Source organism: Shewanella sp. KCT, assembly GCF_007636505.1.
Taxonomy (GTDB): Bacteria; Pseudomonadota; Gammaproteobacteria; order Enterobacterales; family Shewanellaceae; genus Shewanella; species Shewanella halotolerans.
In genome coordinates, this window is sequence record NZ_LVDJ01000001.1 from 580,453 (window position 1) to 638,123 (window position 57,671).

The 57,671-nt window shown below is 46.9% G+C and carries 47 protein-coding genes and 3 tRNA genes (2 of these 50 only partly in view); 29 read left to right on the plus strand and 21 right to left on the minus strand.

All coding sequences use genetic code 11. The annotated features are described in order from the left end of the window. Positions 1–408, minus strand: partial view of a D-alanyl-D-alanine carboxypeptidase/D-alanyl-D-alanine-endopeptidase gene (gene dacB, locus AYI87_RS02555; RefSeq protein ID WP_260865053.1) — the 5' portion only. It extends 1,143 nt beyond the left edge of the window; the window shows 408 of its 1,551 coding nt (coding positions 1–408); it begins with the start codon at positions 406–408; its stop codon lies beyond the left edge, outside the window. Between the two features lie 127 nt (positions 409–535). Further along, positions 536–712 carry a hypothetical protein gene (locus tag AYI87_RS02560; RefSeq protein ID WP_144199292.1) on the minus strand — a complete coding sequence of 59 codons (177 nt, stop codon included), beginning with the start codon at positions 710–712 and terminating at the stop codon, positions 536–538. 230 nt (positions 713–942) lie between these two features. Here AYI87_RS02560 and AYI87_RS02565 point away from each other — a divergent pair, with 230 nt between their 5' ends. The 3 genes from AYI87_RS02565 (at position 943) to AYI87_RS02575 (ending at position 3,520) form a co-directional block, all read left to right on the plus strand. Beyond that, on the plus strand, positions 943–1,275 hold the full coding sequence (locus AYI87_RS02565; protein ID WP_144199294.1) for a DUF1904 domain-containing protein: 333 nt from the start codon (positions 943–945) through the stop codon (positions 1,273–1,275). Positions 1,276–1,286: 11 nt separating this feature from the next. After that, positions 1,287–2,600 (plus strand): CDP-diacylglycerol--serine O-phosphatidyltransferase, encoded by a 1,314-nt coding sequence (gene pssA, locus AYI87_RS02570; protein WP_144199296.1) that lies wholly within the window; start codon positions 1,287–1,289, stop codon positions 2,598–2,600. 170 nt (positions 2,601–2,770) lie between these two features. Next, positions 2,771–3,520 (plus strand): tRNA-uridine aminocarboxypropyltransferase, encoded by a 750-nt coding sequence (locus tag AYI87_RS02575; RefSeq protein ID WP_144199298.1) that lies wholly within the window; start codon positions 2,771–2,773, stop codon positions 3,518–3,520. 655 nt (positions 3,521–4,175) lie between these two features. Here the strand turns inward: AYI87_RS02575 and AYI87_RS02580 are convergent. Together AYI87_RS02580 and AYI87_RS02585 are read right to left on the minus strand one after the other, a co-directional pair. Then, a complete protein-coding gene (locus tag AYI87_RS02580; RefSeq protein WP_260865054.1) occupies positions 4,176–5,564 on the minus strand; it encodes a metal-dependent hydrolase family protein in 1,389 nt (462 codons plus the stop codon). Positions 5,565–5,663: 99 nt separating this feature from the next. Continuing rightward, on the minus strand, positions 5,664–6,806 hold the full coding sequence (locus AYI87_RS02585; RefSeq protein WP_144199300.1) for a serine hydrolase domain-containing protein: 1,143 nt from the start codon (positions 6,804–6,806) through the stop codon (positions 5,664–5,666). Positions 6,807–7,180: 374 nt separating this feature from the next. Between AYI87_RS02585 and AYI87_RS02590 the strand changes: the two genes are divergently transcribed. Beyond that, the gene (locus tag AYI87_RS02590) at positions 7,181–7,747 is read left to right on the plus strand and encodes a GNAT family N-acetyltransferase (protein WP_144199302.1); all 567 of its coding nucleotides are present in this window, start codon (positions 7,181–7,183) and stop codon (positions 7,745–7,747) included. A gap of 235 nt (positions 7,748–7,982) precedes the next feature. Continuing rightward, positions 7,983–8,903: a manganese-dependent inorganic pyrophosphatase gene (locus AYI87_RS02595; RefSeq protein ID WP_144199304.1), complete on the plus strand. Its 921-nt coding sequence runs from the start codon at positions 7,983–7,985 to the stop codon at positions 8,901–8,903. Positions 8,904–9,426: 523 nt separating this feature from the next. On the opposite strand, the gene AYI87_RS02600 is transcribed toward AYI87_RS02595, so the two are convergent. Further along, positions 9,427–11,829 (minus strand): Lon protease family protein, encoded by a 2,403-nt coding sequence (locus tag AYI87_RS02600; protein WP_144199306.1) that lies wholly within the window; start codon positions 11,827–11,829, stop codon positions 9,427–9,429. A 312-nt stretch (positions 11,830–12,141) separates the two neighbouring features. Between AYI87_RS02600 and AYI87_RS02605 the strand changes: the two genes are divergently transcribed. Next, positions 12,142–13,077 carry a GGDEF domain-containing protein gene (locus AYI87_RS02605; RefSeq protein WP_144199307.1) on the plus strand — a complete coding sequence of 312 codons (936 nt, stop codon included), beginning with the start codon at positions 12,142–12,144 and terminating at the stop codon, positions 13,075–13,077. A gap of 1,383 nt (positions 13,078–14,460) precedes the next feature. Here the strand turns inward: AYI87_RS02605 and AYI87_RS02610 are convergent. After that, on the minus strand, positions 14,461–15,732 hold the full coding sequence (locus tag AYI87_RS02610) for a tyrosine-type recombinase/integrase (RefSeq protein ID WP_144199309.1): 1,272 nt from the start codon (positions 15,730–15,732) through the stop codon (positions 14,461–14,463). 320 nt (positions 15,733–16,052) lie between these two features. Between AYI87_RS02610 and AYI87_RS02615 the strand changes: the two genes are divergently transcribed. Then, positions 16,053–17,624, plus strand: coding sequence for a DUF3369 domain-containing protein (locus AYI87_RS02615; RefSeq protein ID WP_144199311.1), 1,572 nt, complete (start codon positions 16,053–16,055; stop codon positions 17,622–17,624). A 172-nt stretch (positions 17,625–17,796) separates the two neighbouring features. On the opposite strand, the gene AYI87_RS02620 is transcribed toward AYI87_RS02615, so the two are convergent. Beyond that, positions 17,797–18,294, minus strand: a complete 498-nt coding sequence (locus AYI87_RS02620; RefSeq protein ID WP_186300538.1) for a hypothetical protein — start codon at positions 18,292–18,294, stop codon at positions 17,797–17,799. Positions 18,295–18,558: 264 nt separating this feature from the next. Here AYI87_RS02620 and ccoN point away from each other — a divergent pair, with 264 nt between their 5' ends. From ccoN to ttcA, 11 genes are all read left to right on the plus strand, one after another. After that, the gene (gene ccoN, locus AYI87_RS02625) at positions 18,559–19,986 is read left to right on the plus strand and encodes a cytochrome-c oxidase, cbb3-type subunit I (protein WP_144199313.1); all 1,428 of its coding nucleotides are present in this window, start codon (positions 18,559–18,561) and stop codon (positions 19,984–19,986) included. A gap of 12 nt (positions 19,987–19,998) precedes the next feature. Further along, complete coding sequence (gene ccoO, locus AYI87_RS02630) at positions 19,999–20,604, plus strand: cytochrome-c oxidase, cbb3-type subunit II (protein WP_144199315.1); 606 nt, start codon at positions 19,999–20,001, stop codon at positions 20,602–20,604. A gap of 15 nt (positions 20,605–20,619) precedes the next feature. Continuing rightward, positions 20,620–20,787 (plus strand): CcoQ/FixQ family Cbb3-type cytochrome c oxidase assembly chaperone, encoded by a 168-nt coding sequence (locus tag AYI87_RS02635; RefSeq protein ID WP_011865785.1) that lies wholly within the window; start codon positions 20,620–20,622, stop codon positions 20,785–20,787. A 2-nt stretch (positions 20,788–20,789) separates the two neighbouring features. Beyond that, positions 20,790–21,758 (plus strand): cytochrome-c oxidase, cbb3-type subunit III, encoded by a 969-nt coding sequence (gene ccoP / locus AYI87_RS02640; protein WP_144199421.1) that lies wholly within the window; start codon positions 20,790–20,792, stop codon positions 21,756–21,758. A gap of 110 nt (positions 21,759–21,868) precedes the next feature. After that, positions 21,869–22,348, plus strand: a complete 480-nt coding sequence (locus AYI87_RS02645; RefSeq protein ID WP_144199317.1) for a FixH family protein — start codon at positions 21,869–21,871, stop codon at positions 22,346–22,348. A 6-nt stretch (positions 22,349–22,354) separates the two neighbouring features. Beyond that, a complete protein-coding gene (locus AYI87_RS02650; RefSeq protein ID WP_144199319.1) occupies positions 22,355–24,778 on the plus strand; it encodes a heavy metal translocating P-type ATPase in 2,424 nt (807 codons plus the stop codon). Continuing rightward, positions 24,775–24,960, plus strand: coding sequence for a cbb3-type cytochrome oxidase assembly protein CcoS (gene ccoS / locus AYI87_RS02655; protein ID WP_144199321.1), 186 nt, complete (start codon positions 24,775–24,777; stop codon positions 24,958–24,960). The genes AYI87_RS02650 and ccoS overlap by 4 nt, the downstream gene beginning before the upstream one ends. After that, entirely contained in the window at positions 24,957–25,649 is a 693-nt protein-coding gene (locus AYI87_RS02660; protein ID WP_144199323.1) for a sulfite exporter TauE/SafE family protein, read from the plus strand. The genes ccoS and AYI87_RS02660 overlap by 4 nt, the downstream gene beginning before the upstream one ends. Positions 25,650–25,704: 55 nt before the next feature. Next, complete coding sequence (etrA, locus tag AYI87_RS02665) at positions 25,705–26,454, plus strand: electron transport transcriptional regulator EtrA (protein WP_011865791.1); 750 nt, start codon at positions 25,705–25,707, stop codon at positions 26,452–26,454. Between the two features lie 94 nt (positions 26,455–26,548). Beyond that, positions 26,549–27,481 carry a universal stress protein UspE gene (uspE, locus tag AYI87_RS02670; protein ID WP_144199325.1) on the plus strand — a complete coding sequence of 311 codons (933 nt, stop codon included), beginning with the start codon at positions 26,549–26,551 and terminating at the stop codon, positions 27,479–27,481. A gap of 84 nt (positions 27,482–27,565) precedes the next feature. After that, positions 27,566–28,519 (plus strand): tRNA 2-thiocytidine(32) synthetase TtcA, encoded by a 954-nt coding sequence (gene ttcA, locus AYI87_RS02675; RefSeq protein ID WP_144199327.1) that lies wholly within the window; start codon positions 27,566–27,568, stop codon positions 28,517–28,519. A gap of 80 nt (positions 28,520–28,599) precedes the next feature. Here the strand turns inward: ttcA and AYI87_RS02680 are convergent, their stop codons facing one another. After that, positions 28,600–29,223 carry a DUF2987 domain-containing protein gene (locus AYI87_RS02680; protein ID WP_144199329.1) on the minus strand — a complete coding sequence of 208 codons (624 nt, stop codon included), beginning with the start codon at positions 29,221–29,223 and terminating at the stop codon, positions 28,600–28,602. Then, positions 29,201–30,028, minus strand: a complete 828-nt coding sequence (locus tag AYI87_RS02685; RefSeq protein ID WP_186300539.1) for a glucosaminidase domain-containing protein — start codon at positions 30,026–30,028, stop codon at positions 29,201–29,203. The genes AYI87_RS02680 and AYI87_RS02685 overlap by 23 nt, the downstream gene beginning before the upstream one ends. 135 nt (positions 30,029–30,163) lie before the next feature. On the opposite strand from AYI87_RS02685, the gene yvcK reads away from it, so the two are divergent. Beyond that, positions 30,164–31,075, plus strand: a complete 912-nt coding sequence (gene yvcK, locus AYI87_RS02690; RefSeq protein ID WP_144199333.1) for a uridine diphosphate-N-acetylglucosamine-binding protein YvcK — start codon at positions 30,164–30,166, stop codon at positions 31,073–31,075. Positions 31,076–31,136: 61 nt separating this feature from the next. On the opposite strand, the gene AYI87_RS02695 is transcribed toward yvcK, so the two are convergent. The 3 genes from AYI87_RS02695 to AYI87_RS02705 all read right to left on the minus strand — a co-directional run bounded on the left by AYI87_RS02695 (position 31,137) and on the right by AYI87_RS02705 (position 36,317). Beyond that, positions 31,137–32,330, minus strand: coding sequence for an amino acid aminotransferase (locus tag AYI87_RS02695; protein WP_144199335.1), 1,194 nt, complete (start codon positions 32,328–32,330; stop codon positions 31,137–31,139). Between the two features lie 553 nt (positions 32,331–32,883). Continuing rightward, entirely contained in the window at positions 32,884–35,709 is a 2,826-nt protein-coding gene (locus AYI87_RS02700; RefSeq protein WP_144199337.1) for a serine/threonine protein kinase, read from the minus strand. A gap of 17 nt (positions 35,710–35,726) precedes the next feature. After that, a complete protein-coding gene (locus tag AYI87_RS02705; protein ID WP_144199339.1) occupies positions 35,727–36,317 on the minus strand; it encodes an ECF-type sigma factor in 591 nt (196 codons plus the stop codon). Positions 36,318–36,967: 650 nt separating this feature from the next. Here AYI87_RS02705 and AYI87_RS02710 point away from each other — a divergent pair. From AYI87_RS02710 to AYI87_RS02730, 5 genes are all read left to right on the plus strand, one after another. Next, the gene (locus AYI87_RS02710; RefSeq protein WP_144199341.1) at positions 36,968–39,214 is read left to right on the plus strand and encodes a PKD domain-containing protein; all 2,247 of its coding nucleotides are present in this window, start codon (positions 36,968–36,970) and stop codon (positions 39,212–39,214) included. Between the two features lie 553 nt (positions 39,215–39,767). Next, the gene (locus AYI87_RS02715; RefSeq protein WP_144199343.1) at positions 39,768–42,014 is read left to right on the plus strand and encodes a PKD domain-containing protein; all 2,247 of its coding nucleotides are present in this window, start codon (positions 39,768–39,770) and stop codon (positions 42,012–42,014) included. Between the two features lie 385 nt (positions 42,015–42,399). Beyond that, entirely contained in the window at positions 42,400–43,236 is an 837-nt protein-coding gene (locus tag AYI87_RS02720) for a hypothetical protein (protein ID WP_144199345.1), read from the plus strand. 496 nt (positions 43,237–43,732) lie between these two features. After that, positions 43,733–44,011 (plus strand): hypothetical protein, encoded by a 279-nt coding sequence (locus tag AYI87_RS02725; protein ID WP_144199347.1) that lies wholly within the window; start codon positions 43,733–43,735, stop codon positions 44,009–44,011. Positions 44,012–44,273: 262 nt separating this feature from the next. Then, entirely contained in the window at positions 44,274–44,879 is a 606-nt protein-coding gene (locus tag AYI87_RS02730; RefSeq protein ID WP_144199349.1) for a hypothetical protein, read from the plus strand. Between the two features lie 755 nt (positions 44,880–45,634). Here AYI87_RS02730 and AYI87_RS02735 read toward each other — a convergent pair. The 4 genes from AYI87_RS02735 to AYI87_RS02750 form a co-directional block, all read right to left on the minus strand. Continuing rightward, positions 45,635–45,721 (minus strand) — tRNA-Leu (locus AYI87_RS02735). A 38-nt stretch (positions 45,722–45,759) separates the two neighbouring features. Beyond that, positions 45,760–45,833 (minus strand) — tRNA-Cys (locus AYI87_RS02740). 35 nt (positions 45,834–45,868) lie between these two features. Next, positions 45,869–45,944, minus strand: a tRNA-Gly gene (locus tag AYI87_RS02745). A gap of 233 nt (positions 45,945–46,177) precedes the next feature. Continuing rightward, the gene (locus tag AYI87_RS02750; RefSeq protein WP_011865798.1) at positions 46,178–47,614 is read right to left on the minus strand and encodes a glyceraldehyde-3-phosphate dehydrogenase; all 1,437 of its coding nucleotides are present in this window, start codon (positions 47,612–47,614) and stop codon (positions 46,178–46,180) included. Between the two features lie 236 nt (positions 47,615–47,850). On the opposite strand from AYI87_RS02750, the gene AYI87_RS02755 reads away from it, so the two are divergent. Both AYI87_RS02755 and gap read left to right on the plus strand, forming a co-directional pair. Further along, positions 47,851–48,657, plus strand: a complete 807-nt coding sequence (locus tag AYI87_RS02755; RefSeq protein ID WP_144199351.1) for a DUF2989 domain-containing protein — start codon at positions 47,851–47,853, stop codon at positions 48,655–48,657. A gap of 211 nt (positions 48,658–48,868) precedes the next feature. Next, positions 48,869–49,879, plus strand: coding sequence for a type I glyceraldehyde-3-phosphate dehydrogenase (gene gap, locus AYI87_RS02760; protein WP_144199353.1), 1,011 nt, complete (start codon positions 48,869–48,871; stop codon positions 49,877–49,879). A 117-nt stretch (positions 49,880–49,996) separates the two neighbouring features. On the opposite strand, the gene AYI87_RS02765 is transcribed toward gap, so the two are convergent. The 4 genes from AYI87_RS02765 to AYI87_RS02780 all read right to left on the minus strand — a co-directional run bounded on the left by AYI87_RS02765 (position 49,997) and on the right by AYI87_RS02780 (position 52,868). After that, positions 49,997–50,329, minus strand: coding sequence for a hypothetical protein (locus tag AYI87_RS02765; protein ID WP_144199355.1), 333 nt, complete (start codon positions 50,327–50,329; stop codon positions 49,997–49,999). A gap of 191 nt (positions 50,330–50,520) precedes the next feature. Beyond that, positions 50,521–50,796 carry a hypothetical protein gene (locus AYI87_RS02770; protein ID WP_011865802.1) on the minus strand — a complete coding sequence of 92 codons (276 nt, stop codon included), beginning with the start codon at positions 50,794–50,796 and terminating at the stop codon, positions 50,521–50,523. A 113-nt stretch (positions 50,797–50,909) separates the two neighbouring features. Beyond that, complete coding sequence (locus AYI87_RS02775; RefSeq protein WP_144199357.1) at positions 50,910–52,241, minus strand: NAD(P)/FAD-dependent oxidoreductase; 1,332 nt, start codon at positions 52,239–52,241, stop codon at positions 50,910–50,912. 60 nt (positions 52,242–52,301) lie between these two features. Beyond that, positions 52,302–52,868, minus strand: coding sequence for a GNAT family N-acetyltransferase (locus tag AYI87_RS02780; protein WP_144199359.1), 567 nt, complete (start codon positions 52,866–52,868; stop codon positions 52,302–52,304). Positions 52,869–52,989: 121 nt separating this feature from the next. Here AYI87_RS02780 and AYI87_RS02785 point away from each other — a divergent pair, with 121 nt between their 5' ends. Then, positions 52,990–54,069 carry a hypothetical protein gene (locus AYI87_RS02785; protein WP_144199361.1) on the plus strand — a complete coding sequence of 360 codons (1,080 nt, stop codon included), beginning with the start codon at positions 52,990–52,992 and terminating at the stop codon, positions 54,067–54,069. Between the two features lie 60 nt (positions 54,070–54,129). On the opposite strand, the gene AYI87_RS02790 is transcribed toward AYI87_RS02785, so the two are convergent. After that, the gene (locus tag AYI87_RS02790; protein WP_144199363.1) at positions 54,130–54,825 is read right to left on the minus strand and encodes an SDR family oxidoreductase; all 696 of its coding nucleotides are present in this window, start codon (positions 54,823–54,825) and stop codon (positions 54,130–54,132) included. A gap of 237 nt (positions 54,826–55,062) precedes the next feature. Here AYI87_RS02790 and AYI87_RS02795 point away from each other — a divergent pair, with 237 nt between their 5' ends. Then, the gene (locus AYI87_RS02795) at positions 55,063–56,184 is read left to right on the plus strand and encodes an ecdysteroid 22-kinase family protein (protein ID WP_260865055.1); all 1,122 of its coding nucleotides are present in this window, start codon (positions 55,063–55,065) and stop codon (positions 56,182–56,184) included. Between the two features lie 646 nt (positions 56,185–56,830). Further along, positions 56,831–57,671 carry the 5' portion of an efflux RND transporter periplasmic adaptor subunit gene (locus tag AYI87_RS02800; protein WP_144199365.1) on the plus strand. It continues 347 nt past the right edge of the window, so only the first 841 of its 1,188 coding nucleotides appear in the window; the start codon lies at positions 56,831–56,833; the stop codon falls past the right edge of the window.

Below are 57,671 nucleotides of genomic sequence, written 5' to 3' on the forward strand. Positions count from 1 at the left end.
GGTGGGGTCGCCACTAAAGGAGAGATAAAGATCGCCCGTTAACACACCGTGAGACAAGCGCCCCTTAGTTGAAAATTGGGTCGCAAAGCTGAACTCTTCACCCAATACCCGCATCGCGGCTACGGCCGTGAGTAATTTTTGCGTACTGGCAGGCAGCAACAGGGTATCGGCGTTGTGCTGATACAGTATCTCATTATTGGTGAGATCCTGGGCAAAAATAGACAGTTGCGAGTGAGGCGGCGCGATCACCGACAAGAGGTTGTCATAATAGCTTTGATCATCATAACCCTTGCTATCAAGCTGCTTGGTATTGGTATTGGTATTGGTATTGGTATTGGTATTGGTGTTAACGTCGGCACCGGCATTGCTGGCTGCAGGTATAAAGGCAGCCGCAATAGCTAGAGACAAGGCGAATGGTTTTACAGCCGGAATCGCCTTAGTCAGCAAGCATGGGAAATTACGGGGAAGGGCGCTCAGCCCTCTAGTCAATCTTGTAAACATAAGCGTCGAAACAGGTCCTTGTTTTCGGTTTGGGCTAATCGTCCGTTGAAGGCTCATCTTTTTCCATCAACCGGTATAAACGCAAGGTGACAAATAGCACTAATACAATAAAAAGCGGCAGCACCAGAAAGCCGAGCTGCGACTTAAAATGAAAGATGCCCCACGCGGCTAACAGGGTTAATGCCAAGGTAAGGAGAATAGTTTTATTCATGCTGGAACCTAAACGAAGATGGATAAGCCTATTGTAAGGTGTTTTACGCCCGATGTCGGAGCGTTAAACGAGAATTAAGACTAAGGATGCAAAACTTAGCACTTTAGCCGCTGATTCTGCTTAATTTTAACCCGGTTTGTCTCAAGTGCGACTGACAACAACAGAAAACCCTTGCCCCAAACCCGGTAAATGGGTAATTTCTACCCCTTAAGATTTGGGATGGAACCAGTATGCCACACATTCGTATGCGCGGTTTACCGCAAGAGGCGGTATGTCGAATCAGTGAGACCTTACTCGATGAGCTTGCAAACCTTTGTCAAATCAAGGCTGAAAGCTTCACCTTAGACTGGGAGCCAAGCGTCAGCTATCGCGCCGGCAAGGTCGATACGACATTCGTGCAAGTCGAGGTGCTCTGGTTTCCTAAAGATCCCGAAATTCGTCACGCAGTAGAGCAGATCATTCGTCAGGCCGTATTAGCGGACTATTCGCCTGCAAAACATATCTCAATCATGTTTATGGCGCTCACGCCACAATGCTACTACCGTGATGGGCAGCATTTTTAAAGGAGGATACCTTGCTGGATAAGCTAGGTGGAATTGCGTTACCCGCCGACGCCATACGTTGGTTGCTAACGCCTGCGGCGCTTAAAGCCGAACTACTCAAACAGATCGCGAACGCTAAACGAGCTATCACTCTTGCCGCACTCTATCTTGAAGACGATGAGGCGGGTAGGGAAGTGTTGGCTGCCTTGATGGCGGCCAAGGCGGCCAGACCAGAATTGGATGTTACCGTTCTGGTGGATTTTCATCGCGCCAGACGTGGGCTTATCGGCCATAAGGGTGACAGCGGCAACTACCTCATGTATCAAGAGGTGGTTAACAATGCCGAGCATCCGATCAATATTCTCGGTGTTCCGGTAAAATCCCGCGAATTTATGGGCGTACTCCACCTTAAAGGTTTCATCATAGATGACACCGTCATCTACAGCGGTGCCAGCCTGAATAACATCTATCTGCATCAGGGCGAGAAGTACCGTTTCGACCGTTACCATGTGATCGAATCTAAGCCATTGGCAGAATCCATGCGTAACATGGTGATGAAATACATCGCCAGCGATAGAGCCGTGACCTCGCTCACCCAAGATAGAGAGACCGAAAAGCTGCCAGAAAAAAATGATGTTCGCAGCCTGAAACAGCGTCTGGCTAAGGCCAAATATCGTTTTGCGAGCACCAAGACGGGCAATCGCATCACTCCTGTGGTTGGTTTAGGGCGCAAGAAGAATAAGCTTAACAAGCTAGTGATCGATCTGGTATCCCAGTCTCAGCGCTCACTGTTTATCTGCACGCCCTATTTTAATCCGCCTTATATTCTCTCCCGAGCGCTTGCTAAGCATCTGCGAAAGGGCAAACGTATCGACATAGTAGTTGGCGATAAGACGGCTAATGACTTTTATATTCCGCCGGAAGAGAAGTTTTCGACTATCGGTGCCTTGCCCTACATGTATGAGCAATCGCTGCGTAAATTTGCCAAGCGTCAGCAATGGGCCATAGACGCCGGCTTACTCAATATTCACCTGTGGAAGCATGATCGCAACAGCTATCACCTTAAAGGGATTAGCGCCGATGATCGCCTGCATCTGATCACTGGCTCTAACCTTAATCCAAGGGCCTGGGCGCTGGATTTAGAAAACGGTTTATTGCTGCAAGATGAAACCCAAGCCTGGACCGAAGAGTTTAAACAGGAGCAGGCGCATATCCTCGAGCATACCGAGCGCCTGTATCATTACAGTCAGATAGATACCTTAAATAACTATCCTAAGCCGGTACGCAAGATCATGAATCGTATCAGACGTCTGCGCGCCGATTTCCTGCTACGCCGCATCTTGTAAAGCGTGAAGGTGAATATGAATCATCGCGCATAGATAATGAGTTAGCATAAAAACAGGCGAACATCATGGTTCGCCTTTTTTTATGAATGATATTTAAATGGCGTTGCCCGCGTTATACTTAACCAGGCAAGCCATGACGAGTAAGTCCCAAGTTTTTAATAGGTTACCCAATGACACTTCCTCCCCATGCGGTGCATCAACGCTACCAATATCGAAAGGCGATCTCTACCCGGCCCTATAATGCCCGGGGGAAAAACCTTGAGCGCTGTGAGGCCTGCCTGCTGGCTCAGCGCTACTGCACCTGCGATACCCGCGCGCTGTTGCAATCCGAGGTTAGTTTTTTGCTGGTGATGTATGACGATGAGGTGTTAAAACCCAGTAATTCCGGGCGCTTAATTGCCGATTTGATCCCCGATACCCATGCCTATATCTGGGATCGCACCCGGACTAATCGCAAGCTCCTGGCGTTACTCGACTCGAGCGAATATCAACCTTATCTGGTTTTCCCCAGCGAATATGCCATGCCATCTCAGGCCGTAGTGCCCGATGTAACGCTTAAAACGCGCTTAGCCTCGGAAACCAAACGCCCGCTGTTTGTTCTGCTCGATGGCAGCTGGCGTGAGGCGATCAAGATGTTTAACAAGAGTGAATATCTGCACCATCTGCCCATGCTGTCTTTTGCACCGGATGCCGCAGCGCGATATGGCCTGCGGAAGGGGAGCCGTGAATTTCAGCTCGGTACCGCCGAGGTAGCGAGTCTGGTGCTTAGCGCAGCCGCAGAGCCTGAGAATGCAGCCAGTTTATCGGCCTGGTTCTCGCTGTTTATCGAATCATCCCTCTATAGCCGCAGCCGTAAGAGCCCTAAAGATCTGGCGCCACTCGACAGTTTGAAAGCTGCTTTCCTAAAGACTTTAAAGTAAACGTTAAAGTAGAGCCTTAAAGTCACAAGCTTGCCTGGTTTTTGCGCTGAGGGGAATATAGTCATATAGTGAAATAAGGGGCTATATCCGAGCTTGGGTGTTTTTGAATCGGGGTTATTCGATATAGGCTTGCTCAAAAGGGTGTAGGCATCAAACAAAATAAGGAGTAGCTATGTTAAATATACCTCTACATAGAAACTTGCGCATAAGTGGGCATAGTTTCTCTTCGGGCGGCTACTCACTCTTGTTCGGAATCTTTCTCTTAATGGGCTGTGGTACGCCAAGTCAAATTGATTACAGTTCAAATCAGGCTATTACTCTCGATACCGTGAGCTACAACAGGTATCAAGCCATCTATTTTTGCAAACAAAATCGCTGGGCGTTTTGCCAAAGTTGGGGCGAGCTAAGTGCTACACGGCTCGCCTAAGGTTTGAGTCCTGAAATTTAGTTAGCGCAGCTCAGCGGTTCAAGATAGGTGTTTTGCATCTCAGAATAACTATCTCAATTGTGCTTACTGACACGCTTACTGTATCTGCGGGCTGAGCCAGAGAAGCAACTAGATGCGAGGGGGCATTTGCCTATTTAACTTGTTAACTTGCCGACTTATTCGCTATTGAGACAACTCGCTAGCCAACTGACAAATGCCCCCTACGGACTAATCTTTGTAGATCACACCATCCTTCATAACGAAACTCACCCGTTCCATCAAAGAGATATCCGCTAAAGGATCGCCATCCACGGCAATGATGTCGGCATAGAAGCCTGGCTTGAGCTGACCGAGTTTGTCTTCTTGCTGGATCAACGCCGCACTGTTGACCGTCGCGGCCTGCAGCGCCTGGGCTGGCGTCATCCCAAAGGTAACCATACGCGAAAATTGTTTGCCATTGTCACCATGGGGATAGATTGCCGCATCCGAGCCAAACACCATCTTGGCCCCGGCTAAGGTGGCACGCCTGAAACTATCACGCTGGGCCTTAGAGACCTGTTTCTCTTTCTCTATGTTGGCCTGAGGAACACCATTGGCTTCGCCAAAGGCCAGGGTATATTCGGTATTGTAGATATCGCAGGACAGGTAGGTTCCGGCTTTAACCGCCATCTTAATCGCTTCCTCATCCATAAAGCTGCAGTGTTCAATGCTATCTATGCCGGCGCGAATAGCGGCCTTGATGCCACTGGTGCCGTGGGCATGGGCGGCAATAACTAAACCGCGGCGATGGGCCTCGTCGGCCACCGCGGCCAGTTCTTGCTCGCTATATTGCTGCACGCCAACCTTGGTCCCCTTTGAGAAAACGCCGCCGGTAGCGCAGATCTTAATGGCATTGGCGCCATATTTGATATTTTCGCGCACCTTCTGTCTGACAGCCCAGGGGCCATCGGCGACACCTGCTGCGACGCTATGCGCCTCTGGCGCGGCAAAGTTATCGTCACAATGGCCTCCAGTGATACTGAGCGCATGGCCAACGGCCCAGATCCTGGGCCCGGGGATCTCACCAGCGTCTATGGCATCGCGCGTAGCGATAACTGAGTAGCCAGAGGCGCCTAAGTCCCGCACAGTGGTAAAACCTGCCATCAGGGTATTACGGGCATTCTTAACTGCCTTCACCGTCTGTCTCGGAATGGAGTAATTCATCGATTCGAGAAAGTTATCCTCGGCATCGCTGGAGAGATGCACATGCATATCCATTACCCCAGGTAGCAGATACTTATCCTTAAGGTCGACCACCCGATAATCGCCTTGTTTAGCCACACGGCCTTGATGGCCGACCGAGACTATCTGATTGCCGCGCACCACTATGGCTACATCTTCGATAGTCTTACCCTTAGCGACGTCCACATAGCCTTTAGCAAGTAGCAAGATGTCTTGCTCTTGTGATTGAGTTTGGGTCTCTGCCTGGGTCTCTGCTTGGATTTCGGCTTGGGCTTGAGCATAGCTCGGCAGTACTACCGCCAAGGCCAGTGCAAGTGTGCTCAAAGGTTTGGTTAGGGCTAGCAGGGACAAAGATGCTCTTTGCTGAGAATCATCATAGGGGCGTTGCGACATCATAGGTTTTCCTTATTGTTATTAATGGGTAACGCAAGAACCATCTTAAGTCATAATAAAGCGAATAAACGAGTAAGTTTTAACGTCAGTGCACTTTAGCCGTTAACTTTGCTTAGAGGCGAACACCTGCAGCCAAAACTCGGCGCCTAAGGAGCTAATAACCCGTGACTCGCCGTTAAGTAAGATGGCGATCCCAAGATCCAGCTCAGGTGAGTAGGCCACCTCGGTCACATAACCTGCGACCCAACCAGCGTGGTAGATCAGCCGATGGCCGTTAAACTGGTAGATGCGCCAGCCCTTGCCATAGTGAGCATCGTCGAGATAGGGTTTCCAATCACGGCGACGCAGCTCCTTAGTGGTCCGAACCCCTGGGGTAGTGATATCTTCGAGCACCTGAGGTGAGAGCACCTTAGGTTCATGCCCCATGTTGGCCATCAACCACTTAGCCATATCCTTGATACTGGCATTGACTCCAGCCGCTGGTGCGAGCTGATAATAGTTAGGTTTCACCTTAACCTGCTTAAATCCATGTTTCGTCTTGATATGAGGCTCGGCGCGATTGCTGGTATGAGTAAAGGCCTCATAGCCGATAGAGGCCGTCTTCATGGCAAGTGGTGCGAAGATACGTTTGTCGATCAACTCTTCATAGGGTTGTCCGCTTTCTTGCTCGATCGCCTGCTCGATAAATGAGAAGGCGACGTTTTGATAGCTGTAACAGACGCCCGGCGGGCAGATAGGGGTCAGCTCGGCAAATTTGGGAATGATCTTGTTTAACTTAACATTGGCATTAACCAAGTTATCGTAGCTATTTGGCATCAGGCCCGTGCTTTGGCCTATCACATGGCCCAGGGTGATCGCCTGACTATCGGCAGGCTTCGCCAGGGAAAAGTCAGGAAGGTATTGATTGATAGGTTGTTGCCAGCTGAGTTTATGTTCGTGCACCAGTTGACTCGCCAGTGCACCGGCAAAGGTTTTTGAGACGGATGCCAGGCGAAACACAGTGTCGGCATTGATCTTCTTGCTACCGCCTTGATGGCGTTTACCATAGGTATCCAGAGTAACTATGTTGTCGCCCTGGACTATCACAAAGGCGCCGCCGGGCACTTTGTTTGCCTTAAGCTGTTTCTTAAAATTTTGCTGAAAACTTTTGCCTATGTGTTGATAAGACTGGGCCATTGTCGAGGCATTGAAGAGGAGTGCGCAGCAGCACACGGCGATTGACGACAGGGCCGTATTTAAAGACATGAATAAGCTACCCGAATAAACAAAGTCAAACGATCAACGTATGTAATTATGTACGTTTGTATTAGTTATTATCTTAAAAATCATGCCCTTTAGAATAAGGGCGCGTCAAAATCATAATCTCTGTCATGACTTTGACGCTCACTCCATACTAACTAAAGGTGGTTAAAGATGTAAGCCGTCGCTGTGTAACAATCTGGTAACTGCGCAATTGTTCGGCAAAACCAGTTAGGGAATTCAGCAAGCAAGCTAAGTTTAAGTGATATAGGTTTGAAATCTAACGCCACTAGACACGAATTAAGGTTTCTATTTACGTGTTTGTTATGCCAAGGTTATGATGCTCGGTTCGTTATCAGTTGGAAATTAGGGAGTAAAAGATGAAGATAGCCGATAGCCAGAGATTAAGGTTTGAGATGGTCACCGAGCAAGACGCCCAGCTGCTCTATGATTTAAATCTAGATCCTGAAGTGATGCGTTACATCAATGGCGGCAAGCCTTCAACCATGGCCGAGATTGAGGACTATTTCATCCCCCGGATCCAAGGCTTTACCAATAGCGAAAACGGCTGGGGTCTGTGGAAAGTCACCACGTTAGCCAGTGAATCGGAACTTGGCGATACCTTTATCGGTTGGATCCTGGTGCGGCCGATGGATTTCTATACCGATGAGCCAAAGCATTCGGATCTCGAGGTGGGCTGGCGTTTTGCGCAAATGAGTTGGGGAAAGGGCTACGCCACAGAGGCTGCCAAGGCGGTTTGTAACGCGCTAGTTAAGCAGTCTAGTGGTAATGGCAAGGCAATCACCCATTTCAGCGCCATCGCAGATCCGCATAATAAGGGGTCTATCAACATTATGATCAAGCTTGGCATGGAGTATATTAAAAATACTAGCGTCGATACCCCGGAAGGCGAGGTCGAGGTGGTGTTATACCGCATGGCGGTTTAACGCAAGCTAACTTATGGGCTGCAAGGTTTAGCACCTTATCTAGCCGATAAACCTAAGAGCGAGGCCAGTTTCCGCTAGGGTATCCATATTAGCGTTTATTTAGCCCCTATTAGGGAGTTACATTTATCTTGAACCCCAGCATTAGACTAGCGTCTAACCAATTAAAGGCAGGGGAGTAATGTAAATTGATTTTCCTTTTGGTAAAATGCCGCAAAATTTCCTGTGAGAGTTAATTATGCCAATGTACGTTGTGGGTCATAAGATCCCAGATTCAGATTCAATTTGTGGTGCGATTGCACTGGCTTACCTTAAAAACCAGATCGGTGAAGAAGCCATTGCCGCAAGACTGGGTGAGCCATCACCAGAAACCGCCTTTATCCTGGAACGCTTTGGTTTTGAAGCCCCGCTGTATAAAGAGCATTACGCCGGTGAGCAGGTTTACATCGTTGATCACTCTGAGCTGACCCAGGCTCCGGACGATATTGCCGAGGCCACTATTGTGGGTATCGTTGATCACCACAAACTGGGCGACCTGACGACTTCTACACCGCTTGAGTGTTGGATCCGTCCTGTGGGCTGTAGTAACACAGTGATCAAGATGATGTACGACTTCTACAATGTCGAGATCCCTAAAGATATCGCTGGCATCATGATGTGCGCCATCCTGAGCGACACAGTGATCTTCAAGTCGCCAACTTGCACCACAGCCGATATCAAGTGTGTCGAAGCACTGGCTGAGATTGCCGGCATCGAAGACTACAAGGCGCTTGGCATGGAGATGTTCAAGGTTAAGTCGGCTGTCGAAGGTACACCGGTTCGCGATCTTGTGATGCGTGACTTTAAAGACTTCAACATGAACGGGAACCTGGTTGGTATTGGTCAGCTTGAGGTTATCGATCTATCAGTGTTTGATAAGGTTAAGGCTGAACTTGAAGCCGATATCGCGGCGCTTAAGGCAGAAGGCAATCGCCACAGCGTGCTTTTGCTACTGACCGATATCATGAAAGAAGGCTCTGAGATGCTGGTCGTGTCTGATGATGCCGACCTCACCGAGCGCGCCTATGGTAAGGCAACCGAAAACGGTCGCGTATGGCTAGATGGCGTACTCAGCCGTAAGAAGCAGGTGGTTCCACCGCTGCAAGAAGCCTTCGCTTAATAGCTAAAACTTAATAGCTATAGCTTAGCCTTAATGGCAATGTTCTTAGCATTCGCTAAGTGATTAAGTTATTGATAATAGTAAAAATCCACCTGCTATGCAGGTGGCTTTGCTTTTGAGGCACCCTATAAGGGTGCCTTTTATATCGATAGCGATTTTAGTGTTCTCTATGACCTAATCTCGTCTCCAGCAACATTATTTTAGTTTTCACTCTTCCTGATTCAATCCACCACTGGCGATACTTAAACCAGCAAAATCACCTAACCACTCAAACACTTAATAACAAAGGTGTTTTGAGTAAATATGGAAAGATTGAAAATACGAGAGATACTGTCCAAGGGAAAATACGGGCATAGCCCAGAAGGAACGATCACCACCTCCATAGGAGGTGGTTTCAGATTGCCAAATAAAAAGCCGGTCAAATACCGGCTTTTTTATTGGCTAATGGTTTGGGTTCTAGTCTCAAATCGGCACTTAAACCTTAATCCTCAAACCCTAACATTTTTTTCTTAAATCTTCGCTCTTAAACCTTAGCCTTTTGAGTGCGTTTAACATGATCCCTCAGTTTCTGCAGTCTGGCATCGGCCATGGCGTAGAGGCTGTCTTTTGGATAATCTTCGAACTCAAAATCACGTTCACCCGCCGGAATACCCGTTAAGATCTCAACCGCTTCGTTGACATGATCGATTGCCCAGATAGAGAAATCTCCCTTGCTCACGGCATCGACGATATCGGCTCTAAGCATCAGGTTTTGCACATTGGTGCGCGGAATGATCACCCCTTGGCCCTTATGGCGTCCCTTGATCTTACAGACATCGAAGAAGCCCTCGATCTTCTCATTTACCCCGCCGATGGGCTGTGCCTGACCAAACTGGTTCATCGAACCTGTGATGGCAACATCCTGACGCAGTGGCACCTTGGCAAAGGCGGAGACGATGGCGCACAGTTCCGCCATCGAGGCGCTATCACCGTCGACACCCGAATAGTTTTGTTCGAAGGTGAGGTGAGTGGTTAGCGGTATCTTATCCGTCTGACCAAAAATCGTCGCGAGATACGCCGTTAGAATCATCACCCCCTTGGAGTGGATCTGGCCGCCAAGTTCTACCTTGCGCTCGATATCAAACACGGCGCCTTCACCGAGTGAGACACTGGCGGTGATACGACTTGGGGCACCGAATTGATGATCCGAGGTTGCCACCACAGACAGAGCATTGATCTGACCAACCACACTGTCTTGGGTATCGATGAGCGTGGTGCCATTGATGAAGCTCTGCATCACATGATCACGCAAGCGACAGACCCTGAGCTCATGATTATGCAGTGCTTGCTCAACATGGCCTGCTCGGATCATATTCGACTTACTCGTCCTGGCCACATAATTAGATTCCCGCAGCAGGTTGGCAATATCCGCCGAATGCAGGGACAACTTATTTTGCGCATCGGCCTGGCGCGCACTGAACTCTATGACACGTTTTATGGCGCCGCGGTCGCAGTGCAGCATCTTGTTGCCCACCACTATGCTAGAGATAAATTTCGCGTACTGCACCTCAGAGGCATCGGTACGTGGCATCTCATCTTCAAAGTCGGCGGTGACTCTAAATAGCTCTTTAAATTCAGGATCATAATGTTGCAGCAGCTGATAGGTCTGGTAGTCACCAAACAAAATGATCTTCACATCTAATGGGATGGCCTCGGGGTCCAGCGAGATGGTACCCGATAGCGTCACCTCGCGCTCTAACGAGCTGAGACTTAACTTACGAGAGCGCAGGGCGCGCTTCAAGCCGTCCCATACGTAGGGCTGCTCCAACACCTTGATGGCGTCAATCATCAGCACGCCGCCGTTAGCCTTATGCAGGCTGCCTGGGCGGATCAAGGAAAAATCGGAAAAGATGGTGCCCTTATAGGTGGCGTTTTCTATATAGCCGAAGATGTTGTGATAGTTAGGGCTCTCCTCAATCACTATGGGCATGGGGATATCGGCATGATTAACTAACACATTGACCTGATAGCGCCTCGGCATCTTCTTAGCCAGGGAGGCGTAGGAGAGGGCGATCTGCTCCTCATTTTGCTCGAGGAAGATATCCAGATTATCTAAGATATCTTTGTGCATCTCATTAAGATGAGCCTTCACCTCGGGATATTGCGCGTAACGCTCCTTTAGGGAGTCAAGCAGATGCACCAAGACTTCCTGAGCCACCTGCTCGTCATGCTTCTGCTGTTTGTCCGAATAACTCTCTTCCCAGGCGGTAAACTTGCGTACCACTTCCCTAAGCTTAGATTCGAGGGACCCGATATTTTTTTCGAGCTTGGCCTGTTCTTTACTGCTTAGCTCGGCGAAACTCGATTCGGTATGTGGCTCCTCACCATTCATGGCGACCAGCTCGTAGCTGCCTTGGGGATTGATGGACAGGCTGATCTGCTTCGCGGCCGCTTCTTTGGTGATCTGCCCCAGCGCCGATTCTTGCTTCTCGGCCAGCTGTGTCTTTAGTTTCTCGGCCCGCGAATAGTAGAGCTCATTGTCAAAGGCCAAGGGCAGGGCCTTTACTAGGCGTTTCATCAGGTTTTCGATGTCTGCCTTGAAGGCCTGGGCCTGGCCACGAGGTAGCTTAAGCACCTTAGGCGTGCGGGCATCATCGAAATTCACCACATAGCACCAATCGAAGAGTTGATGATGCCCGTTAGGGTCATATCTGTCCAGGTAACGCATTACCATAGTACGTTTACCCAGACCATTTCGGCCGATGGCGTAGATGTTATAGCCCTTATCTTTCATCGACATGGCAAATTCTACCGCCTGTTGGGCGCGTTCCTGGCCGACAATTTCGTTGAGCGGCGTCAGCTGTTTAGTCGATTTAATACTGGGATCGAGTAGGGCAAGTGTAGAAGAACGATAAAGCTTGTCACTGGCAAGAGGAGAAATGGTCATAGGCGAGTGCCCTCATATGACAAATGTTAACCCCAGTGTAGGCAGCTCATTTTTCAATTTACAATCATTTTTTATGTTGAAAGAGGTATTTAGGCGCACTAATTGATTTGTTCGCTCAATATCTGTACAAATCGTTAACGCTTGCTAAGTAAAGCGGCTCAAGATGATTATTTTGACGATTCAGTACTACAAAATCGATTCGATAAATCCCGCAGCGCCGAGATAACTTGTTAATATAGCACTCGTAGTTAACACAACTATACTCTTGTTAGGTACAGGGAACGTCAATTTAAACAAGAAGAGACCCTAAATATGCCGTATGATGCGCCCAATCTACACCCAGATCTGCTCCAATGTCTGGCCAGTGACAGCTATCTGTTGCAACTGACATTGGATACCTTGCCTGTGCCTATCTTCTATAAAGATAAGGCAGGCGTCTATCTGGGCTGCAACAAGGCGTTTGAATCCTTCATTAAACTCACCCGGGACGAATTAATTGGTAAGAGCGTTTATGAGCTTTTCGACGAGGAATTAGCCGAAGTCTACCAACGCGCCGATCAGGCGTTATTCGACAATCCTGGCGTGCAGATCTATGAGAAACAGATAAAGACCCGTCAAGGTGATTCTGTCTTTGTGCGTTTTCATAAGACAAGTTTTAACGACAATCGTGGTGAGGTGGCCGGCCTAATTGGTGTGATATTCGATATCACAGAGTTAAAGGCGCTGGAAGCCCAGCTGACACACCATGCTATCTATGACGATCTCACGCAGTTTTACAATCGGCGCGAGGGCATCGCCATTGGCGAGCGCCTATATCACGCCTGTAGTCAGCAGCAGAGAGAACTGGGCGTCATCCTTATCGATGTCGATTATTTCAAGTTGATCAACGACACCTACGGTCACATGGTCGGCGATGATGCGCTGCGCCATATTGCCGCAACCTTAAGGCAGCAACAAGATCCTGAAGATGTGCTGATGCGTTGGGGCGGCGAAGAGTTTGTCGTCTTGGTTAATCGTCCCTTTGGCACAGGCCAAGACTTCGAGACTTATCTCGAGGGCCGCGCGCAGGTCTATTGTGATGCCATAAGACAAAATCGTTTTCAGATCGGTGATGACTCACTGCAGATCACTTTTAGCTGTGGCCTAAGCTCGTTCGAGCCGGGTAAGAGCCTTACGCAGATGCTACACGATGCAGACGCTGCATTATACAGAGCCAAAGATGCAGGGCGCGATATTGTGAGCTGGTAGAGCTCGTCCCCTTACATTTAATTTAACATAATATACATTGTGCGCAGCATTGTATATCTAAGACTGTGGTGGAGAGTGAGCCAGATTTCAATCTTACAAAGACTAGCCTATATGCCATTTCTACTTTCACTTTTAATTTTGCCTTATCTGCTTATAGCCTAAAAGCTGTCTGTCTCGAGTGCGCCCAATAGAATGAACAATTTAAATATTACTAAGTCCTTTCTCTTCTTTTATCAGTGCTATCTCTTTTGATGGCAATAGAGATTCTGCTCATTTAGCTGAGTCACAGTTGCGACAATAGAGCTATTCTTTTTCATACAAAGCGAACTTACTAAGACTGGCATCTCAACAAGCACTCCGAGTCGATACCTTAATTCAGCTACTGGCCTTTAGGCAGTCCGTTAAAGAATCGTCTTAGCTTTTCTAAAGTCCTTATTGGTATCTTGACGCATTGAGATATTCTTTCTATGGAGCATTCTAATCAGCATCCAGAGTTTTACTTGCCTTGGATTGCTCAATCATTAGGCGTCGCTACGTGAAATCTGGCGGGTAATCCCCTTGTTTAAGTAATTTCATGCACGTAGCGACGCGTGAAAATTGTGTTGGATTTTCCCTGCGTCAGCTATTTGTTTAATAACGCAAGAATTTTGCGAACTACTGAAGCAAGTGCAGATTTAGCCTTCAATTAGCAAGCACTTGGAAAGCTAAAGTTAGTTTAGATGCTCTTAGTGTTACGGGTGTTAGTTAAGTACCAACCAGGCTTGCCGGTTTGATAGTTTCGGTGCGTTACTTTGAATGCATTAATGGAATGCATGACATTTAGATGTTTAAACTGGGTGCTTTTAAAAAAGTAATGCGAAACTCAGTGTATGACTAACTTAACTGCGCTTCAGAATCTGGCTACCAATTCGCACTAATCAAATGTTTCAGCAAATGTCTCAGATCTCGACTCGCAGAAGCAAACGCTCAAAAGTAACCTAAGTATCTTAGTCGTCTTGATATTGAGAATCGTCATATAGAATGAGATATGCTAGCTAAAGAAATAGCTAAAACAAGTTTTTAGTCAGATGCCGATAATGATACTTATCGGCATTAAGCGATTTGAAAAATGGCTGCCATTCATATGTTAAAAGTAAGGTTATCAGTATGGCTAAAATTTAAGCGACCGGTCATCATAATGTTTATAGGTTGGCAGAAATCTTTAGTTAAGCATTAACTAAAGCGTCATCTGAGTGACATGGAATCGCAAAACAGCCTATTTAAACTATTATCGTCAACTCAAATTAGAGCCCTGTCTATTAAGTCTTTTCTTGTTGAGATACTTAAGCGATGCGACCGCTTTAGGCTCCCTACCCGTGTCTTCCCGGACACGGGCTTTTTTGATCATTCGATGCCGGCTAATCTGTCCATAGGCTTATTAGCTGCACTCTGATGCCTTTCGGCCTGAGATGTGTGAAGATACTGAGACGTGGTATCGATGCTCTCATGCCCTGCGTCCGCCTGAACATGAGATAACGGCCGACCATTGAGGTTAATGTCATGGGTGATCCCGGTATGGCGGATGCTATGCACTGTCAGTTTTCGCATTACCTCTGCATCTTCCAAAAGCCCGTCCGCTGCCGCCTGGTCAGCGGCGTGATTGATCAGCGACTGTACCGCCTCTCTCACCTGGCGAATACCCAGATTTGCGTCGACCAATCCCACATCACGTCCTCGCCCGGCGGCCCTATGGCGCACGAAAATCGGTGTCTGTTCCTGATAGCCGGGTAAAGGTGACAGCCCCAAATGTTCGCGGTACTGTTTGAGTGCCTCTATTAATGCATTGGACAATGGGATTTGCCGCTGCTTGCCCCCTTTGCTCTTGGGAATATGAAAACGCCAGATCCCTGTCTGCTTATCTTGCTTAAACTGTCCCATGATAGGGCTGTAACCGGTTCGCGCACTCACATCAGATACACGCAAATAACAGCCGTAAATCAATTTGATAAGAAACAGACTACGTTGATGAATTTCAGGTTCTACGATGGCAAGCTGTTCGACGCTTGAGATCACATAGGACCATTGCAATTCGGTAAAGGCGAGTCCACTGCCCTCCTCTTCGCTCATGGCGAACTTTCGTTTATGGGCAAACTTTGAATGGTTCATCCAGGCCTGAGCAGGGTTGCGCTCACAGTAATCTTCCGCCATCAAAAAGCCATAGAATGAGGAGAGTATCGCCATCTTAGTCTTGAGGGCGTTATCGCTAAGGCGATATTCTTCCCCTCGTTTTCCCACAAAGGGTCGCCATAACGGATTGGGTACGCGCTGTTGACTCGCCTTGTCGAGTTTAAACTGGGCAACGTTAAATTGACCGATTAGCGCCTTTGGTGGCGACTGACAGTAGGCCACGAATTTATCCATGTCACGTCTGCTTATCTGTCCTGGCGACTGCTGCACCACATCGAAACACCAATGTAGAAAACAGGTGATTTCGCTACGAAAACTCTTATAACTGTTCTCATTTTCCCGCTGGGCGAACAGTAGATCGGATGCCAACTCATAAACCAAGCCTGCATCTTCGACGCTATTCATGGCTATCGCCGTAATGTGCTGATTGACGATGGGATTGCCAGCTTCGATATAATCGATCGATTCAAATAGAGGTAAGGCGTGCAAGAGTTGACTCCATTAAAAACGCTATGGGATGCCCTACGCACTATAGCAACAAAAAAACAAAAATATTCAATAAAATTGTAGCCTTAGTTCAGTATTTGATCGGTTAGATTAAATAGCGCTTGCTCGGTAAACACAAGTATATGTTTACCGCGCAAGTGTTAGCTGCGCTGTTATCGCCATGCTATACGCAACAAACAGGGCTAACTGCCTCATTTAATCTGCAATTTCAATTTCTCACCTTCTAAATTCTCCAGCTAAATGTCACGTGAGTTACTACACTAATAAATAAGGTCAATTTAGTTCACCTAAGAGGGGTACGGATGCTAATTGATATGGCGAAAAAGAGTCCACTGTTCTCAGGTAAGAAGAAAGCAGCCGAAACAGAAACAGGACCGGCCTGGCGCATACTGATCGTCGACGATGAGCCCGATGTACACACAGTAACAAAACTCGCACTGTCGCGGTTTAAGCTAGATAACCGCGGCATAGAGTTCATTAACGCCTATAGCGGTGAGGAAGCAAAGCGGGTATTACAAGATGAAAATGACGTGGCCATGGCTTTTATCGACGTGGTTATGGAGAGCGACCACGCCGGTCTTGAGCTGGTCAAATGGATCCGCGAAGAGCATAACAACCGCAGCATCAGATTAATCCTGCGTACCGGTCAGCCGGGACAAGCGCCCGAAGAAGATGTGATCGTCAATTACGACATCAACGATTACAAGGCAAAGGCTGAATTGGATTCACGTAAGCTGATCACCAGCGTCTACTCTGCGCTGAGAAGTTACCGCGATATCATGGAGATCGAAGCGGCGAAACAAACGCAAATCCGCTACCGCGAAGGGCTCGAGCGGGTCGTCAAGGCAACCTCTGGCCTGTTTGAACTCAGAACCTTGCATCATTTTGCCGACGGCCTGCTGACTCAGGTCGCCAACCTGCTAAACCTCAACAATGAAACCTTGCTGCTAACCTGCAATGCCATCGATGCGATGAGCAAGGATTTAAGTACTGACAAACTCCATATCCTGGCCGGTACTGGCCAATTTGCAAGTCACCATGAACAAGCTATCCCCGAGCCCATCGAGAAACTGCTTAAACGGGCGCTCCAAGAGCAGACATGTCTTTATGAAGACAATCTGTTTGTGGGTTACTTCCCGGCCAAGAGTGGCTGGATCAACCTGCTGTATATGGACAACATACATGCCATCGGCGATCTGGATAAGAAACTTATCGATATCTTTGCCATCAATGTTGGCGTTGCCTTCGAGAATCTACTGCTGAACAAAGAGCTAGAAGATACCCAGTCTGAATTGATCTTCCGCCTGGGAGATGTGGTCGAGAGCCGCTCGAAGGAAGCCGCCAACCATGTCAAGCGTATGGCCGAGTACTGTTATATCCTGGCGAAGTTGGCCGGGCTCGATGATCAACAGGCCGATCTCATTAAACACGCCTCGCCCATGCACGACATAGGTAAGATAGCGACGCCGGATGCCGTGCTGTTAAAGCCTGGCAAACTAAACGACGAAGAGTGGCAGATCATGCGTCAGCACCCCGCCATCGGCCACCAGATCTTGGGTAACTCGGAGCGCCCTATTCTCAACGCCGCCGCTATCATTGCCTTGCAGCACCATGAAAAATACGATGGCAGCGGCTATCCTGATGGTTTAAAAGGCGATGAGATTCATATCTTTGCGCGCATTGTTGCTATCGCAGATGTGTTCGATGCGCTCTCCCACGAGCGCTGCTATAAACCGGCCTGGCCGTTAAATGAAGTGATAGCTGAGATCGCAAAAGGTGCGGGTTCCCACTTCGATCCTGTCCTTACCTCACTCTTTATCGATAACATAGAGCGCTTCAATAAGGTGCGATTGGCCCTAACTGATAGCAATTAAAGATAGCGATTAGCCTTAAACAATCAGTAGTCGGCGTGAGCGGGTTATATTGATCTAGTGAGTTGGGCCTAGTTATTGGAGTCCGGCTATATGAGTCTGGTGGTTTAGATGAAGCTAGCTGCCTAAAAGGCTTTATTCCATATAAGGCAGCTGAGATCAATTAGCACAGCTTTTAGCCATTCTTAGGCGGATTATCGGCCAAAAAATCGTACATAATGGTCTTAGATTGACCGCCTATCTCGAAACTGGCGATAAGACGCCACACCATATAATTGCTGCTGCAAGAACCGTATATTAGCGTTCCTTGATAGGTGTTTTTGCCAGCTTCACTTAAAATAAGTGGGATAACCCCCATAAACATATCTCTCCCCTCCACTCGCACCTTGAGATTTTTCAGTCGTTCGCTACTGGTCAAGGTTACCGTTAAGGGCTTCTCACTAGGGGTGTTTTCTGGGGAGATCGCCAACGAAATAAGCGTTTCACCGAGTTTTTTATCGCAGCTGTTTTGATGAAAATCGCACAAGCTCGGGTCGATTTCTAAGGCAGATTCGCTAGCGACTTTTACATCTTGTTCAAGTGCTTTTGGCGCCTTTTCGCAGCCCGTTAACAGGGGCATTAAAAATAGGCTTGCAGTCAGCGTAATTAGTGAGATTTGTCGATTCAGTAGCACAATTATTAACCTTTTGAATCATAGTGTTTACATTCTATCCAGGTAGTTTGATCTGGATCAATATCCCAGGCCGCATAATTCCTATCTTTTTTGATATTGCTCAAGTATCATTGCGTTACTCGGCATTAATTTGCGTTAATGTTGCGTGACACATTGACACAATCTTGTTTGTTTCGTAGGGAAACAAGCCTTTGATGTCATTTTACCGGGTAAAGTGCCGCTTTACTCAAACAATAAGTATAAGTAATAAGCAGTGGAAGCAATATGATGAACCATTCCCAGCCTCAAGGCGCTGATTACAATTACACTGTTGTCCGCCAATTTGCCCTCACCACAGTTTTGTGGGGCATTATCGGTATGACAGTAGGTGTATTGATCGCGGCCCAGTTAATCTGGCCACAACTTAACTTCGAAACTCCATGGCTAACGTACAGTCGTCTAAGACCTCTGCACACAAACGCCGTGATTTTCGCGTTTGGTACTTCAGCGTTATTTGCAACATCCTATTATATCGTCCAGCGTACCTGCCAAACCCGCCTATTTGCACCTAAGTTAGCTGCATTTACCTTCTGGGGATGGCAAGCCATTATTCTTTCAGCCGTTATTACTCTGCCGCTTGGTCTAACCAGCAGTAAAGAATACGCTGAACTTGAATGGCCTATCGACATCGCTATTACCATAGTATGGGTAGCCTATGCCGTTGTGTTCTTTGGCACAATTGTTAAGCGAACCACGTCACACATCTATGTGGCAAACTGGTTCTTCGGCGCCTTCATCATCACGGTTGCAGTACTGCATATCGTGAACTCTATGGCAGTACCAGTCAGCCTGTTCAAGTCATACTCATTATACTCTGGCGCTGTCGATGCCATGGTGCAATGGTGGTATGGCCATAACGCCGTTGGCTTCCTACTGACCGCAGGTTTCCTGGGTATGATGTACTACTTCGTACCTAAGCAAGCGGGTCGTCCTGTTTATTCTTATCGCCTGTCTATCGTTCACTTCTGGGCGTTGATTGCACTGTACATCTGGGCGGGTCCACACCACCTGCACTACACAGCGCTACCAGACTGGACACAGTCACTGGGTATGGTGATGTCTCTGATCCTGTTCGCACCTTCTTGGGGCGGTATGATCAACGGTATCATGACCCTGTCTGGTGCTTGGCATAAGCTAAGAACAGACCCTATTCTGCGTTTCTTGATCGTTTCTCTGTCATTCTATGGTATGTCGACCTTCGAAGGTCCTATGATGGCCATTAAGACAGTTAACGCATTGTCTCACTACACCGACTGGACCGTAGGTCACGTTCACTCAGGCGCGCTAGGCTGGGTGGCTATGGTATCTATCGGTTCGCTATACCACCTGATCCCTGCAATCTACGGTCACGGTCGTATGTACAGCACACAACTGATTAACGTTCACTTCTGGTTAGCGACTATCGGTACTGTACTTTACATCGTTTCAATGTGGATCTCGGGTGTTATGCAAGGTCTGATGTGGCGTGCAGTTAACTCTGACGGCACCCTAACCTACAGCTTCGTTGAAGGTTTGGAAGCATCATACCCATTCTACTTTGTTCGCTTCTTAGGTGGCCTGTTCTTCGTCACTGGTATGCTGCTAATGGCATATAACGTGGTTAAGACAGTAAAAGCGCCAAAAGAATCTTTGCCAGCGCTGGCTGAAGCATAAGGAGTAGATTTGATGAAATTTAATCATGAGATAGTCGAGAAAAACATCGGTCTGCTGGGTATCTTTACCGTAATTGCTATCAGTATTGGTGGCCTGGTACAGATCACTCCCCTGCTTTTCCAAAAAGACACTACTGAGCCAGTAACTGGACTACGTCCATACTCGGCACTTGAGCTCGAAGGTCGTGACATCTACATTCGTGAAGGTTGTGTAGGTTGTCACAGCCAGATGATTCGTCCGCTACGTGCTGAAACAGAACGTTACGGTCATTACTCTGTTGCCGGTGAATCAGTTTGGGATCACCCATTCCTATGGGGTTCTAAGCGTACTGGTCCAGACCTGGCCCGTGTTGGCGGTCGTTACAGCGACAAGTGGCATGAAGTTCACCTACTTGATCCTCGCGCAGTAGTACCACAATCAAACATGCCTGCCTTCCCTTGGTTGGCCGAGAACGTCCTAGATGGCGAGCTAACGGCTAAGAAGATGGAAGTGTTCCGTGGTTTCGGCGTGCCTTACTCTCAAGATGATATCGACAACGCTAAGAAAGCGGTTGAAGGTAAGACTGAGATGCAGGCATTAATTGCATACCTGCAGTCGCTAGGTCACGCACTGAAATAAATTGGAGGCATAAATATGGATTACGGCACAGTACAAGGGATTATTACCATTGTTGTCATGGTGACGTTTGTCGGTATTTTTGCATGGGCTTATAGCGGTCGCCGTAAAGCGCAGTTTGACGAGGCCGCTAACCTTGTTTTCTCAGATGATGAGAAGCACAAGGACTCAGGAGAACATAAGTGATGATGAGTAGCTTCTGGAGTATTTGGATTACCGTACTCACAATTGTGGTAATCGCAGGATGTTTCATCCTACTGTTTGTTGTCTCTAAAAACACCACAGGTGTTGAAGAAGGCAAATCAATGGGTCACAGCTTTGATGGCATTGAAGAGATCAATAACCCGCTGCCTAAGTGGTGGAGTTATATGTTCTACATCACCATCATCTTCGGTGTGGTCTATCTGGCAGCCTACCCAGGTCTTGGTAACTATAAAGGTTTCCTAGGCTGGTCAAGCTCGAACCAAAGCATTGGTACCGACAAAGGTATCAAGGAAGATTCTGCCGCTGCCGTTGAACTGGCTGCAAATGAAAAGCGCTGGGTTCAGTATGACCAAGAGGTTGAGAAAGCCAATGCTAAGTACAGCCCGATCTTCGCGGCTTATCTGGCAACACCGCTCGAAGAGCTAGTGAAGAACGAAGAAGCCCTGAAAGTGGGTGGTCGTCTGTTCCTACAAAACTGTGCTCAGTGCCACGGTAGTGACGCGCGCGGTAGCAAGGGCTTCCCTAACCTGACTGACGGTGACTGGTTATATGGCGGCGATCTTGCCACTATCAAGACCACTATCATGAACGGTCGTCACGGCATGATGCCACCAAAAGGCGGTCTACCAATCGAGGACAGCGAGCTGAAAGGCCTGGCTGAATACGTCGTTAAACTGTCTGGTCGCGACCACGATGAAGCCCTAGCCGCTCAAGGTCAGGCATCATTCATGAAAGGTTGTTTTGCCTGTCATGGTATGGACGGTACTGGTAACAAGTTCATGGGTGCACCTAACCTCACCGACAACACCTGGTTGTACGGCGGTAGTCGCGGTGTGATCCAAGAGAGCATTAAGAACGGTCGTTCTGGTGTAATGCCTGCTTGGAAAGATGTCTTGGGCGAAGAGAAAGTTCACGTCATCACAGCCTATGTTTATAGCTTGTCAAACAAGTAATTACATATAAGTAACACCAAGGCCTCGAAACAGATCGAGGCCTTTTTTTTAAGTGCTATCACTGCCTTTTAACGGTAAGATATGGCCAACAAAAATAACAGGTAGTATCCATGAATAAACCACAAGCTTGGTATAAACAGTTTTGGCCTTGGTTTCTGATTATTTTGCCGCTGTGTGCCGTATTTGCCAGTGTGTATTTGATGTTCCTCGCAGTCGAAAATAAAGACTCCTTGGTATCGGAAGACTATTACAAAGACGGCAAGGCCATTAATATGGACCTGCGTAAGATTAAACACGCCAAGCAACTTGGCTTGCAATTTGAGTTGCATCTAACCCAAGATGAACTCACCCTCACCCAACATGGCGGTGAGCCCTATACAGCTGCGCTCAACGTATCCTTCTATCATCCAACGCTACAAGAGAAAGACTTTGCCGAGGTAGCCACCGCCGACGGTAATCAGGTTTACCATATCGCGCTCAACTCGCCGCTTCAGGGCAGCTGGGAAGTCAGACTGGAAGGGTTTGATGGCACATGGCGCATCCAGAAACGTCTCGAGCTAAAAGATAATCAACAATACTGGTTAAATTAATCTTTTATGGATGCGTTAAACTGCTTTCATTGCGGCGAGCCGGTAACCACCGGCCGCCAGTTCGAGACCCTTATCGACAATGTCCCTCAGCCCATGTGTTGCCCCGGCTGCCAGGCGGTATCTGCCGCTATCATAGAGGCGGGACTGACTAATTATTATAAGTACCGTACCGAGCCAGGCAGCAAGCAGACTGCGCTGGTGCCCGAAGCCCTTAACGCCTTTTCCGCCTTCGATCTTAAAGAGGTGCAGCAAGACTTTGTGCATCAAGACCTGCATAAAGACAAGCAGAGTGCCAGTACCTCTCTTACCATAGATGGCATTACCTGCGCGGCCTGTGCCTGGTTGATCGAACATAAGCTGCAGCATCTCGATGGCATCAATAAGATTGCGGTCAACACCACCACAGAGCGGGCCCAGGTCAGCTGGGATCCCGAAAAGCTCAAGCTGTCAGAGATCCTGGCGCAGATCAGCCGTATCGGCTATCAAGCCGCTCCCTATCAGGTGGATGACGAAGAGATACAGAGCAAGAAGAATAGTCGTAAGTTCCTACTCAGACTCGGCCTGGCAGGCTTTGCCACCATGCAGGTAATGATGTTTGCCCTGGCGCTCTACTCTGATTACTTCACCGATCTCGACGTGGAGTTCAGGGACTATTTTCGCTGGGTCAGCATGATCTTCGCCGCGCCCGTGGTCTTCTATTCGGCGCAGCCTTTCTATTTTAGCGCCGTGCGCGCCATGTTATCCGGCCGACTCAATATGGACGTGTCTGTGTCCATCGCCATCTGCGGCGCCTATATCGCCAGCTGTATCGCTACGGTATCTGGCCAGGGCGAAGTCTATTTCGAATCCGTCAGCATGTTTACCTTCTTCCTGCTGCTGGGACGCTATTTCGAACAAAACGCGCGGCAGAAAGCCTCCATTAGCTCCAATAACCTGCACAAATTGATCCCGCTCACCGCTAACCTTTTGGACGATGAAGGTAATCAAACCGAAGTGCCGGCCAAGCGCCTTAAGGTGGGTGACCTCATCATGGTCAAGCCCGGTGAGGTGATCGCCGCCGATGGCGATATCGTCGAGGGTATGAGCAGCGTCAACGAGGCCATGCTCACGGGCGAGCAGATGCCGGTGACCAAGAATGTCACCAGTCAGGTGTATGCGGGCACCATCAATGTGGATCATCCGATAAAGGTCAATGTCATGGCCACTGGGCAAGATCAATTGGTTGCCGAAATCATTCGCCTGCAAGAGGCGGCATCGAATAACAAGCCAAAGGTAGCGCTCTACGTCGATACCATCTCCAACTATTTCACCTGGACCATCTTACTGGTTGCCGCCCTAACCTATCTGGTGTGGAAGCACTATTGGCCGGAAGATGCCTTTTGGGTCACGCTTTCCGTCTTGGTCGCTACCTGCCCCTGCGCGCTGGCATTGGCGACGCCGACTGCGGTCACCTGCGCTACTGGCCTCTTTACCAGGCTTGGTGTGGTTGCTCGCCGTCCAGGTGTATTTGAGAAGCTACCGAAAGTCGATCAGGTGGTGTTTGATAAGACCGGAACTCTCACCTGCGGCAGCCTCACTCTGCGCGAGACTAAGAAATTTACTCAGTGTTTTAACTCAGATGACTCCCTCGATGTGCTGGCAATCGCCGCCGCCATGGAATCGCATTCGATTCATCCCATCGCCAAAGCGTTCGCGCCTTACTACCAGAGTGGCTACCGCTTGGATGAGAGTCAGTATGTCGCCGGTGCGGGCGTACAGGCTAAGGTCAATGACACTCGCTATTTTCTCGGCAGCGCGGATTTTATTCGCCAAAACACAGGCGTTACCGCTATCGACGGCCAGCACAGCGTCTATCTTGCCGATAACGACGCGCTACTCGCCGGCTTTACCCTGAGCGATACGGTGCGAGAAGATGCTAAAGCTACTCTGGCAACCCTCAAGGAGATGGGCTTTGCTACCTGTATTGCCAGTGGTGACACCAGTGAACACGTAGAGCAAGTTGCCAGAGAAGTGGGTATAGAAAACTTGCATAAAGGCCTCAAGCCTCAAGATAAACTTAAACTTATCAATCAGCTAAAAGATGAAGGTAAGCAGGTCGTCATGTTCGGCGATGGTGTAAACGATGCGCCGGTACTTGCCGGAGCCAATCTGTCGGTAGCCATGGGCAGCGGTGCGGACATCGCCAAAAACAGTGCCGATCTTATCCTGCTCGGCGATCAGCTATCACGCTTTCCTCAGGCGGTTCGCATCGCCAAGATGACCGAGCAGATCATCAGACAAAACCTGATCTGGGCGCTTGGCTATAACCTGCTTATCATTCCTTTAGCGGTAACTGGACACGTGTTACCCTACATTGCCGCCATAGGTATGTCGGCCAGCTCATTAATTGTTGTCGCCAATAGCCTCAGACTACTAAAGGTTCGTTTATGAGTATTATCTATGTCTTGATCCCTATTGCCATGCTGTTCGTGCTGGTTGCCGTAGGCATCTTCTTCTGGGCGGTTAAATCTGAACAATTTGACGATCTCGACAGGCAGAGCGTATCTATCTTGTTTGATGATGACATCAAGCAGAAGCCTCAAGACACCAAAGACGAGTCGACGCCAAGTTGATCGATTTTAGCATTACCGGCGCCTTCCTCGTCGGTCTGATGGGCGCGGGCCATTGCATCGGCATGTGTGGTGGCCTGGTCGGCGCCTTCTCCCAGCAGCTCCCTAAAAAAGCCAGCGATAATATTCTGCTGGCTCAGCTTAAGTTTATTCTCAGCTATAACCTGGGGAGGATCTTAAGCTATACCACAGCCGGCGCTCTGGTGGGCGGCTCGGCCAGCCTGCTCAGTACTCTCTTTAGTATCGATGCCTACCTGATTGGCATGCGCGTATTCGCCGGTGTGATGATGATAGTGACTGGTCTGTATATTGCGCAGATCTGGTCAGGTGTGGTGCAGATTGAGCGCGTGGGGAAATTATTGTGGCGCGTTATCGGTCCTATTGCGAATAAGTTGTTACCGATAACAGATTTAAAACAAGCCTTTGCGGCAGGTCTGCTATGGGGCTGGCTGCCCTGTGGCTTGGTCTATAGCACACTTACCTGGGCGGTCGCGGCAAACTCCGCGCAGCAAGGGGCGATGATCATGGCGGCCTTTGGCCTGGGCACCCTACCGGCGCTGGTCAGCGTTGGCATCGCCGCACGCTACTTTGCCCAGCTAGTACAGGCACGAAAAGTAAGGCTTATCAGCGGCTTAATCTTAGTAAGCTTTGGCATACACACTTTGTATATTGCATTTGCGCAGCTAGGCTAGCTGTGACTATTAAATTAGTTTAACATAAGCCTAATTGTGAAATTCGAGAGAGATTATGACAGATAATATTAAAAGTCGTCGTTCGGCTGTACCCGGATGCGCCATTCATTGTCATGACTGCAGCATGGGTACTTTATGTATCCCTTTCACGTTGAATAACAACGAGCTAGATCAGCTTGATGACATTATTGAACGTAAGAAACCGATACAAAAAGGCGAGCAAATATTTAAGTCTGGCGACTCGTTAAAATCTCTCTATGCGATTCGCTCGGGTACCATCAAGAGCTACACCATTACCGAACAGGGTGATGAGCAGATAACAGGCTTTCACCTGGCCGGTGACGTAATAGGTTTCGATGGTATTCACTCCCAGATCCACCAGAGTTTCGCCCAGGCGCTAGAGACCTCCATGGTATGTGAAATTCCTTTCGATACCTTAGACGAGCTCTCAGGCACCATGCCTAAGCTCAGACAACAGATCATGCGTCTGATGAGCAACGAGATCCAAAGCGACCAAGAGATGATCTTGCTACTCAGCAAGAAAAACGCCGAGGAGCGTCTAGCGGCATTTATCAGTAATCTGGCTAGCCGTTTCGGCAGCCGTGGTTTCTCGCCCAAAGAGTTCCGTCTCACCATGACACGTGGTGATATTGGTAACTATCTTGGTTTGACCGTTGAAACCATCAGCCGTCTCCTGGGACGCTTCCAAAAAGCAGAATTGATCGAGGTAAAAGGAAAGTACATTACCATCGTCGATTTTGACTCGCTCAATAAGTTAGCCGGTAACAACAAGATAGGCCGCTAATCAGCCGATTTTCTGGGCAAATTTGATCTAAAACAAGGCAATTTGCCCTATATCGCTCATTATTTAAGTACCACCTCAGATAAAGGAAGAATCTATGAAGGACTATCATAAGATCCTTGTTGTAGTGGATCCAACAAGCGACAAGCAATCTGCCCTCGCCAGAGCAGTCGAACTGGCCTCTAAAAACCAAGCGTCAATCACCGTTTTCCTCTCTATTTTCGATTTTTCCTACGAGATGACCTCTATCCTGTCGGGTCATGAGCGTGAAGCCATGCGCCAAGGCGTGATTGCCCAGCGCAGGGCCTGGTTAGACGATATCCTGGCCGGTTACAAAGACAGCGGCGTCGCCATCGACAGCGAAGTGATCTGGCACAATCGTCCCTTCGAGAGCATCATCTTACACGCCATCGAAGGCGGTTATGATCTGATCGTTAAAGGCACACACGAACACGATAAGCTCAAGTCGGTGATCTTTACCCCTACCGATTGGCATCTGATGCGTAAGGCGCCCGTGCCTGTGCTCTTGGTGAAAGAACATGACTGGCCGGTGGCCGGTAAGATCCTGTGCGCCATCAACGTGGCGTCCGAAGATGACGATCATCAAACCCTTAACGGTAAGATCATCGAACATGCCCTGGATCTGGCCAAGAAGTTCGACGCTCAGGTACATCTGGTGAATGGTTATCCTGGCACCCCAGTTAACCTGGCTATCGAGTTGCCTGACTTTGACGCGCACACCTATAGCGAAACCATTCGCATGCAGCACGAGCAGCGAGTCTGTTACCTGGCCAGCAACTATGGTATCTCCAGCGACTTCTGCCATATCAAGGAAGGTCTGCCGGAGGATGTGATCCCTGAGCTTGCCGAGCAGCTCGATGCCGAGCTGGTGATCTTAGGTACCGTGGGTCGCACCGGCTTCTCTGCGGCGCTTATCGGTAACACCGCCGAGCATGTGATCGACAGCATCAACTGCGACCTGCTGGCGATTAAGCCCGACGGTTATAAGTCACCGTTAGAAGAGGAATGATCGCCTTAGGCCATCTTCTTTAGCCCCATTTTTTAAGCTATACTACGCGCCCAGAATTTTACGATACTAGGCGCGTTTTTTATTATGTCTGAAGAAACCCTCTCAAAGAAACAGATAACTCGGCTAAACAAGCTACAAAAGCGCCTAAGGCGCGAAGTCGGTAGTGCCATCGCCGATTACAACATGATTGGAGAGGGCGACACCGTCATGTGCTGTCTTTCCGGCGGCAAAGACAGTTACGCCATGCTGGACATCCTGGTCAATCTGCAGCAGAGAGCGCCGGTTAACTTTAACCTGGTGGCCGTTAACCTGGATCAGAAGCAGCCAGGTTTCCCGGAAGATATTCTGCCAGCCTACTTAGATAGCCTAAAGGTGCCTTACCATATCCTCGAGAAGGATACCTACTCTATCGTTAAAGATAAGATCCCAGAAGGCAAGACCACCTGCTCGCTCTGCAGCCGTCTGCGCCGCGGCACCTTATACGGTTTTGCCCAGAAGATCGGCGCGACGAAGATCGCCCTGGGCCACCACAGAGACGACATCATAGAAACCATGTTCCTCAACATGTTCTACGCGGGTAAGCTCAAGGCGATGCCCCCCAAGCTGCTCTCGGATGATGGCGCTAACGTAGTGATCCGCCCCCTCGCCTACAGCCGCGAGAAAGATATCGCCGAATATGCCGAGTTAAAGGCGTTTCCTATCATCCCTTGTAACCTATGTGGCTCACAGGAAAACCTTAAGCGTGCGGCGGTCAAAGATATGCTCAAGAGCTGGGATAAACAGTTCCCGGGCCGCATCGAAACCATCTTCACCGCAATGCAAAATACCAGCCCGTCACAGGGCGTCGACCGTGACCAGTTTGATTTCGTCTCTTTGAAGCAAGATCCCGATGCGCCGATGAAAGGTGATGTTGCCGAGTCGGACCTGCCGGCATTCGATTTCCTCGACTTGGCCAACAGTGGTCACATCGATCTCGATGCAGCTAAGCGCAGCAGTGACCTGCTCAAAATTGATGTGGTGAGCACCTATACGCCTTAGGCGCTTATCTCAGATATAAAAAAGCCCTCAGTTGAGGGCTTTTTTATTATTCAGTCATCGTGACCAATGATGAGCTTAGATTAGGAGCTTTTTACCCAAGGACTGACCACCTTAGGCGTCTCACTAAAGCTAATCTTAGTTAGCGCGCTTATTTCATCACTTGCTAAGCGATAGATGCCATCAACCTGCTGCGCTTTACCGTCGATCGTCACCTGCGCTTTATCCGCAAACTCAAAGCTGACCCCGGCAATATCCTCGGCGAAATATTTCATCGGAAAGCCCTGCATCTGCTTGAGCAGCTCATCCATCTGGGTTGCCAGCTCGCTAAGTGCTGCCTGGCTATATTCGCTCGATGGTGATTTGGCGCGGATCTGCATGGCGACACCACAGCGGGTGGCATCATTTTTCATCTGCAGATTGATCAGGGCACGCTCGGACTTTAGGGTCTCATCGAATGGAATATAGAGACGTTGGTCGTTGGAGATCGTCAGCGGATAATCGCGTTTCTCTGTGGTGATTGAGCCACTCTCGATAACACAGCCGTTCGCCTTAGGGACGGAAAAGGCGATATCGATAAGCGAATAGTTACCTTTGTTCATCTGCTTCATTCTTTGATAGAAGCCCTGATAGTCGAGAGAAATGGGCGTTGCCTGAACAACACTCGTTGCCAGAAGCAGGCAACTACACAGCAGGCCTTTGTTCATGATTTTCCACCAAAAATTGATTGTTATGACGTAGCATATCAAGCAGCTCTTCAACATAAGCTTCTTGACGCTCTGAGTAATTCATTAAGCCGTACACCAACTTCTCGGCGCTGACCGGTTGATTCTGCGCCCTTAAATCGGCGCGAATGGCGCGCAGCAGCGAATAAGCCGCATTCGAGTTGAGGTTACGCATATAGGAGCCCACCGAGTCTTCGACGCTCTTAAAGACGGCCACCTCATGGCTAAGCCCTTCACTTCGCGACTGCGGCACCAGACCACAGCCCTTCTTAAAGCACCATTGGCCGAAGAAATTCATCCCTTCTCTGGCAAAACGGCTACTGCCCCAACCTGTCTCGTTAGCCGCCTGAATGAGTACTAAGTCTTCGGGAATGGTATCGACCCGTGTTAGTAGCTCATCAAGAGACTCCAGGGTAGCTGTGCGCATCGAATACTGGTATTTGCTCGCGAGCTGTAAGATACGATAGTCTTCGGCCTCGGACAGTGGCTGCTGGTTTGCTAGGTGAGCGCGAGATTGCTCCAGAAACTTGCGCTCATCGCTAATCACCGCATTGTGATGCCTGATAGCCGGGCGCAGGAAATCGAAGAAGGCCTGCTTTTTCATACCGACATCGCCGATCGCCTGAAAATCTGGGATGGCACTAAACTGACTGCGGTTTTTCAAAATCGTCCCGGGCGCTTGGTCTGGCTCGGTTTTGCGCTCAATCAAGAATAGCTTTACCGCCAATACCGCCAGCGCAACGATCCCTAAGGATAGTATCAACTTGTTGATGTGACCTGTTCTCAAATGCTTCGCTCTTATTATGAGTTCATGGGCGGCATTATATGTCATCTACGCGATGAACAAAACCGCTATACCTAGAGGGGGAAATAGTTATAATGACCGACAGGTAAATGGGGATTCAGGAAGGAAATACCCGAAATGCGCGATTGTGCCATCAATCAATATCAACATGTCGTCGCCATTGGCGGAGGCCACGGACTGGGCCGAGTCCTATCCTCTCTCTCATTTCTCGGCCCTAAACTGACGGGCATAGTGGCGACCACAGATAACGGTGGTTCTACCGGACGACTACGCCAGCAGCAAGACTGCATCGCCTGGGGCGATCTGCGTAACTGCCTGTCCCAACTCGCCAGCCGCCCTTCCGTCGGCTCACTGCTGTTTGAATATCGATTCGGCGGTAAGAGTGAACTTGCTAATCACAACCTGGGTAACCTGGTGCTGATGGCGCTGGACGACCTCTGTGTACGGCCGTTAGATGCGGTCAATCTGATCCGCAAACTGCTCAACATAGAGACCAAGGTGATCCCCATGTCGGAGCAGCCTACCCATCTGGTTGCGATTCAGTCTTGTGGCAATCGTATCTTCGGCGAAGTCGAGGTCGACCAGAAGTGTGAAGACCCTATCGCCCTATCGCTGGAACCTATGGTGGATGCCACCCTCGAGGCCTGTGAGGCGTTTCGTCAAGCCGATCTCGTCATCTTAGGCCCAGGAAGCTTTTTGACCAGCATAATGCCGCCACTCCTGCTGCCTAAGCTAGCTGAGGCGCTACATGCCTCTAAAGCGAAAGTGATTCTTATCGATAATCTCACCCAGGAGCCCTCGGCCGCGGCAAACTTCAGCCTGGAGAAACGCCTTGGCTGGTTTAAACAGGTGATGGGCAATAAGGCTGTCGATCATGTACTTTGTCACGGGGACAGATATCTCACCACAGGCATAGTCACCCACTACCCGCTACGTAGTCGCCACCATCAGGCGCTCCACGACAGAGCGGCGCTGGCAGACGCTCTGTCTCTCATCGTTGAGCCACAAGCGCTCGACGCACTGGCATAAAAAACGCCACGTTATTGCTAGCGTGGCGTCTTTGTTAATCGTGTTTTACCTATTATGAAGGTTACAGCACCTGTGCGATAGCGCGGCAGATGGTATCCATGTTCGCGCGGGTCATGCCGGCAACGCTGATGCGGCCCGAACCTACGATATAGACGCCAAACTCCTCTTTCAGGCGTGCCACCTGCTCCTTATTAAGGCCAGAGAAGCTAAACATGCCATTTTGCGCCGAGATAAAGCTGAAATCTTGCTCGACGCCCTGCTCAGACAATGTCTTAACGAACAGTACGCGCATCTCTGCGATACGTTCGCGCATCTGTGTCAGCTCTTCTTCCCATAACTTGCGAAGCTCAGCGTCACCGAGAATAGTCGCTACAATCAATGCACCATGTGCTGGCGGATTAGAATAGCTGCTTCGAATGGTGCTCTTGATCTGGCTAAAGGCACGCTTGGCCGTCTCTTCGTTTTCGGCGACTAAGGTCACGGCGCCAATACGCTCATTGTAGAGACCGAAGTTTTTCGAAAATGAGTTAGCCACCAAGAGTTCAGGCACCTTGCTCGCGACCAAACGCAAACCCTGAGCGTCTTCTTCTACGCCGGCACCGAAACCTTGATAGGCGAAGTCAAACAAAGGGACCAGGCCTTTGTCGACACAAAGCTGGGCAATCACTTCCCACTGACTGATGTTAAGATCGATACCCGTCGGGTTATGGCAGCAGCCATGCAGCAGGAGTAGATCGCCGCTGTTGGCTTGCTCCAGGCTGGTAAGCATGGCATCGAAGTCGATATCGTGACTGGCGGCATCATAATAACCATATTGCTTAACGGTTAAACCAGCAGACTGGAAAATGTTATTGTGGTTTGCCCAGGTTGGATTGCTCACCCAAACGGTGCGCGAATCGGTATTACGTACCACGAACTCGGCCGCCATTCTAAGCGAACCTGTACCGCCCGGCGCCTGCGCCGTTACCGCGCGCTTCTCACTCATCACGCCGTGCTCTGCGCCGAATAACAAGCCTTGTACGGCTTGGTTATAGGCTGTTACGCCATCGATACCCAGGTAACTCTTGCTGGTTTCGGTTTCCAGCAATTTTTGCTCGGCTAACTTAACTGACTTGAGGATCGGCGTCTGGCCAGATTCATCTTTATAGATGCCAACACCTAAATTAACCTTATCTGCGCGAGGATCGGCCTTAAAAGCATCGGTAAGACCTAGAATGGGATCTGCGGGGGCCAGTACAACCTGGTTAAATATCATGGTGGTGTTCCTAAACGTCAATATAAGAAGGGGTTCGGGGTTAGTTATACCACTGTCTCATCGCCCTTCAAAGCGGATATTTTTCTATATCAATATTTTTCTTATGCCGCCCTAGCTTTCCTGATTTTTAAAGGGTCAAAGCGTAATTCTTTTAGGGATTATCCAGCGATGCGAGCAAAATTTAGCAGATCCCTTAAGATGAGATCCGGCTCACATTAGCTTTATTTAAAGGAGTAGACTTACGCACTTAAACTTGCTGATGGTAAGAACCAAGTTGGAGTGCTGGCATAAAATGGAACATAAAATCTAAGGTTAGAGAAGAAAGTGGTTGCACGAAAACAACGAAGCCCCACTTGTTAGCGAGGCTCTTTTCAATCATTTTCTTTTGATTATGATGGTACCCGAGGACGGACTTGAACCGTCACGCTGTTACCAGTTTATGGGTTAAACCTATTGTTATATTTAAGGTTTAAGTTCAAATAGGTTAACTTTTGCCGTCTACCCTGACCCGCTCAGTTTCAGAATAAACGGCAAATGATGCGTTATATTGACTTTAAAGGTACGGGATAAACACCTTTGCTGAACCATAGATTTGTTGCGCTTCACCAGGTGATTTCACTATATCACTCCATCCAACTGATCTAGGGCACAAATCTAACGCATCAAATTCCTTGCCAGAAACATACCTTTTTAACCTGTATAACTGATCTTTTGTTAACGCTTCACAATTCAATGGGCGGGCTTTCTTGATTTCAGCATTTATGTCAATGCTATCACCTCCAGCCTGAATGCGTTCAAGCTGTAAAAGTAATAAATCATAAGCACTAACATTGTTAAGAACTGCAAGTTTATTGATGATTTCATCTGCTGTATCAAGGTCTTGAAGTGTCAAACTCGCTAATGCCATTGTTTTCAGATAAATTAATTGAGTCGTTGGATAGGTAATGTCAGACAACCTCTTCTCTAACGTCGCTACTAGTTGTCTAACTTCGTCTTTATCCCCTAATTTGATATAGAGCTGCAATTTAGCAACGAGGGAAAGGATGTAAAAGTTACTTTTCTCTCCGTAGTGCTTCTGGTAAAAGCCGATCGCGTCATTACATGCAGCTAGCCCCGTTTTAATATCAATCACATTAGACTCAAACTGTTTAGACGAGCTACTGCATAAAGAATATGCAAAATATCCAGCATGTCCGAGATTTCCTTTAGACTTATAGTGTTCCATCAAAAGTTGAAGTTGATTTAAATATAGGCCTTGCTTGTCAAATGCGTTTGCAAAGACTGAAAACTGCAGATAATAATTTAACGCATTTTCACCGTAATTCGATAACTCTGGGTAGACGGTCCTCATGACTTGATATGCATCTGAAAACCGTTTTTCATTAATCGCATTTGTTAGCTCAATGATAAAATAATTAGTCCGGTAAACAGCCGGAAGTGAGTCAACATCAACATTCTTATAAATCTCATCGATAACATCACCAAGCTTAAACCGGTTGATTGACGCCGATTGCTTAGCCAATATGGCCAATACATACACGGATGGGTGTTTGTTATCATAAAGAGAGCTTAATAGGCCTGTGTTGCTGACAATCCGATTATTAAGATTTTCGACAGATTGCTTACCTTGCAAATTGGACATGAGATACCAATCGTGCAAAAGACTCGCCCAACGTTTGGCAGACACGGAAGCTATGTCGCTTTCACTCTTATCAAGCAGGGTTTCTAGTTGTTTCAAGCTATTTTTATCTAGTACATTAGATTCAGCAATGATTTTGATATGCTGTAACAGTATTTCTTGGTTTACATTCTTCGGCACTAGATGCGGAACTAGGGTTTCGAATAGCTGATGATACTTATTATTCGACAAAGCTACTGAGCCGACTTCCCAATCGACCAACGCGAATAACCTATCATCATGGGTATTAGGTACTAACCTTATCGCATCGATTAGCGCAGTAAGTCGCTGTTCAAGATCCTGGCTTCGATTATCTAACACGTCCAATTCCAATTGGAATTTTGTTGCTATGATATGCTCCGTCAGGAACTCAGGTAAACCCGCTGTAAGTTCTAGCAATTTGTTTGTTTCTTGCCTAGCTTTTGCATAGTCGCCAATTACTTTATTCGCTTCCATCAGTGAAAGCGTAAAGCGAACCGCTTGTGCCTTGGGTAGTAGTTCCAATTCTATTTGACTTGCTGATTCCACCAACGCGCGTTGACGCTCTATTTCACTCACGACTTTCACATCAACTTGAGCAAGCATCGCCTCGGCCAACTTCAAGTTGCCATCTGCCAATTCGGCTTGCTGCAAGGACTCTAATTTAGTCTGATAGTATTGGTAACCAGTGACAGTTGCAGCAATACTGATCCCCATTGTCAATAGGACCGCTAACTTATGTCGTTTGAACCATAATCCGGTATTGTAAACGCGACTCGGATGAGCAAGAATTGGCCGGTGAGCAAGATAATTTAGCAGTTCATTTTTTAGCTCAGCTGCTGTCTGATATCTATCATCGACATGTCTAGCAGACGCTTTTGCTGCAATTTTCCCCACAATATCATCGTCAGGTAGAAGCTTCTCAAGCACCTTTCCTAGACTATAGATGTCTGAAGCAATTGTTATTCTTTCACCTGCCTTTTGCTCAGGTGATGCGTAATCAATAGATAGTGCATTGAGATAAGATTGACTAGGACTGCCCTCGCCCCCCATCAGTTTGGAGATACCGAAGTCAATCACATGTACCCTTCCCTCGTCATCAACCAAGAGATTGTCAGGTTTAATGTCACGATGCAGCACTTGGTTGGCATGGGAGTGAACGATACCATCCAGCACTTGGATGAATATGCTAACTTTATCGGCACTAGCAGTTAGCCTATTACAATACTCTGTTATAGATTTCCCTTTAATATAAGGCATAACAACATAAGCAATACCACGACTATCTTGGCCAGCATCAAGTATTGTCACCACATTCGGATGACTAAGAGATGCTAATGTTTGAGCTTCATAATTAAATAGCGAGTCTTCTTCGGACGACATCAAAGATAAAGAAACTGCTTTAATAGCAACTACTTGGGAGTATGTACCATCTTGTCGTTCACCAAGATAGACGTATCCCATCCCACCTTGTCCGATTCGGCGGACAATCTGGTACTTACCAACAATGTCACCTTCCGCTAGAAAATCCACCATACCCTCGGAGGCATACTCAAGACCAGCTTTAAACAATTTAGTTACTTTCAGATCCGGGACATCTAACATAACCAGAAGGCGTTGATACAGCTCATTATTATCGCTTTTGAGCTTTTGCAAATAGGCCTGTTGTTCAGTAGGTGTTAGCTCCAGGAGATGGGAGTAGTGTTCGTACAATGAAGACATTTATGATTCCATTCAATTTAATCGTTGAGGTGTACAGATAGATATTTCTTAATAAAAGAGAGATCCTTGTCGACTGATGACTCTGAAATGCACAACATTTGTGCTATTTCTTTTAATGAACTCAAACAAACATATTTATAGATGAAAACCGATACCTGACGTGGATAGTCAAGCGCCAACCTCTTTAGTAGGTGCTCAAGTTCAAATAATTGTTGAAAGGCCGGTGAAGTTTGCCGAGGAGAGTCGGATTCGACCTGTCGTTTTTTAGCTTGTGACTTACGTAAATTATCAATCAGGATCGAATAGATAACCTGTGAAAACAATATGTAAAACTCCCTACTGTTCTCAACACTAATCTCATGACTTTGAGCCATTCGAATAAACGCATCATGAACTAGCGACGTCGTATTACAAGATATCCTCAACCAAGTATTGTCGTCGAATTCCTCTAAAGATTTGGATCTGACCTCTGTGGCAATACTGCGGAACTTCTGATAGGCAAATCGATACAACTGGGACTCAACTTTTTTATGTTCGTGATCCCAGCAGGTCACTAAATCGGTTAACAGCGAGACCTCGTCCGTGCTGTGAATTGGCAGTTGGTTCAAACTTTAGACATCCATGACTTATTAACGCACTAAAATATAACAATTAATTCAACTTTTAACAACAGCCCCTAAAGCAAATCTGCAACCGTTTAGTGTTCTAGTCTTAGTGATGGGTCTAATAGATGGCAAGCGTAGTGAAGAAAATCCTTTCCCCTGTAATCAGTGTGTCAACCATCATAAAGTCTCGTTAAATCATTAGTAGAAGCCCATATTCACTTCTTGGTCTGCTCTTGCGGCTGTTTTCTACCTCTGTAACTTGATTAAAACTTACGTATTTACGTTTAAATAACGTATCTGTTTTAAATCAATCTCAGCACATATTCTAACCTTTATGATTAGGTAGCTTAAAAGAGTTCTTTTTAAAGATGCCAAATTCAATACTCGCGAATAGTACTTGCTTGTTTGCTTTTAGAAATTGGTAGGGTTTTGTACTGTCTCGCTATAGATGAAAGCTTAACCTTCATCAGACAACAAAATGATGTTCATTGCAGGCAAACCGTTAAGTTGCAAATTAAACCAGTAATTCCAAAAGCTAATGTGTTGGCCTCATCTTTTAGTTACTTCTAATTAATTAGTTTGCAAATAAAGTTTAAAAAAACATTATTCTTCTAAATACACTACTAAACCATTACTAAAAAAGGGATTTTAACATGACATTTAAACACCAATACTTGTCCTCACTTATCATCGCCTCAATGATGATGACCGCCTGCGGCAGCGGTGAATCAGACAAAGAAGACATTAAAGCCGTCAATCAAAAACCGACGGTTTCAGTTGCTCCCTCTTCATTCCAGGAAAAGGCGATGGCGACCATCGCAGCAACAGCAAGTGATCCTGATGGCGAAATCACCGGCTATTCTTGGACTGTAGTGAGTGACCACGACTTAACTTTGCAAAATGCAGATAGCGATACAGTCTCTTTTACCTCACCTGAGGTCGGGCTTGATGGCGACATCATCGAATTAGCGTTAACTGTTACCGATGATGCAGGTGAGACGGCAACGACAAATGTACAGATAACCATTAATCCAAATACTATCCCCCTATCCATTAAGGGCCTAGCAACTGATGCCCCCCTATCAAACGCCACAATTTCGGTCAATATTAGTGGCCGTGATGTCGGTGTTGAAACCACAACTGATGCCAAAGGAAACTATACGGTCGACCTATTACTCGACGATAGCGAAGCAGATTCTGTTGTAAAGATTGTTGCCCATGGTAGCGGCGAACAATCTAATGCAGGATTAATCTCTTGGCTTGGTACCGTTGAAAAGCTTAGCCAGCAAGCGGGCGATGACAAAACGCTTACTGCCGCAGATAACTTTGCTGTTAACGTCACAAACATCACCACGGCGCTATATGGGTTGGCAATGCATGTTAACAATGATGAAGCGATCAAAGACGATACAATATTTGATCAGCTATCCAGTCAAGTAAACCCTGATGAAGTGCTTACTTTGGCTACAACCATAAAAGTCGCAATAGACAAATCAACCAACAATCAGAACCTTGAACTTCCAGATGGCATCAACAATACACTAGAGTTAATAGATGATATTGCCATTGCAAAACACTATATCCAGCAAGTTCGCACCACACAGGAATATGCTGATGCACAACAAGAGATGTTTAATGATGGAAATTTATTTGACACTGTTTCAGAGTACGCTACTCCAAGGGCTTACTACGTAATCCCAAGTACTCTTGCAAGCGGAAATATATATAACTTTAATCCCGACGGAAAAGGCTCTATTGGAGATGTAGATTATGAATGGAACCAAGAAAATGGAACGATTATAGCAAACGTTACCCATCCAGAAGTTTTTACATCTTATGATTTCGTAGAAATTAACGGTGTAAAAACTCAAGTATCAGTTGAATATTCAACGACTAAATATGAGCTAAAACGAGTTAGTTCAAATGACACTAGCGACTTGCTATTGATAACCTCTTACAACAATAATCATTACCCTAACGGTGAGCTAGAAGATAAAGTTATAGCAACTTCTAGTGTTAATCTTGCGGCGAAGGAAAGTAGCGTTCAACCAATTCGTACAGATTCTCTTGACACAGCTTACATGCCAATACCTTATGAACAAGTCAGCGAATCTGTTCTCTCGTTTGCTGAAATTATTTTCCTAAAAAGCGATAATAGTGGCACCCTTCACTTCTCAGATAAGCAATTTACTTGGCAAGATGACCAAGGAATGTTTAAGTTGAATTTTGACGATGGAACAACCACGAGATTTAAGAAAATACAGACAGGCAAAGCTTTAGATCTATTTGCACTAGAATCAAGCGAAGACGGCATCAACTATCGAGGCTACTTAGTCGGCGAAGGTAAATTTGTTTCTGAAGCAGGTCTCCCTCAATGGAAACCCGATCAGGTAGCGGGCATATACGGATACGATAATTCTGTTTTTAATAACCCTTTAGAGAATTACTGGTTTGAGCTCCATGAAAATGGCGATGCCGACACCATTAGTACATCCGATCTTGATGAGAATGGAGTGCTTAGCGTTAACGAAATTTTCATCAGTTACGGTAACTGGCAGATTCTCGACGACGGTACGTTAAGAATACAGCGTTTTAGAAGTCAAAACTTGGATCATACGCCAACATGTCGAAGATCAGAAACGCCGGAATGTATCTTATATCATGAAAGAAATTGGAAGCTAATCGCACAACAAGGCAACCAGTATGGTTTGCTGCATACGCATCACATGATTTTGACTGACAGAGACAATTATACCTATGATACACGTACAGTTTACAAAGTGGATAATGCACCTATTGATATTAACCAGTTAATTTCATCAAATGCGATAGCAACCAAGTCTACGCAATCTCATTACAAAGTAATAAAAAGGTATTCCCATCTAGAGCCATCGAATTAAGGTAGTAACATAAGTTAAAAAAATCAGCCATCATAATAGTTGGCTGATTTTTAACTTTAACACAAATTTTAATCTGATAAAGGATTTGTAGAATAATCATTCTATATGAATCGGCATAAGGGTTAACAGAATCCTTACCTTCAAATCATTTCCCTCAATGCATACTGCCCCACTATTTTTGTTAAATTTACGTGTTTTCATCATAAAAACGTACCTAGCACAAATCTATAAAAACCTAGATCCTATTTACAACAAAACGACGTACCCCCACTTTATAAAAATCGATTTGAATTAAGGAGGCATTCATGCAAATTCCGTCGATATTTATAAAACGTTTCAAAAAACTCTTTAGGCACCAGTAATTCATTGACATTTACCGGAAAGGAGTATTTGCAGTCCAAACGATTAGAAAATTCCTTCATAAAAATGGAACCTTAGGTCGTATTTACTGCAATTTTTTAAGCTTCATTGAACAGTTTCTAGCTACCTATAAATAACCAGAACTAGTGACCAACCCTAGATTAAAAAAATCATTTCTTAAAAGGAATTTAACATGACTTTTAAACACCAATACTTGTCTTCACTTATCATTGCCTCAATGATGATGACCGCCTGCGGAAGCAGTGAGTCAGACAAAGAAGACATTAAAGCCGTCAATCAAAAACCGACGGTTTCAGTTGCTCCCTCTTCATTCAAGGAAAAGGCGATGGCAACCATCGCAGCAACAGCAAGTGATCCTGATGGCGAAATCACCGGCTATTCTTGGACTGTAGTGAGTGGCCACGACTTAACTTTGCAAAATGCAGATAGCGATACAGTCTCTTTTACCTCGCCAGAGGTCGGGCTTGATGGCGACATCATCGAATTAGCGTTAACTGTTACCGATGATGCAGGTGAGACGGCAACGACCAATGTTCAGATAACCATTAATCCAAATACTATCCCCCTATCCTTTATGGGCCTAGCAACTGACGCCCCCCTATCAAACGCCACAATTTCGATTAATGTTAGTGGTCGTAATGTCGGTGTAGAAACCACAACAGATGCCAAAGGGTACTATACGGTCGACCTATTACTCGACGATAGCGAAGCAGATTCTGTGGTTAATATTGTTGCCCATGGTAGCGGCGAACAATCTAATGCAGGATTAATCTCTTGGCTTGGTACCGTTGAAAAGCTCAGCCAGCAAGCCGGCGATGACAAAACGCTTACTGCCGCAGATAACTTTGCTGTTAACGTCACAAACATCACCACGGCACAATATGGGTTGGCTATGCGCCTTAATAAAGGTGAAGCAATCAAAGACAATGAAACCTTTGATCTGTTATCTAGTCAATTAGACTTTGATGACGTGCTGGTATTAGCAACAGCGATAAAAGTAGCGATAGACAAATCTAACGAAAATCACAGCCTCGCACTTCCTGATGGCGTAAGTGATACATTAGCACTAATTGATGATGAAATTACAACAAACGACTACATTTCACAGGTACAAAGCACACCTGAATATGCGGAGGCTCAGCAAGAGATGTTTAATGATGAAACATTAATTGATACAGCATCCGACTACTCTGTACCAAGTGTGTATTACGTCTCTCCTGCAGATAACCATCTTTATGGCGATATATATCAGTTTGGTACCGATGGAAAAGGCTCTATTGGAAACGAAGATTTTGAATGGATCATGGAGAACGGAACCATCACGGCGACGGTGTCCAACCCAAACGTTGTTAGTTACTATAATTATGTGGAAGTAAATGACGTGGGTACAAAAGCGCTAGTCGAGCATTCAATCACTAAACATGAACTAAAACGAGTTAGTTCGAACAGTATTAACGACTCATTATTAATCACTTATTATCATACCTACCACTATCCTAACGGAGAACTCGAAGATCTGATAGAACCAGAGCAAATCTTAAGAATCGCATCAAAGGAAAGCAGCGTTCAGCCTATTCAAATCAACTCTTTAGACACCGCTTACGTAACGACGCCTTATAACCAAATAAGTCAAACGGTTATGTCATGGACTGAAACCTTAACCCTAAACGACGACACAACAGGCACACTGCGCTTTTCGGATAAACCGTTTACTTGGCAAGATAGCGAAGGTGTACTTCAACTAAACTTTACAGACGGCTCAAAAACAAGATTTAAGAAAATTCAAACAGGTAATACCTTAGATTTATTTGCACTAGAAACCAGTGAAGATGGTTCTAATTTCCGTGGTTATGCTGTCGGCAGAGGAAAAATAGTCACTAAAGACAAACTTCCTTCATGGAATTCCGATACTGCAGCTGGTATTTACCAATTCGCTCGCTCACCATTTACAGATAGCCTTTATCAGACTTGGTATGAACTACATGAAAATGGCGATGCTGAAATAATATTGACCAGCGACGACGATGAAGATGGGAAGCTTAGTACTTATGAAATCACGATCATGTACGGAAACTGGCAGATTCTTGAAGATGGTTCACTTACGCTTCAGTTATTCTTAGATAAGGATGTTGGGCCGTCTCCTAATTGCCGTTCATCTTTAATAGCAAATTGCAAGCTGTATCGCGACCTGAACTGGAAACTGATTGCACAAAAAAGTAATGAATTTGGGCTGCTAAATACATATTACAGCCCATATGGTGATGGACTTCACACTTACGCTATCCGACCTATGCGTAAATTGGACATAGCACCGATAAACCTTAGTCAGATCGTTCAATCAGATGCAGGAACAATAAAATCCGCTCTATCTGATGTAAGAATGCACACTAAGCTATCACATCAAGAACAACCAAGATAAAAAAATCGATAGTCAATAGATTAGCCATCGATAGCGGTGGCTGATCGCTTTTAATACCAATCCAAAGACAATTGAAAATTTGCGTTTGATAAATAAATCATTTTGCCTGAGTAACAATAGCCCTCAACAATCGCCATAAGCATTCAGTGTATCCGATATCTTCTCACCTGAGATTCAAACTTTAGAGTTTTACACAGACCACGATTCAAAACTCTTGACCTTTTGGCTAGGCCTACCCCCAAATCCTTACATATCAATACACAGATCACTAGCATACTGATTCTGTTATCTTTTACGTATTTTTACTGGAAAAACGTATCTTTTCAACGCCAACATGAATTTATAACCTACTCAGATGAAACGCAAAACTGATGAGGGAAGTTTTATGCAAGGAAAGATACTTAATATAACGGGTAAATTCGCATTAATTCGTTCAGAGAATACAGACAAATTCGAGGTTCCACTTTCTGAGATAAAATCTGAACTTTTTCCACGAATTGGCGATAATGTTGACTTTGATCTTGTAGAAGGAAAGGTAGAGTCAGTTTATATACTCAGGCAATCCGCCCCTATCGACGAGCACCTTTTTACTGCTAAAAATACAGCCAATCACATCTATAAAAAAGTCAAAAGCAATATCAATGAAGAAAACTTGGATCGAGCCAAAGAGCTAGCATCCATGGCAACTGGCAAAGCCAAAGCAAATTTGCAAGCTATCAATCTATCTAAAGCAAAAGAGGCATTAAAGTTTGTTGAAATGACCCCTTTGAATGGAACTTCTGGAGTATCGGTTCACAACAAGTTTGCGCTGTTTACGCTAACATGCTTGTTTGTTTCAATGTTGCTGCCTGCGGTTAACCTCGGCATCGGTGTATCTACTAGCTACTTCGAGTTGATTGACAGCATTACACTACAAGTAATATTCATGCTGGCTTCGTTTGTCAGTTTAGCAATTGGCGCCCCACGTTTTATAAGCAAAACTCTCTGCGCTATCTGCCTTATTACAATTCTTATCCCTCTCTATCAGTTATTTAACTCGATTTCGGATCTTGCTAATGTCGGCCGAGAATTTGGTGTTACAAATAAAAGTGTTATCAAACAAATAATGAAATCCGTAGAATTTGGATTGCCTATGCTAGTCATTTCATTCTCAATGTTTTTCTTAATAACCCTACTTCCTCGCTACAATACATCCCCCAAGTTTTCAGCATCGGCTAACTAAACCCTGCAAAGAGGACAGTAATGCTAGCAAAGAATCGCCTCATGCAAAGGTTTGAGGCTTTTCTGGATAAACAGTTCACAGCGAAAAAAAGTGATAACTCTCATAACTCTAACTAGGACAATAGCGATAAATAGTATCACAGTGAAATATAATCTTGCTAAAAGCGTAACTATATAAAACATGATTACGTAAGAACTGTAAAAATACGTATCTTTCATATACTGATAAAATATTAAAGTATTCACTGAGTATGAGTAAGAAGATTGCCGCAAGGATCAATTTACGCAAAACGTATAATCGAGCCTCTGGTATATCACGAAGTCACATAGCTTAATACTTAGTTAATTAAGGATTCAGATTAATTGAAGCGTTTGCGATTGATTAAATAGAAAAAGCGCAAACATTTAACTAGAGACTGCCGCAAATTTAAAGCCAATGTTTATCTACATAAAACTTAAAACAAACTAGATTGAATAGTGAGCAAGGAGAGTAACATATGAATGATGCAATTAAACTAGCCAAGTTGCAAAATGAAATGAAAAATCCAACCACATCTTTAGTACTCGGCTTTTTGATACCAGGTGCTGGACAGATGTATGCTGGTAGTGTTGTATTTGGAATTATAAATTTTATCCTAATCTTGGTGCTTGCTATAACTATTGTCGCAAGCCCTATAGCATTTATACTCTATGCACTCTCAATGTACTGGGGGTATAAGGGAACAATAGTATTCAACAATGAAGTAATCAGGAAGGCAGAAAGTCAGGGAAGTTAATTCATTCCGTTTAATCAGAATCCAGTCGTGCATCATATTTCCTTTTACTTGTATTAGCTTAGACCTGATCTGACAGTTAACTGATTCTTGGGTGGCGTTGCAAGATTGATTTTGGGCTAATGCATGTAAAGGCACAAACTGCTCTGCAATAGACCTTTTTGACTTGGGTTCGACGAAGTGAACTCTTCCTGCTTATAAGATACATGCAGCCGATTTTGGGGCAGCCTCCCCTCCATCACTGCTGTAAATCTTTGAGGTGAATATGGAACTCGCAGTCAAGGCCATCGAAGGTACTATGCTTAGCGGCACAAAGCACTCCGAAACCGATGTGTACACCACCGGTCGCTGCACTCGTCTCGACCCCGTAAAAGTTCAATCTGTAACAACCACCATTCATGAATTTTGGCTCAAATGCCTGGATGGCACAGAAACAAAGGTAAAGCTCTATGATGATGAAGTTGAGGCACGTGAAGGGCATAGGCTAATACTGTTTAAAGGCACAAACCAAGACTATAGCGGCTGTGTAGGCTACATTAACGTCGACACCGGACGATTTTGCCTTTTCGACAACGCAAAATTGGCAAAACACATGGCTTCAAAGGCACAGCCCGTCTTTATCACCCTGGCCACCGGATTCGTAATGGCAATCGTTTTTGGTTTTATGAATGGTTTCATAGACGGACTGGCAACGTTTTCGGGTGGGATCTTATTGGCACGATTGGTTGAAAAAGTGCACAGCTTTTTTATCGACCAAAAACTATCGAAACTTGCCGAAGAAACCTTAAAATCTGCCTACCTTTTTAATTCGTTTATGCAACAGTCTATTGAGATTGTGAGCGAAACTCCTACTACAATTACGGAACAGTAACTATTGACAGGAACGAGATGCTATCGCGTTCCTGCGTTTCTTGTAACTGATGTTTAATTAAGTCTGTATACACGGGCCAAACCCTAAAATTATAAACAATGGCGTAAATATAATTATCAACACTCCATTAAATAGCGATATACACAAGCTAGTTATTCACAGTAACAATCATTACAGACGTTGAAAATGAATCTCTATTTAGTCATGCCTCAGCAGTAATTAAAGTAGCCATGGAATTGTCATATTTATGCTGTGCATGACAAGGCGATTATATTGTCAATGAGTACTTCACAATTGCTTGAAAACGGTATTTTCATTGGCCAAGGCAAACAGGCACCGAGCAGAACAAACTCTGGTCGCCGCTGCTACATGCTACAATTGAACTGGCTAAGTCCTTACCCCAGCCTAGAGTGAGTTCCACTTTCGTTGTATGTATAAAGCACGGCTGCAAGTGGTTAGGGGATGGTTTTATCAGCCGATAGGCAAGAGACAGGAATACGGCAAGGAAACTATTGAGCCAGGGTTGGATATTGTCTTCCACGACTAAAAGCCAAGGTCATATCCGACATCAAATGCACACTGGCGGTAAAGCAGGCGATCTCTGGACTCAAGTCAGTTGGACAAACTGCTTACTATTACAGAAGGCGAGGAGGTGTCAAGCTGGACAATGTCCAATAATAGCCGTACTGTTCGAAAATTATCTTCCGAAAATATTCTGACTGGAAACCAGTCGACGCTTAATTCATTAAGTTGAATGGTACCCGAGGACGGACTTGAACCGTCACGCTGTTACCAGCGAGGGATTTTAAATCCCTTGTGTCTACCGATTCCACCACTCGGGCCTAGTGTGTTTTATCGTGATTTACGTTAAAACGAAAAGTGGAGGCGCGACCCGGAGTCGAACCGAGATCGACGGATTTGCAATCCGCAGCATAGCCATTCTGCCATCGCGCCTTTATCTGAAGCGGTTTACGGTGTTACCGTAAGTTTGGAGCGACATATCGGGTTCGAACCGATGACCTATACCTTGGCAAGGTATCGCTCTACCAACTGAGCTAATGTCGCATCTGAAACGCTTGCCAGCCAAGTGCCCTATCGAGCTTTCCCCTGACTGCGGAAAGGAATTCTACCGATTTACCTAAAAGTGTCAACGTCTATTTAGGGCTTAAACAGGGTTTGTTGCATCAACTGCTGCATTAATCACCTTTGTGACTCTTTGTTAAGCATATTCAACTTCTTATGGATAAAAAAACGCCCCGGTACTTACCGAGGCGTTTAGATTTATCTAGCGTTTACGCTTAAGCAGCAGGTAGAGACTGGTAGTTTAGACCCAGCATCTTCTGCATTACGCCAACAACCTGGCAGCTATAACCGAACTCGTTATCGTACCAAACATAAAGAATGGCGCGGTTACCCTCGGCGATGGTCGCCTGTGAATCGACAACGCCCGCGTAGCGAGAACCAACCAGATCAGAAGAGACGATCTCTGTAGACTCGGTGAAGTCAACCTGGTTCTGTAGCTCAGAACAAAGGGCAACATTACGTAGGTACTCGTTCATATCTTCTTTGCTGGTTTCGCCATTTAGGTTCAGACTGATGATCGCCATAGACACGTTTGGTGTAGGTACGCGAATCGCATTACCGGTTAGCTTACCCGCAAGCACAGGCAGCGCCTTAGCAACAGCCTTGGCCGCACCAGTTTCGGTGATAACCATGTTTAGCGGCGCACTGCGACCACGGCGATCCGCTTTGTGGTAGTTATCGATCAGGTTTTGATCGTTGGTATATGAGTGAATCGTTTCAACGTGACCGTTAACGATGCCATACTTGTCGTTGACCGCCTTCAGTACTGGCGTAATGGCGTTAGTCGTACAACTTGCCGCCGAAACGATAGTGTCTTCATCCAGGATATCGTTTTCGTTAACGCCGTAAACGATGTTCTTAATTGCGCCCTTGGCCGGTGCAGTCAGCAGCACCTTAGAGGCGCCGTTACATCTTAAGTGTAGTCCCAGACCGTCTTCATCTTTCCAGATACCAGTGTTATCGACCACCAGCGCATTGTTGATGCCATAACGAGTGTAATCCACTTCATCTGGAGAGTTGGCGTAGATCACCTGAATATAGGTGCCATTGGCGATGATAGCGTTGTTCTCTTCATCTACCTCGACAGAGCCGTTGAATGGACCGTGTACCGAGTCGCGACGCAGCAGGCTGGCGCGCTTCTCTAGATCGCCCTTACGGCCGCCGCGCAGAACGATAGCGCGAAGACGCAGCTTGTTGCTCACACCCGTTCTTTCGATCAGCAGACGCGCAAGCAGACGACCGATACGGCCGAAACCGTATAGCACTACATCGCGTGCTTCTTGGTTGTCTTCATGATCGATTGCCGAAGCCAGCTCTTGTGACATGTAGGCTTCGATCTGGCTCGCATCCTTATGTTCGCGCCAGTAGTTAACCGCTAATTTACCGATATCAACTTTACATTGCTTCACCGCTAGTTTGCTAAGTGCCTCAACAAACGGGAAACTTTCGCGTAATCTGAGTTTGTCACCCACATGACGACGCACTAAACGGTGTGACTTAATGATCTCGATAGTGGAAGCATTAAGAAGTGGCTTACCGTATAGAACGACTTCTACACCTTGGTTACGATATAACTTACCAAGTAGAGGCTGCATCGCCTCCGCCATTTCGAAACGTTCTTGCCAGCTTTGTAGGTGTTTATCAGCGGTCATTTACAGATCCTTTATCTCACTTTTACTACATTTATTGTAGAAATGATTGAGTAACAAAAAGAAAAGACCAATACTCTATTATTATCGGACGTCAATCCTGTTATTGGTCGGCGCCATTGTAATGAAAAGTGAGCCTGCGATCTAGTAAGATATTTTCTCTAACCGTGTAATTTTATTAGATAAAATCCTAAGGAGACACGCTTTTGAGATTAAATTTTGTAATCATTACACCAATTATGTCTCTTTTGGCGCTTTTCAGCCTGTTTGGCTGTGATAATGCTGCTAATACCGCCACGATTTGTAAAAATAATCCTGAGCTTTGCGACGATTTACATCGTGATAGCTGGTGTCGATATGAGCGAGCCGACCTGATCCAGAAGCGTTACACCCTTAAAAACACCCCCTCGCCCACCGGCAAGCAGATCTATCAGCATCTAATCAATCTTGAAAATTACAGCAAATGCATCGAACTGGCCGCCGGTGTGCAGCACATCATGCACCCCGAACGCACCAACGACCGAGTGCGAGCCTTCGGCATCAGCGCCCAAAACTTGGCACAGCTGAGAGATACGACCAAAGACAACCCGGATCTCTATCTCTCCTACTATCACTGGATCCGCCTCAATGACCAGGCGGCTCTGTCTCGCGTAATAAAGGCACAACAGGCAGGCACCATAAATGATCTCGAGATCCTGGCCAGTCTCGCCTCTTATTACCAGAAGTCGGATCTCGACAAGGCCAAGGCGCTCTATCTACAGCTGTTAGACAGTGCCGATCCGGACAGCTTTAATCCGGACTGGCTATTAGGCCTTGCCAGCATCTACCACCAGCAAAACGATCTGGAAAAAACCTATCTCTTCTCAAAAGCCAACGTATTGATGACGCGCAACACGGCATCCGATGCCAAAATGAACGCCTTAATCAATGGCAACCGGCAACTGTCGCAATTTTTAGATGAACAAGCCGATACCTTAGTGGAACATCTGAAAAACGGTGACTACGCTTCTAGTGAGATCCGCGCTCAGTTAAATACCTCGTCTTAATTGAGCCATTCTCCTTACTGGCAAAATGTTTGCCACTAGTATTTTTTTTACAGAAATCGAGCCGGTTTTTGTAAAAAATCTGATCTTTGTAAAGAAAACAGCAAATTTGTTAAGCTAACTAGCCAATAAAACCCGATATCACTTGACGATAGCTGTCAATTTGGTAATTTTACTACCAGATATTTTTATACATTTACCTGAGGGATATGAGATGACTATCCGCGTAGCAATTAACGGCTATGGCCGTATCGGTAGAAACGTACTTCGCGCACTTTATGAAAGCGAAAAGCAGTACCCCATCCAAATCGTTGCCATCAACGACCTGGGTGATGCTTCAATCAACGCTCACCTGACTAAGTACGACTCTGTACACGGTCGCTTCAACGCCAAAGTTGAGCACGACGACGAAGCTATCTACGTCAACGAAGACAAGATCCAAACTTTCTCTGAGCGTGACCCAGCTAAACTGCCTTGGGCCGAGCTTGAAGTTGACGTGGTCTTCGAATGTACCGGTATCTTCACTTCTAAAGAAGCGGTTCAGCCACACCTAAACGCTGGCGCGAAGAAAGTGATCATCTCTGCACCGGGTAAGAACGTTGACGCGACTGTTGTTTACGGCGTAAACAACGATGTGATCACCTCTGACATGACAGTGATCTCTAACGCTTCTTGTACCACTAACTGTCTGGCGCCTTTCGCTAAACCGCTGAACGACGAGATTGGTATCGAATCGGGTCTGATGACCACTATCCACGCGTACACTAACGATCAACGTCTATCTGACGTTTATCACACAGACCTACGCCGTGCACGTGCCGCCGCTATGTCTATGATCCCAACTAAGACTGGTGCTGCTGCAGCCGTTGGTCTTGTGGTACCTGAGCTGGCTGGTAAGTTCGACGGTATGGCGGTACGTGTACCTACAGTAAACGTATCTCTGGTAGATCTCTCTTTCGTTGCCGCGCGCGACACCACTGTTGAAGAGATCAACGCCATCATCGAGAAAGCCGCAAGCGTTGCACCTATGAGTGAAGTGCTGTCGGTAAACAAAGAGCCTCTGGTTTCTATCGACTTCAACCACAACCCATTCTCTTCTAACTTCGACGCGACACAGACCCGTGTAAATGGTCGCCTGGTTAAAGTGATGGCATGGTACGACAACGAATGGGGCTTCAGTAACCGTATGCTAGACAACGCAGTTGCGCTGATGACTGCTAAGTAAGCAAAGTTATATTTGAGTTACATTCATAAAAAAGGAGCCTAAATGGCTCCTTTTTTGTGTCAGTCTTTCAACTTCTTTTTCTGTTTCGTCGTATGGCTTAGTGTGATTTTAATCGCGCTATACAGTACGCGTCATGGCATCATCCAGGCTCGCTATCCCCTGCGAAAGATACCCGAGTAGAATGTCTGTCTCTGCACTGCTAAGATCAGCCGACAGCACATAGCGATAGAGTTCGAGTAATCGACTCTTATAGGAAAGGAGCTGCTTAACACCGATAGCGCCGGGTAAGAAGTAATGCTCCGCCAGGCAATCTGTGACCCTCTGGCAATCGCTCTGAATAAGGCGCTTGATAAAATAGGCCCGGCTATTGGCAGCGTGCAATGCGCTGGCCTGCGCCGCTGGAATATGTTTGAGTTGTGCTTGGAGTCTTGGGGTGGCATTTGCTTGCATAGTGAACCTCTTAAGCCTAACGCTTATTTCGTTTCACTATTATATTGGCTATAAACTGAACAGCGGCTTACCCGAAATGGATTAATCAGCTTTTAAATCAGTTCTGATGCCAAAACTTTAACTAGATCTGCCTAACCTAGCCAGCAACCGTTCACTATCGTCTCGAATTGTACTATGCACATAGCATCAAGCTAGAAACGTTTGATACGCACCACTTTCATCACTTCGAAATCGAAGCCCGCAACGGTTTCTGTCTCAGGGTAATAGGTCATATTTACCTTGTGTCCCTGTAGGCTGCGGTACTTCTTGGTGCGGCGAAACTTAAAGGGGGCATCGCAGCCTTCTATGGTTACCGTATGTTGCACCCATTCATCAATCTCTCTCTGGGTATGGGATAAAATTTTCACGCCCTCTGAATGCACCAGTTTCTGATGTTTATCGAGCATCTTATCTACAACATGTTTCATAGCGGGTAACCTTTATCGATGAGTTCTAACCTGTTTAAAAAACGACAGTAGAAAATTATAGAACATCTCATCGGCTTTGCGTGTGGTTGAGCTATGGTATCAAAAATTAAGCCCTAACTGTACCTGTCCCTGAGCCAAGCATATTGATAATAGGCACTTTGTCCTAAGCGTCGCAGTCGCGCGAAGGGAAACTTAGGCAGTGGTGATTGGTAAAGGGGAAGTTCGGGCAAGCGCTCACCGGCAATATGCTGGGCCAGCCGATAGGCGGCCTGTGCCGAGAAGGCGACGCCTGAGCCGCAATAGCCCAGACTATAACCCATATCTCCCTGGCTAAAAACGTGTGGCATATCATCTAATGCTGCGGCGATCCATCCGGTCCAGTTGTGATCGACCGTTATATCGGTTAGTGCCGGGAAGCAATCTGTCATGGCGCTCATTAATCGCTCTCCATAACGGGGATCGCTCGCATCGGCGCCGCTTATTGCGCCGCGCCCCCCAAACAGCAAACGATTGTCGCTAAGCAGTCTGTAGTAGTATTTGAGCCTACGGGTATCCATCACCACCTGATGCGTCTTAAGGCCTGTCGCCTCAAGCTGCGCCTCAGTGAGAGGCGCAGTCACTATGATGTTGCTCAGTATGGGCAGGTAGCGATTATCAACCGCTTGATTAAAACGCTTAGGTGTATAGGCGTTACCGGCACTGACTACCCGCTTTGCGATCAGCTCTCCCTTATCGGTTATGAGTCTGTGTTGAGGTCCCTCTCTTAACCACTGCCGCACGCAGCTCTCTTCATGCAGGGGTACGCCAAGGGATTGCACCACGTGCTTATAGCCCAAACAGAGTTTTAGGGGATTGACGCCGAAGCCATCGTTGAGGCGCAGCGCACCATAGGCTTGATGGTTGTCCATGTAGCTCTCTTTAAGCTCACTGGGCGTGAGAAACTGAGCGTCATCACCAAGATGTTCGGCGATGAAATCTGCAGCTCCTTTTAATGTGCTATAGGCCTTGGCGTTGTGCGCAATCTTCAGATAGCCCTTGGGCTGAGGATCGCAGGCAATCTCGTGCTGTTCAATCAACTGCTCGACCCGGCGCACTGCGCCCGAAAACTCACCATAGATCCCTTTGGTGGTCTCCATGCCCCACTTCTTGGCCATCTGGCTGTAACCCATGCGACCACAGCCTTTGAGCACGAAACCCGCATTGCGGCCGCTGGCGCCAAAGCCAATCTGATTCGCCTCTAACACCCTTGCCTCAATATTAAACTCGCTGGCAAGATAATAGGCAGTCAGCAAACCAGTAAAGCCTCCCCCGACGATGGCAACATCGGTTTGCACCCGGCCAGTGAGAGCTGGCAAGCGTGCAGGACGAGAGACGGTCGTCGCCCAGTAAGAGTCTGGCCAGGGCTGACCATCGGGAAAGTCATTGAGTAAAGGATCGTAGGACATATTATTTATGGCTTTTAGAAAGTGATGACGTGTAAGGTTATGGCTGGTTAATTCCCTAACCTAGAAAATCAGGATCATCTCGCAGGCGACGCAATGACATTCGCTGCCACACAGCACGCAGACATAGTCGGGATGATCTGGGTTATTGTTCCAGCGCTCAGGATGTTCCTTGATAAGCTTGCCTCCAGCCTTGGTAAAGTACCCTACTGCTGAGTTATCTGGGCTCTGTTTCCAGAGATGGCTAACCCCAGCCAAGGCGCCTTGGGCCTTACAGGTTTCAACTGAGCTTTCAAGCAGGGCTTTACCTATGCCAAGTCCCCTCGCCTCTTCGGCGACCGTATTACATTTAAAATAACAGCAATGTTCGGGTGCAACAGGCCATAGCGCTGGCGAGCACCAGCGATCCAGCGTCCAATTGCCCGGCGCGTAGGTCAGCCGAAAGCCGACTAACTCACCTTCTAAGTAGGCAACAAAGTTTGCATTGAGGCCAGATTTAAAAGCCTTATCCTGCATCTCACTAAGCATCTGCTCGTCGAGATAGCCATCGCCATGAACCAGATTACCGAGGGCGATGACTCGCTCAAAATCTTCCTGCGCTAAGGGGTTTATCTCTACTTGGCTAGTCATCGCTTTACTCGCTTGTTTACCTTAAATTAACCTCAAGGTAACATAAAAAACCTCGAATGAAGTAAGGATGCGATTAAGCGGATATTTCTTGAACAATCCCAAATCATAATGGAGTCATTGGGTGAATATAGATTTCTCAAAACCTGCGCTGGAAGACAAACTCAACCGGATCACTTCGATACCACAAAGATTCAACCAGGGCCTCAAGAATGTGTGGCAACGTCTCACTCTGCCACAAAGACTCTACCTGCTGGCTGCGCTGCTGCTGATGAGCGAGCATTTAGGCTTAGTGGCCATCATTACCACAATTGCCCTCACCCTGGAGTTTTGGCCTCTGTTTGAGCGTGTCTGGCATTCGCTCGCCGGTAAGGCAGTGTTACTGCTCTTCTACGCTATCGTGGCGAACTATGCCCTGGCAATGGCTGGGGCCATTGTTAACGAGGTAGTGGGCGTACCGGCAACGCACTTTAATTACACTCATAACTTTGCCATCTTGCTGCTTCTGCCCGCCTGGATCCTGGGCATTAGCGCCATCGGACTATTGTTTGTCCAGCTGTTAATGCCTTTCTATCTCATGATAGCCCTGGTTTTAAAACCCATTGGTATCAAGCTATTTTCCCTTGCCGGCAACAGTCACTACCGTTTCACCACCCTGATGGTGAGGTTCGTACTCTCCTCGGTCTTGCTCTACCATTTGATCTTGCTTATCGGTGATGTGGAGGAGAAAGTGGAATCTGCGCTGAGCGATTTAAAAACCATTGAGGAATCGGTCAAGGGCGAGTCGAACAAAGGTCACGACAAGCAGCCAGCAGAAAACACAGATGAGGTGGCCGCTAATTTAGAAATAAAGGGGCAACCCGGGGTTGAAGCGCCAGAGAAGGATGAAGCGTTATCAAACACCGAAACTGCCCAAGAAAAGTCAGATGAACAACAAACTCGCCAAGCAGAGAGCGATGCATCGTTAGCGAAAGAATACGCCTCGCTACGTCACGCCTATCAGGGTGAGATCCGCGAGTTAATCGCCGAGTTCGCCTACCGTCTCGAGGCCGATAGCCGCTCTCGTTGTGAAAAGAGTGAGAACGCCAACGTGGTCGAACTCAACGACTATGAAATTCTCGAGGTGGTGCCAGACAGTACGGCAAAATACCGTTATCGCTTTACCGTAAGAAAATGTATTTCACCGGCTTTTCCGGCCAAATAGGCTAAAGACTGAGCTTGGGTGTTAATCATAGCGCCAAGCCTGTTATCAGGTTGCTTAACCCTACCAGGGGATCGGTTGGCCATCGAAGTTTAAAAACTGTCCTGATTGAGTTGCGTCCAGGTTATCGATACATCTAGCCATCTGCTCTACCGCCTCATTTACCGTGATCAGCGCGTTGGGGCCGCCCATGTCTGTCTGTACCCAACCTGGATGAAATGCCAGGCAGTAGATCTCCTCGCTGCTCAAGTCGATAGCCAGGCTCTTAAGCGCCGCGTTGAGTCCCGCCTTAGATGAGCGATAGAGATAGCTGCCACCACTTTGGTTATCCGCTATGCTCCCCATCTTTGAGGAGATACAGATGACCTTGGCGTTAGTTGCCTTTTGCAACATGGGATAACAGCTCTGGGTCACCATGATGGGCGCAATTGTATTAACCGCAAGCACCTTCTGCCACTCTGCCGCCCTTAGCTGACCAAAACCTATCCCCTTAGGGCCATAGTATCCGGCGTTATTGATCAAGATATCGATGGCCGCATCATTAAGATGCTGAGGCAAGGCGTGCACAGAGGCATCATCTGTGACGTCCAGCTGAATAATATTGAGCTTGGCATGGATCTCTGCCAGTTGAATCAAGGCACTTGCCTGAGCGGGCTGCCGACAACAGGCACTCACTCTATCGCCTTTAGCCAGATAATGCCTGACAAAGCCTAAGCCTATCCCGCGATTTGCCCCTGTGATCACCACATGCTTTGTCATAACAACTCCCTACATCATCGTTAGTTAACAACAAGAATCATAACCTAAGGTTCGATATTTTGCCTGTTTTACCCATCTTCTGCGCGTCTATAACCGCTGGATATGCAAGCGGCTAAACCTGCAAGACGACAAGCCGCCTTTCATCGGTTTTTATTGTCTGCGACAATAGGGACAATTTGATGACAACCTATGTCATGTCAGCACGCCCTGTCAGTGACTAGCTAGGAATCCTCTATCTTGAATATTGAGCAACTGCTTTGCGAAACACTCTCATGCGAAAAAGTCATAAAGCTGGGCAAACTGCAGACCCTTTGGAGTGGCTATGGCGAGATAGCACGCTTTATGCTGCATTACCTGCCTGAAAGACCGCATGACAGCTCCTGTGATGATCTAATTAACAAGCCTGCTTCGCAAACTGTCATTGTTAAGCATATCGCGCCGCCAACACAGAGCAGCCATCCCCACCAATGGGACACAGAGATCTCTCATCAACGCAAGATGCGCTCTTATCAGGTAGAGCTCAATTGGTATCGAGACTTCGCTCGTCGTTGTCAGGGCGTGGTTAACCTCCCCCAACTTCTTGCGGCTGAGCAAGATACTGAGACCCAAGAGATATTGCTCATTATGAGTGACCTCGACGCTCAAGGGTTCGATCAACGCCGCTTCAACCTGACCCAGGCCGAGCTTTACGCATGCATAGAATGGCTGGCGCGTTTTCATGCATTATTTGCCGATGAACTTGGCTATGAACTTGCCAATGAATTTGCCTATGAAGCTTCAACAAAAGACCATCCGTCAGAAAAGGAATTTCAAAATGCAGCGCCGTGCGTTGGCCTTTGGCCAATCGGCACCTACTGGCACCTGGCAACCCGGCCCGATGAGCTTGAAATTATGGCGGATTTGCCTTTGAAACGCGCCGCAGAGGCGATCGACGCTAGACTCAATCACGCCAGGTTTCAAACCTTAGTGCACGGCGATGCTAAGGTCGCCAACTTCTGCTTTCACAAAGAGATAGAGACCTTAGGCGTTGACGGTGTGGCGGCGGTAGATTTTCAATATGTCGGCGCCGGCATTGGCGTAAAAGACCTTATCTATCTGCTGGGTAGCTGCCTGGACGAGGCTCAGTTGGTGACTATTTATGATGCAACCTGTAGCCACTACTTTAAGACCCTCAAACAGCAACTTTCTGGCCGTTGGCCAACGGAGCAAATTGAGGCTTTGGTAACTGAGTGGCATGATCTACTCCCCTTCGCCTGGGCCGACTTTGAGCGCTTTCTTGCTGGCTGGCAGCCAGAGCATCATAAGCGCAACGGCTTTAGCCACCATATGACTCAGAGAGCACTAAAGGCGCTCGGCTAAGTACGGTAGCTAAGTCCATTGTTTAAGCCTATTGTCTAAGTTCTTTGCTTGAGTGCATTGGCTAAGTCCATTGCTTGAGCCCATCGTCTATGATTGGCGTATAAGTTTATTGCTTTAAGGCGACTGATTTAAGGCGACTTATTTAAGACGACTGATTTAAGACAATTAGTAGAGCCATTGAGGCGATGTTGAGCAGCTTCAGCAAGGGCCTCCACACACCAAAACTAGCCCAGAATTACTGACTCCCCAAAGGCCCCAAAAGGCCCGAAAACAGCGGGCAAATTACACCAAAAGGGCTACAATCATACTAAGAGAGTGCTCGATATACGCAAACGGGTGAGTACCCAAATGTGCTATCTAAGTTAGCCAATAACGCGGCATCACACTCTCTTTCTTTTGCCTGTGTCTTTCGGCTCAATCTTGCCTAATCTTTTACCTTTCTCGCGGCCTTGTTCTGGTACATTTTGGCCTCAGGCGCAAATCGCCAGCACCTCATACAGGGCTAATTACATACCTGTTTACATTTAAGCGCTTTAACAAATTACCCATTTCGATAACATTTATCCTGCAAAAAATCTTTCGCCTAAGTATAAAAGCGTTTTTATTAATAAATTTATTATCTTAGCTCCAACAAGAGGAAGTGTTTGTGGCTACCGTAAAACAGTTCGTATTGCCCATCGCCGTGCTAGTGCTCGGGGGCGGCACCTTTGCCGTACTAGCATCGATGAAAAAACCACCAGAAGAAAAACCTGTCGTTGACAATACGCCCGTCGTGGCAGTCGAGATTATCGACAAGGAGCCCATGACCTTTACCGTGAACTCCTACGGTATCGTCAATGCCAAGTATGAGACCGACCTGGTGTCTCAGGTCACCGGCGAGATCGTCTACCTAAGCGATGCTTTCGTTCGCGGTGGCTTCGTGAAGAAAGGCCAGATACTGGCAAAGATAGATCCCAGCGATTACGAGGCCGCGCTTATCGATGCCAAGGCCACGGTCGCCAGTGCAAAGGCAACTCTGGTACAAGAAAAAGCCTATGGCAAGGTGGCCGCCGAAGAGTGGAAACGAATCGAAAACGGCACCCCTACCGAGCTCAGCCTGCGTAAACCCCAGCTGGCTCAAGAAGTCGCCCGCCTCAATTCATCTGAAGCGGGCCTTAAGCGCGCGACCCGCAATCTTGAACGCACTGTGATCAAGGCGCCCTATGATGCCTTGATCGAGAGCCGCCATATAGGTTTGGGCTCATACGTCTCCGCCGGTACCCAAGTGGGTAAGCTGCTCAGCACTGAAAAAGCCGAGATCCGTCTTCCCCTCCCCGATAAGGAGATACGTTATCTCGACAACAAGGGCCTGGGAGCCCAGGTGATGGTCAAGGGAAACTTTGCCGGTGAGACCACCGCCTGGAAAGGTCAGATAGTACGCAGCGAAGGGGTTATCGACAATCGTAGCCGCATGACCTATTTGGTGGCCGAGGTGATCGATCCCTATG

Excerpts from the sequence above, each read along its gene's own strand:
- AYI87_RS02560 (WP_144199292.1), bottom strand. The coding sequence starts at position 712 with ATGAATAAAACTATTCTCCTTACCTTGGCATTAACCCTGTTAGCCGCG.
- AYI87_RS02565 (WP_144199294.1), top strand. The coding sequence starts at position 943 with ATGCCACACATTCGTATGCGCGGTTTACCGCAAGAGGCGGTATGTCGA.
- AYI87_RS02575 (WP_144199298.1), top strand. The coding sequence starts at position 2,771 with ATGACACTTCCTCCCCATGCGGTGCATCAACGCTACCAATATCGAAAG.
- AYI87_RS02580 (WP_260865054.1), bottom strand. The coding sequence starts at position 5,564 with ATGATGTCGCAACGCCCCTATGATGATTCTCAGCAAAGAGCATCTTTG.
- AYI87_RS02585 (WP_144199300.1), bottom strand. The coding sequence starts at position 6,806 with ATGTCTTTAAATACGGCCCTGTCGTCAATCGCCGTGTGCTGCTGCGCA.
- AYI87_RS02590 (WP_144199302.1), top strand. The coding sequence starts at position 7,181 with ATGAAGATAGCCGATAGCCAGAGATTAAGGTTTGAGATGGTCACCGAG.
- AYI87_RS02595 (WP_144199304.1), top strand. The coding sequence starts at position 7,983 with ATGCCAATGTACGTTGTGGGTCATAAGATCCCAGATTCAGATTCAATT.
- AYI87_RS02600 (WP_144199306.1), bottom strand. The coding sequence starts at position 11,829 with ATGACCATTTCTCCTCTTGCCAGTGACAAGCTTTATCGTTCTTCTACA.
- AYI87_RS02605 (WP_144199307.1), top strand. The coding sequence starts at position 12,142 with ATGCCGTATGATGCGCCCAATCTACACCCAGATCTGCTCCAATGTCTG.
- AYI87_RS02615 (WP_144199311.1), top strand. The coding sequence starts at position 16,053 with ATGCTAATTGATATGGCGAAAAAGAGTCCACTGTTCTCAGGTAAGAAG.
- ccoN (WP_144199313.1), top strand. The coding sequence starts at position 18,559 with ATGATGAACCATTCCCAGCCTCAAGGCGCTGATTACAATTACACTGTT.
- ccoO (WP_144199315.1), top strand. The coding sequence starts at position 19,999 with ATGAAATTTAATCATGAGATAGTCGAGAAAAACATCGGTCTGCTGGGT.
- AYI87_RS02635 (WP_011865785.1), top strand. The coding sequence starts at position 20,620 with ATGGATTACGGCACAGTACAAGGGATTATTACCATTGTTGTCATGGTG.
- ccoP (WP_144199421.1), top strand. The coding sequence starts at position 20,790 with ATGAGTAGCTTCTGGAGTATTTGGATTACCGTACTCACAATTGTGGTA.
- AYI87_RS02645 (WP_144199317.1), top strand. The coding sequence starts at position 21,869 with ATGAATAAACCACAAGCTTGGTATAAACAGTTTTGGCCTTGGTTTCTG.
- AYI87_RS02650 (WP_144199319.1), top strand. The coding sequence starts at position 22,355 with ATGGATGCGTTAAACTGCTTTCATTGCGGCGAGCCGGTAACCACCGGC.
- ccoS (WP_144199321.1), top strand. The coding sequence starts at position 24,775 with ATGAGTATTATCTATGTCTTGATCCCTATTGCCATGCTGTTCGTGCTG.
- etrA (WP_011865791.1), top strand. The coding sequence starts at position 25,705 with ATGACAGATAATATTAAAAGTCGTCGTTCGGCTGTACCCGGATGCGCC.
- uspE (WP_144199325.1), top strand. The coding sequence starts at position 26,549 with ATGAAGGACTATCATAAGATCCTTGTTGTAGTGGATCCAACAAGCGAC.
- ttcA (WP_144199327.1), top strand. The coding sequence starts at position 27,566 with ATGTCTGAAGAAACCCTCTCAAAGAAACAGATAACTCGGCTAAACAAG.
- AYI87_RS02680 (WP_144199329.1), bottom strand. The coding sequence starts at position 29,223 with ATGAACAAAGGCCTGCTGTGTAGTTGCCTGCTTCTGGCAACGAGTGTT.
- yvcK (WP_144199333.1), top strand. The coding sequence starts at position 30,164 with ATGCGCGATTGTGCCATCAATCAATATCAACATGTCGTCGCCATTGGC.
- AYI87_RS02695 (WP_144199335.1), bottom strand. The coding sequence starts at position 32,330 with ATGATATTTAACCAGGTTGTACTGGCCCCCGCAGATCCCATTCTAGGT.
- AYI87_RS02700 (WP_144199337.1), bottom strand. The coding sequence starts at position 35,709 with ATGTCTTCATTGTACGAACACTACTCCCATCTCCTGGAGCTAACACCT.
- AYI87_RS02710 (WP_144199341.1), top strand. The coding sequence starts at position 36,968 with ATGACATTTAAACACCAATACTTGTCCTCACTTATCATCGCCTCAATG.
- AYI87_RS02715 (WP_144199343.1), top strand. The coding sequence starts at position 39,768 with ATGACTTTTAAACACCAATACTTGTCTTCACTTATCATTGCCTCAATG.
- AYI87_RS02720 (WP_144199345.1), top strand. The coding sequence starts at position 42,400 with ATGCAAGGAAAGATACTTAATATAACGGGTAAATTCGCATTAATTCGT.
- AYI87_RS02725 (WP_144199347.1), top strand. The coding sequence starts at position 43,733 with ATGAATGATGCAATTAAACTAGCCAAGTTGCAAAATGAAATGAAAAAT.
- AYI87_RS02730 (WP_144199349.1), top strand. The coding sequence starts at position 44,274 with ATGGAACTCGCAGTCAAGGCCATCGAAGGTACTATGCTTAGCGGCACA.
- AYI87_RS02750 (WP_011865798.1), bottom strand. The coding sequence starts at position 47,614 with ATGACCGCTGATAAACACCTACAAAGCTGGCAAGAACGTTTCGAAATG.
- AYI87_RS02755 (WP_144199351.1), top strand. The coding sequence starts at position 47,851 with ATGTCTCTTTTGGCGCTTTTCAGCCTGTTTGGCTGTGATAATGCTGCT.
- gap (WP_144199353.1), top strand. The coding sequence starts at position 48,869 with ATGACTATCCGCGTAGCAATTAACGGCTATGGCCGTATCGGTAGAAAC.
- AYI87_RS02765 (WP_144199355.1), bottom strand. The coding sequence starts at position 50,329 with ATGCAAGCAAATGCCACCCCAAGACTCCAAGCACAACTCAAACATATT.
- AYI87_RS02770 (WP_011865802.1), bottom strand. The coding sequence starts at position 50,796 with ATGAAACATGTTGTAGATAAGATGCTCGATAAACATCAGAAACTGGTG.
- AYI87_RS02775 (WP_144199357.1), bottom strand. The coding sequence starts at position 52,241 with ATGTCCTACGATCCTTTACTCAATGACTTTCCCGATGGTCAGCCCTGG.
- AYI87_RS02780 (WP_144199359.1), bottom strand. The coding sequence starts at position 52,868 with ATGACTAGCCAAGTAGAGATAAACCCCTTAGCGCAGGAAGATTTTGAG.
- AYI87_RS02790 (WP_144199363.1), bottom strand. The coding sequence starts at position 54,825 with ATGACAAAGCATGTGGTGATCACAGGGGCAAATCGCGGGATAGGCTTA.